Origin of the sequence: Mesorhizobium ciceri biovar biserrulae, assembly GCF_001618845.1 — a bacterium.
GTDB lineage: Bacteria > Pseudomonadota > Alphaproteobacteria > Rhizobiales > Rhizobiaceae > Mesorhizobium > Mesorhizobium ciceri.
Map to the genome: position 1 here is coordinate 3,685,321 of NZ_CP015064.1, position 54,568 is coordinate 3,739,888.

The 54,568-nt window shown below is 63.2% G+C and carries 59 protein-coding genes, 1 other RNA gene and 1 pseudogene (2 of these 61 running past the window's edge); 22 read left to right on the plus strand and 39 right to left on the minus strand.

The genetic code is table 11. The features are described 5' to 3' along the window. The 6 genes from A4R29_RS17245 to A4R29_RS17270 form a co-directional block, all read right to left on the minus strand. Nucleotides 1-100, minus strand: the 5' end (the start) of a protein-coding gene (locus tag A4R29_RS17245; RefSeq protein ID WP_027160580.1) for an efflux RND transporter permease subunit. The gene continues 3,062 nt to the left of window position 1, outside the view; the window shows 100 of its 3,162 coding nt (coding positions 1-100); it begins with the start codon at nt 98-100; its stop codon lies off the left edge, out of view. Continuing rightward, nucleotides 97-1,371 carry an efflux RND transporter periplasmic adaptor subunit gene (locus tag A4R29_RS17250; protein WP_063172439.1) on the minus strand — a complete coding sequence of 425 codons (1,275 nt, stop codon included), beginning with the start codon at nt 1,369-1,371 and terminating at the stop codon, nt 97-99. The genes A4R29_RS17245 and A4R29_RS17250 overlap by 4 nt, the downstream gene beginning before the upstream one ends. Nucleotides 1,372-1,618: 247 nt before the next feature. Further along, nucleotides 1,619-2,215 carry a LysE family translocator gene (locus tag A4R29_RS17255; protein WP_024501399.1) on the minus strand — a complete coding sequence of 199 codons (597 nt, stop codon included), beginning with the start codon at nt 2,213-2,215 and terminating at the stop codon, nt 1,619-1,621. A 130-nt stretch (nt 2,216-2,345) separates the two neighbouring features. Next, the gene (gene ilvN, locus A4R29_RS17260) at nt 2,346-2,918 is read right to left on the minus strand and encodes an acetolactate synthase small subunit (protein WP_013531048.1); all 573 of its coding nucleotides are present in this window, start codon (nt 2,916-2,918) and stop codon (nt 2,346-2,348) included. An 85-nt stretch (nt 2,919-3,003) separates the two neighbouring features. Further along, entirely contained in the window at nt 3,004-4,785 is a 1,782-nt protein-coding gene (locus A4R29_RS17265) for an acetolactate synthase 3 large subunit (RefSeq protein WP_082827432.1), read from the minus strand. Between the two features lie 257 nt (nt 4,786-5,042). Next, nucleotides 5,043-6,197 carry a DUF6600 domain-containing protein gene (locus A4R29_RS17270; protein WP_063172440.1) on the minus strand — a complete coding sequence of 385 codons (1,155 nt, stop codon included), beginning with the start codon at nt 6,195-6,197 and terminating at the stop codon, nt 5,043-5,045. Between the two features lie 420 nt (nt 6,198-6,617). On the opposite strand from A4R29_RS17270, the gene A4R29_RS17275 reads away from it, so the two are divergent. Beyond that, entirely contained in the window at nt 6,618-8,420 is a 1,803-nt protein-coding gene (locus A4R29_RS17275; RefSeq protein ID WP_063172441.1) for an NAD(P)/FAD-dependent oxidoreductase, read from the plus strand. A 71-nt stretch (nt 8,421-8,491) separates the two neighbouring features. Here A4R29_RS17275 and tmpB read toward each other — a convergent pair whose 3' ends face one another. Continuing rightward, nucleotides 8,492-9,082, minus strand: coding sequence for a (R)-1-hydroxy-2-trimethylaminoethylphosphonate oxygenase (tmpB, locus tag A4R29_RS17280; RefSeq protein WP_063172442.1), 591 nt, complete (start codon nt 9,080-9,082; stop codon nt 8,492-8,494). Beyond that, nucleotides 9,079-10,230, minus strand: coding sequence for a 2-trimethylaminoethylphosphonate dioxygenase (gene tmpA, locus A4R29_RS17285; protein WP_063172443.1), 1,152 nt, complete (start codon nt 10,228-10,230; stop codon nt 9,079-9,081). The genes tmpB and tmpA overlap by 4 nt, the downstream gene beginning before the upstream one ends. A gap of 121 nt (nt 10,231-10,351) precedes the next feature. On the opposite strand from tmpA, the gene A4R29_RS17290 reads away from it, so the two are divergent. Next, nucleotides 10,352-11,227, plus strand: coding sequence for a LysR family transcriptional regulator (locus tag A4R29_RS17290; protein ID WP_063172444.1), 876 nt, complete (start codon nt 10,352-10,354; stop codon nt 11,225-11,227). Between the two features lie 4 nt (nt 11,228-11,231). Here the strand turns inward: A4R29_RS17290 and A4R29_RS17295 are convergent, their stop codons facing one another. The 3 genes from A4R29_RS17295 to A4R29_RS17305 are packed head-to-tail and all read right to left on the minus strand — an operon-like array spanning nt 11,232 to nt 12,680. Beyond that, nucleotides 11,232-11,759 carry a GNAT family N-acetyltransferase gene (locus tag A4R29_RS17295; protein ID WP_063172445.1) on the minus strand — a complete coding sequence of 176 codons (528 nt, stop codon included), beginning with the start codon at nt 11,757-11,759 and terminating at the stop codon, nt 11,232-11,234. A 44-nt stretch (nt 11,760-11,803) separates the two neighbouring features. After that, entirely contained in the window at nt 11,804-12,112 is a 309-nt protein-coding gene (locus A4R29_RS17300; protein WP_013531040.1) for a hypothetical protein, read from the minus strand. A gap of 4 nt (nt 12,113-12,116) precedes the next feature. Beyond that, a complete protein-coding gene (locus A4R29_RS17305; protein ID WP_063172446.1) occupies nt 12,117-12,680 on the minus strand; it encodes an XRE family transcriptional regulator in 564 nt (187 codons plus the stop codon). Between the two features lie 154 nt (nt 12,681-12,834). Here A4R29_RS17305 and A4R29_RS17310 point away from each other — a divergent pair, with 154 nt between their 5' ends. Further along, the gene (locus tag A4R29_RS17310; RefSeq protein WP_024501408.1) at nt 12,835-14,664 is read left to right on the plus strand and encodes an ATP-binding protein; all 1,830 of its coding nucleotides are present in this window, start codon (nt 12,835-12,837) and stop codon (nt 14,662-14,664) included. Nucleotides 14,665-14,881: 217 nt separating this feature from the next. On the opposite strand, the gene A4R29_RS17315 is transcribed toward A4R29_RS17310, so the two are convergent. Together A4R29_RS17315 and miaA are read right to left on the minus strand one after the other, a co-directional pair. Further along, a complete protein-coding gene (locus A4R29_RS17315) occupies nt 14,882-15,673 on the minus strand; it encodes a GGDEF domain-containing protein (RefSeq protein WP_013531037.1) in 792 nt (263 codons plus the stop codon). Nucleotides 15,674-15,778: 105 nt separating this feature from the next. Next, on the minus strand, nt 15,779-16,747 hold the full coding sequence (gene miaA, locus A4R29_RS17320) for a tRNA (adenosine(37)-N6)-dimethylallyltransferase MiaA (RefSeq protein WP_027160589.1): 969 nt from the start codon (nt 16,745-16,747) through the stop codon (nt 15,779-15,781). Between miaA and serB the strand changes: the two genes are divergently transcribed. Together serB and A4R29_RS17330 are read left to right on the plus strand one after the other, a co-directional pair. Beyond that, nucleotides 16,737-17,624, plus strand: a complete 888-nt coding sequence (gene serB, locus A4R29_RS17325; protein WP_082827433.1) for a phosphoserine phosphatase SerB — start codon at nt 16,737-16,739, stop codon at nt 17,622-17,624. The two genes, miaA and serB, sit on opposite strands and share 11 nt — an antisense overlap. After that, a complete protein-coding gene (locus A4R29_RS17330; protein ID WP_013531034.1) occupies nt 17,621-18,193 on the plus strand; it encodes a GNAT family N-acetyltransferase in 573 nt (190 codons plus the stop codon). Before serB ends, A4R29_RS17330 begins: the two co-directional genes overlap by 4 nt. Nucleotides 18,194-18,236: 43 nt before the next feature. Here the strand turns inward: A4R29_RS17330 and A4R29_RS17335 are convergent, their stop codons facing one another. The 6 genes from A4R29_RS17335 to A4R29_RS17360 form a co-directional block, all read right to left on the minus strand. Then, nucleotides 18,237-19,751: a DegQ family serine endoprotease gene (locus tag A4R29_RS17335; protein ID WP_013531033.1), complete on the minus strand. Its 1,515-nt coding sequence runs from the start codon at nt 19,749-19,751 to the stop codon at nt 18,237-18,239. A gap of 127 nt (nt 19,752-19,878) precedes the next feature. Further along, a complete protein-coding gene (locus tag A4R29_RS17340; protein WP_013531032.1) occupies nt 19,879-20,067 on the minus strand; it encodes a DUF2065 domain-containing protein in 189 nt (62 codons plus the stop codon). A gap of 6 nt (nt 20,068-20,073) precedes the next feature. Continuing rightward, nucleotides 20,074-21,042, minus strand: a complete 969-nt coding sequence (gene hflC, locus A4R29_RS17345; protein WP_013531031.1) for a protease modulator HflC — start codon at nt 21,040-21,042, stop codon at nt 20,074-20,076. Next, nucleotides 21,042-22,160, minus strand: coding sequence for an FtsH protease activity modulator HflK (hflK, locus tag A4R29_RS17350; RefSeq protein ID WP_013531030.1), 1,119 nt, complete (start codon nt 22,158-22,160; stop codon nt 21,042-21,044). Before hflK ends, hflC begins: the two co-directional genes overlap by 1 nt. A 169-nt stretch (nt 22,161-22,329) precedes the next feature. After that, nucleotides 22,330-22,848, minus strand: coding sequence for a dihydrofolate reductase (locus tag A4R29_RS17355; RefSeq protein WP_013531029.1), 519 nt, complete (start codon nt 22,846-22,848; stop codon nt 22,330-22,332). Next, the gene (locus A4R29_RS17360) at nt 22,848-23,849 is read right to left on the minus strand and encodes a DUF4424 domain-containing protein (RefSeq protein WP_063172447.1); all 1,002 of its coding nucleotides are present in this window, start codon (nt 23,847-23,849) and stop codon (nt 22,848-22,850) included. Before A4R29_RS17360 ends, A4R29_RS17355 begins: the two co-directional genes overlap by 1 nt. A gap of 225 nt (nt 23,850-24,074) precedes the next feature. Between A4R29_RS17360 and cobF the strand changes: the two genes are divergently transcribed. Then, nucleotides 24,075-24,851, plus strand: a complete 777-nt coding sequence (gene cobF / locus A4R29_RS17370; RefSeq protein ID WP_063172449.1) for a precorrin-6A synthase (deacetylating) — start codon at nt 24,075-24,077, stop codon at nt 24,849-24,851. Between the two features lie 134 nt (nt 24,852-24,985). Here the strand turns inward: cobF and A4R29_RS17375 are convergent, their stop codons facing one another. From A4R29_RS17375 to modA, 4 genes are all read right to left on the minus strand, one after another. Then, a complete protein-coding gene (locus A4R29_RS17375) occupies nt 24,986-25,327 on the minus strand; it encodes a winged helix-turn-helix domain-containing protein (RefSeq protein WP_063172450.1) in 342 nt (113 codons plus the stop codon). Between the two features lie 80 nt (nt 25,328-25,407). Further along, entirely contained in the window at nt 25,408-26,520 is a 1,113-nt protein-coding gene (modC, locus tag A4R29_RS17380) for a molybdenum ABC transporter ATP-binding protein (protein WP_063172451.1), read from the minus strand. Continuing rightward, nucleotides 26,517-27,221: a molybdate ABC transporter permease subunit gene (modB, locus tag A4R29_RS17385; protein ID WP_063168280.1), complete on the minus strand. Its 705-nt coding sequence runs from the start codon at nt 27,219-27,221 to the stop codon at nt 26,517-26,519. The genes modC and modB overlap by 4 nt, the downstream gene beginning before the upstream one ends. A gap of 15 nt (nt 27,222-27,236) precedes the next feature. Continuing rightward, on the minus strand, nt 27,237-28,031 hold the full coding sequence (modA, locus tag A4R29_RS17390; protein WP_063172452.1) for a molybdate ABC transporter substrate-binding protein: 795 nt from the start codon (nt 28,029-28,031) through the stop codon (nt 27,237-27,239). A gap of 160 nt (nt 28,032-28,191) precedes the next feature. Here modA and A4R29_RS17395 point away from each other — a divergent pair, with 160 nt between their 5' ends. Further along, nucleotides 28,192-28,401 (plus strand): TOBE domain-containing protein, encoded by a 210-nt coding sequence (locus tag A4R29_RS17395; RefSeq protein WP_063172453.1) that lies wholly within the window; start codon nt 28,192-28,194, stop codon nt 28,399-28,401. 11 nt (nt 28,402-28,412) lie between these two features. On the opposite strand, the gene A4R29_RS17400 is transcribed toward A4R29_RS17395, so the two are convergent. Then, on the minus strand, nt 28,413-29,207 hold the full coding sequence (locus A4R29_RS17400) for a thymidylate synthase (protein ID WP_013531021.1): 795 nt from the start codon (nt 29,205-29,207) through the stop codon (nt 28,413-28,415). Nucleotides 29,208-29,367: 160 nt separating this feature from the next. Next, nucleotides 29,368-29,679 carry a DUF2853 family protein gene (locus tag A4R29_RS17405; RefSeq protein ID WP_013531020.1) on the minus strand — a complete coding sequence of 104 codons (312 nt, stop codon included), beginning with the start codon at nt 29,677-29,679 and terminating at the stop codon, nt 29,368-29,370. A 168-nt stretch (nt 29,680-29,847) separates the two neighbouring features. Here A4R29_RS17405 and ssrA point away from each other — a divergent pair. Then, nucleotides 29,848-30,207: a transfer-messenger RNA gene (ssrA, locus tag A4R29_RS17410) on the plus strand. Nucleotides 30,208-30,293: 86 nt separating this feature from the next. Continuing rightward, a complete protein-coding gene (locus tag A4R29_RS17415; protein WP_063173718.1) occupies nt 30,294-30,848 on the plus strand; it encodes an AAA family ATPase in 555 nt (184 codons plus the stop codon). Between the two features lie 30 nt (nt 30,849-30,878). Here the strand turns inward: A4R29_RS17415 and A4R29_RS17420 are convergent, their stop codons facing one another. From A4R29_RS17420 to A4R29_RS17440, 5 genes are all read right to left on the minus strand, one after another. Continuing rightward, nucleotides 30,879-31,925, minus strand: coding sequence for an alpha/beta hydrolase family protein (locus tag A4R29_RS17420; protein ID WP_063172454.1), 1,047 nt, complete (start codon nt 31,923-31,925; stop codon nt 30,879-30,881). Between the two features lie 115 nt (nt 31,926-32,040). Beyond that, nucleotides 32,041-32,748: a GIN domain-containing protein gene (locus tag A4R29_RS17425; protein WP_063172455.1), complete on the minus strand. Its 708-nt coding sequence runs from the start codon at nt 32,746-32,748 to the stop codon at nt 32,041-32,043. Between the two features lie 43 nt (nt 32,749-32,791). After that, nucleotides 32,792-33,358 carry a DUF1700 domain-containing protein gene (locus tag A4R29_RS17430; RefSeq protein ID WP_063172456.1) on the minus strand — a complete coding sequence of 189 codons (567 nt, stop codon included), beginning with the start codon at nt 33,356-33,358 and terminating at the stop codon, nt 32,792-32,794. Then, nucleotides 33,355-33,681: a PadR family transcriptional regulator gene (locus A4R29_RS17435; RefSeq protein WP_024501425.1), complete on the minus strand. Its 327-nt coding sequence runs from the start codon at nt 33,679-33,681 to the stop codon at nt 33,355-33,357. Before A4R29_RS17435 ends, A4R29_RS17430 begins: the two co-directional genes overlap by 4 nt. Before the next feature lie 163 nt (nt 33,682-33,844). Beyond that, nucleotides 33,845-35,050, minus strand: a complete 1,206-nt coding sequence (locus tag A4R29_RS17440) for a multidrug effflux MFS transporter (protein WP_063172457.1) — start codon at nt 35,048-35,050, stop codon at nt 33,845-33,847. Nucleotides 35,051-35,238: 188 nt separating this feature from the next. Here A4R29_RS17440 and A4R29_RS17445 point away from each other — a divergent pair, with 188 nt between their 5' ends. The 4 genes from A4R29_RS17445 to A4R29_RS17460 all read left to right on the plus strand — a co-directional run bounded on the left by A4R29_RS17445 (nt 35,239) and on the right by A4R29_RS17460 (nt 37,015). After that, complete coding sequence (locus tag A4R29_RS17445) at nt 35,239-35,925, plus strand: TetR/AcrR family transcriptional regulator (protein ID WP_063172458.1); 687 nt, start codon at nt 35,239-35,241, stop codon at nt 35,923-35,925. Between the two features lie 118 nt (nt 35,926-36,043). Further along, the gene (locus tag A4R29_RS17450; protein ID WP_027160604.1) at nt 36,044-36,580 is read left to right on the plus strand and encodes an SspB family protein; all 537 of its coding nucleotides are present in this window, start codon (nt 36,044-36,046) and stop codon (nt 36,578-36,580) included. A 16-nt stretch (nt 36,581-36,596) separates the two neighbouring features. Continuing rightward, nucleotides 36,597-36,794, plus strand: coding sequence for a DUF4169 family protein (locus tag A4R29_RS17455; RefSeq protein ID WP_063172459.1), 198 nt, complete (start codon nt 36,597-36,599; stop codon nt 36,792-36,794). Beyond that, nucleotides 36,791-37,015, plus strand: coding sequence for a ribbon-helix-helix domain-containing protein (locus tag A4R29_RS17460; RefSeq protein WP_063172460.1), 225 nt, complete (start codon nt 36,791-36,793; stop codon nt 37,013-37,015). The genes A4R29_RS17455 and A4R29_RS17460 overlap by 4 nt, the downstream gene beginning before the upstream one ends. Here A4R29_RS17460 and A4R29_RS17465 read toward each other — a convergent pair. Next, nucleotides 37,012-38,814: a chloride channel protein gene (locus A4R29_RS17465; RefSeq protein ID WP_063172461.1), complete on the minus strand. Its 1,803-nt coding sequence runs from the start codon at nt 38,812-38,814 to the stop codon at nt 37,012-37,014. The genes A4R29_RS17460 and A4R29_RS17465 overlap by 4 nt on opposite strands. Nucleotides 38,815-38,968: 154 nt before the next feature. On the opposite strand from A4R29_RS17465, the gene A4R29_RS17470 reads away from it, so the two are divergent. Beyond that, a complete protein-coding gene (locus tag A4R29_RS17470) occupies nt 38,969-39,421 on the plus strand; it encodes a MarR family winged helix-turn-helix transcriptional regulator (protein ID WP_063172462.1) in 453 nt (150 codons plus the stop codon). Nucleotides 39,422-39,430: 9 nt separating this feature from the next. On the opposite strand, the gene ubiA is transcribed toward A4R29_RS17470, so the two are convergent. Next, nucleotides 39,431-40,345 carry a 4-hydroxybenzoate octaprenyltransferase gene (gene ubiA, locus A4R29_RS17475; protein WP_063172463.1) on the minus strand — a complete coding sequence of 305 codons (915 nt, stop codon included), beginning with the start codon at nt 40,343-40,345 and terminating at the stop codon, nt 39,431-39,433. Between the two features lie 17 nt (nt 40,346-40,362). Beyond that, nucleotides 40,363-44,322, minus strand: a complete 3,960-nt coding sequence (locus A4R29_RS17480) for an AsmA family protein (protein ID WP_063172464.1) — start codon at nt 44,320-44,322, stop codon at nt 40,363-40,365. A 129-nt stretch (nt 44,323-44,451) separates the two neighbouring features. Between A4R29_RS17480 and A4R29_RS17485 the strand changes: the two are divergent. Beyond that, nucleotides 44,452-44,991 (plus strand): annotated as a pseudogene (locus tag A4R29_RS17485) (Dyp-type peroxidase); the annotation flags it as partial. Nucleotides 44,992-45,075: 84 nt separating this feature from the next. Here A4R29_RS17485 and A4R29_RS17490 read toward each other — a convergent pair. Beyond that, on the minus strand, nt 45,076-45,633 hold the full coding sequence (locus A4R29_RS17490; RefSeq protein WP_244506836.1) for a TetR/AcrR family transcriptional regulator: 558 nt from the start codon (nt 45,631-45,633) through the stop codon (nt 45,076-45,078). 171 nt (nt 45,634-45,804) lie between these two features. Between A4R29_RS17490 and A4R29_RS17495 the strand changes: the two genes are divergently transcribed. Next, nucleotides 45,805-46,308: a DinB family protein gene (locus A4R29_RS17495; protein WP_063172466.1), complete on the plus strand. Its 504-nt coding sequence runs from the start codon at nt 45,805-45,807 to the stop codon at nt 46,306-46,308. A 24-nt stretch (nt 46,309-46,332) separates the two neighbouring features. On the opposite strand, the gene A4R29_RS17500 is transcribed toward A4R29_RS17495, so the two are convergent. Together A4R29_RS17500 and A4R29_RS17505 are read right to left on the minus strand one after the other, a co-directional pair. Further along, the gene (locus A4R29_RS17500; protein ID WP_063173719.1) at nt 46,333-46,701 is read right to left on the minus strand and encodes an avidin/streptavidin family protein; all 369 of its coding nucleotides are present in this window, start codon (nt 46,699-46,701) and stop codon (nt 46,333-46,335) included. A gap of 168 nt (nt 46,702-46,869) precedes the next feature. Then, on the minus strand, nt 46,870-48,282 hold the full coding sequence (locus A4R29_RS17505) for an FAD-binding oxidoreductase (protein WP_063173720.1): 1,413 nt from the start codon (nt 48,280-48,282) through the stop codon (nt 46,870-46,872). Nucleotides 48,283-48,442: 160 nt separating this feature from the next. Between A4R29_RS17505 and A4R29_RS17510 the strand changes: the two genes are divergently transcribed. Continuing rightward, nucleotides 48,443-48,922 (plus strand): thioesterase family protein, encoded by a 480-nt coding sequence (locus tag A4R29_RS17510; protein WP_013531007.1) that lies wholly within the window; start codon nt 48,443-48,445, stop codon nt 48,920-48,922. Nucleotides 48,923-49,157: 235 nt separating this feature from the next. Beyond that, nucleotides 49,158-49,355, plus strand: coding sequence for a hypothetical protein (locus A4R29_RS17515; RefSeq protein ID WP_013531006.1), 198 nt, complete (start codon nt 49,158-49,160; stop codon nt 49,353-49,355). A 28-nt stretch (nt 49,356-49,383) separates the two neighbouring features. Here A4R29_RS17515 and A4R29_RS17520 read toward each other — a convergent pair whose 3' ends face one another. Beyond that, on the minus strand, nt 49,384-49,863 hold the full coding sequence (locus tag A4R29_RS17520; RefSeq protein WP_063172467.1) for an Lrp/AsnC family transcriptional regulator: 480 nt from the start codon (nt 49,861-49,863) through the stop codon (nt 49,384-49,386). 89 nt (nt 49,864-49,952) lie between these two features. Here A4R29_RS17520 and A4R29_RS17525 point away from each other — a divergent pair, with 89 nt between their 5' ends. From A4R29_RS17525 to A4R29_RS17535, 3 genes are all read left to right on the plus strand, one after another. Then, nucleotides 49,953-50,861 carry an EamA family transporter gene (locus tag A4R29_RS17525; protein WP_063172468.1) on the plus strand — a complete coding sequence of 303 codons (909 nt, stop codon included), beginning with the start codon at nt 49,953-49,955 and terminating at the stop codon, nt 50,859-50,861. A gap of 106 nt (nt 50,862-50,967) precedes the next feature. Next, a complete protein-coding gene (locus tag A4R29_RS17530; protein ID WP_024501432.1) occupies nt 50,968-52,116 on the plus strand; it encodes a histidine kinase dimerization/phosphoacceptor domain -containing protein in 1,149 nt (382 codons plus the stop codon). Further along, nucleotides 52,113-52,559, plus strand: coding sequence for a response regulator (locus A4R29_RS17535; RefSeq protein WP_063172469.1), 447 nt, complete (start codon nt 52,113-52,115; stop codon nt 52,557-52,559). Before A4R29_RS17530 ends, A4R29_RS17535 begins: the two co-directional genes overlap by 4 nt. 9 nt (nt 52,560-52,568) lie before the next feature. Here A4R29_RS17535 and A4R29_RS17540 read toward each other — a convergent pair whose 3' ends face one another. Then, a complete protein-coding gene (locus A4R29_RS17540) occupies nt 52,569-53,456 on the minus strand; it encodes a dienelactone hydrolase family protein (protein WP_063172470.1) in 888 nt (295 codons plus the stop codon). Between the two features lie 427 nt (nt 53,457-53,883). On the opposite strand from A4R29_RS17540, the gene A4R29_RS17545 reads away from it, so the two are divergent. Next, complete coding sequence (locus tag A4R29_RS17545; protein WP_013530999.1) at nt 53,884-54,318, plus strand: hypothetical protein; 435 nt, start codon at nt 53,884-53,886, stop codon at nt 54,316-54,318. Nucleotides 54,319-54,456: 138 nt separating this feature from the next. On the opposite strand, the gene A4R29_RS17550 is transcribed toward A4R29_RS17545, so the two are convergent. Then, on the minus strand, nt 54,457-54,568 hold the 3' portion of the coding sequence (locus A4R29_RS17550) for a glucose/quinate/shikimate family membrane-bound PQQ-dependent dehydrogenase (protein ID WP_063172471.1). 2,204 nt of this gene lie beyond the right edge of the window; only the last 112 of its 2,316 coding nucleotides appear in the window; its start codon lies off the right edge, out of view — the gene reads right to left on this strand; its stop codon occupies nt 54,457-54,459.

A 54,568-nucleotide genomic window follows, 5' to 3' on the forward strand; every position in this document is an offset into this window, starting at 1 on the left:
CCACCGGCAGGAACTTGTAGGCGAACAGCCCGCCCAGCACGAGGGCGAACGACATCAGAAGGGTGGCGACGGGCCGGCGTATGCAGAATTCGGAAATCATTGGGCGGCCTCGCCGGCGCTGGTCGCCTCGGCCACCTTGGGCGCAGCGGCACCCGCTGTGGTCTTGCCTTCATGCACCGCGGCGCCGTCCTTCAGCCGTGTCTGGCCCTCGGTGACAACCTTCTCACCGCTTTTCAGCCCCTGGCTGATGGCGCTGTTGTCGCCTTCGGTCAGCGCCACCTGCACCGGCCGCATCTCGACGGTGTTGTCCGGCTTGACCACATAGACGAACGGGCCCTTCTGGCTTGGCTGCACGGCGACGGTAGGAACCGATGTCATCTGCGGCATGATGCCGGCGTCGAGCACGACATTCACATACTGGCCCGGCCATAGCGAAAGGTCGGCATTGGGAATACTTGCCCGCGTCGCGATGGTGCCCGACGCAGTGTCGACGCTGGAGTCGACGAAATCGAGCGTGCCCTTGCCGATCGGCGTCGCGTCACCATCTTTGGTCAGTGTCACCGCGCCCTGCTGCGGATTGGCAAGCGCCTTGTGCAGCAGGGCGAGATTGGTTTCCGGCAGATTGAAGTTGACCTGCAGCGGGTCCATCTGGGTGATGGTCACCAGCGGGGTCGCCGTGCTGCTGTTGCCATTGCTGACGGTGACGAGATCGCCGACGGCGACGCTGACCGCACCCAGCCTGCCGGAAATCGGCGCCGTGATCGTGGCGAAGCCAAGCTGGACATTGTCGGCGTCGATTGTCGCCTTGTCGGCGTCAACGGTCGCAGCGGCAGCCTTCTGCGCGGCGACGGCCTGGTCGTAGGTCTGCTGCGTGCCGGCCTGCTTGGCAACCAGATCCTTGGCGCGCTGGAGATCGGAATTCGAACTGGCAAGCAGCGCCTGATCCTTGGCGAGCGCCGCTTGATCCTTTGCCAGCTGCGCCTTCAGCGCCCGGTCATCGAGCGAGAACAGAACGTCGCCGACCCTGACCATCTGCCCATCCTTGACGTCGATCGAGACGATCTGGCTGGACACCCGCGCGTTGATGTTGACGACGGCGGGAGACGAGACGAAGCCGATCGCATAACGCCGGATCGGGAAATCGGCTGTCGAGGCGACGGCCGAGAGGATGGAAGCCGAGCGGGCGGCACCGCCGCCACCTGCAGCCTTGTCGCCCGCTGCCGGCTTGCCGGTTGCCGATTTGTCCGCGGCAGCGACCTGCTTTGCGCCGATGAGCTGCTGAGCCTTGCTCAGCGCGTCCGGAGACACATAGAGCCAGGCCGCGCCCGCACAGGCGACGGCAAGCAACGAAAGAACGACTTTTCCACGCATGGTCAAAGGCCCTCTCCACCCGACACGTCGTGGTCCGATGGTTCTACTCTAGCGCAAATCACGGCCCGTTGCCGCGATTTCGCCGAATAGATAGGACGCGCCTTTGTCGGAAAAGGGCCAAAACACGGCATTACGAAGATTTAATGTGCACTGCACAATGGATGTGCAACACGGGCTGAATCCCCATCCGACGGCTTGCGAGCCATCGCTTTCCGGCCTGAGACGACCAGAATGTGCGCGTCTCGACCTATTTGAGCATCGGCCAAAGCGTCGCCGCCAGCAGCACGCCCATGGCGATGTTGAACCATTTCAGCCGTACCGGGTCCGACAGGAAACCGCGCAGCGCGGTGCCGAACCCAGCCCACACCGAGACGCTCGGCAAATTGACGATGGTGAAGGCCACAGCGATCAACACCACCGACAGGAACGGGTGCTCGGCATTGGCATAGACGGCCATGGCGGTGATCGCCATCACCCACGCCTTGGGATTGACCCACTGGAATGCAGCCGCCTCGATGAAGCGCATCGGCCGCGCCTTCGTCTCGCCCTTGCCGGTCAGCGTGCGCGACATGGCGATCTTCCAGGCGAGGTACAAAAGATAGGCGCCGCCGGCGATCTTGAGCGCGGTATGCAGCGCCGGAAACGCCGTCAACACAGCGCCAAGGCCAAGACCGACGGCAAGCAGCAGCACGAGGAAACCCATGCTGATGCCAAGCATGTGCGGAACGGTTCTGACGATGCCGAAATTCACGCCCGATGCCAGAAGCATGAGATTGTTCGGCCCCGGCGTGATCGAGGTCACCAAGGCGTAGACAAGCAGGGCAAGGAAAGCGTCAAGCGACATGGATATCCTCCCCGACAACAGGATCGTTGTCTCTTCTCGGCAACCCGCAAAGGCCCACGGACGGCCCACAGCGGGGCCAGAAGCCTCACTGTGGAAGCTGGTTGGCGCGACCGGCGCCAGCACCGAAGGACTACATCGCCTGCGGGCCGCGGTTCAACGCCGCCACGCCGGTGCGGCAGATTTCGACCAGGCCGAGCGGCTTCATGATGGCGATGAACTGATCGATCTTGGAGCCCTTGCCGGTGATCTCGAAGATGAAATGCTCGGTGTTGGCGTCGATGACGCTGGCGCGGAACGCATCGGCCAGCCGCAGCGCCTCGACCCGGGCCTCGCCGATGCCGGCGACCTTGACCAGCGCCAGTTCGCGTTCCAGCGGCCGCTCCTGGCCGGATTCATGCGAACGCACGGTCAGGTCGACGACGCGGTGCACCGGCACGATGCGCTCCAGCTGGTGCTTGATCTGCTCCAGCACATGCGGCGTGCCGCGCGTCACGATGGTGATGCGCGACAGGTGTTTTTCATGCTCGGTCTCGGAGACGGTCAGGCTCTCGATGTTGTAGCCGCGCCCGGAAAATAGGCCGATGACCCGGGCAAGCACGCCCGGCTCATTGTCGACCAGCACGGAAAGCGTGTGGTTTTCCGGCTTTTCCGTTTCCTTGGCGATAAAATAGGCCGAACCGGTCGGTTGTAGCTGTGCGTTCATGACATGAATCTCGATTTCAAGCTCTTGAGCCAATTCTTTGTTTGCGCAGGGCTTTCTCGCGACAGCCCTGCCTTGGTTCTGCCGGCTACACCAGTTCCCTGCCCTTGGCGTCGATGGCATTGGCCACCGCCTCGTCGGTCGCCTCGTCGGGCAACAGCATCTCGTTATGCGCCTTGCCCGACGGGATCATCGGGAAGCAGTTGGCGAGCGTCGCCACGCGGCAATCGAACAGCACCGGCTTCCTGACCGAGATCATCTCCTTGATCGCGTCGTCCAGCTCGTCCGGCTTTTCGCAGCGAATGCCGTGGCCGCCATAGGCCTCGGCCAGCTTGACGAAGTCCGGCATCGCCTCGGTATAGGAATGCGACAGCCGGTTGCCGTGCAGCAACTGCTGCCACTGCCGCACCATGCCCATATACTGGTTGTTGAGGATGAAGATCTTGATCGGCGCATTGTGCTGCACCGCCGCGCTCATCTCCTGCATCGTCATCTGCACCGAGGCGTCGCCGGCAATGTCGATGACCAAAGCGTCGGGATGCGCGATCTGCACGCCGAGTGCTGCCGGCAGGCCATAACCCATCGTGCCCAGCCCGCCCGACGTCATCCAGCGGTTCGGCTTCTCGAAACGATAGTGCTGCGCCGCCCACATCTGGTGCTGGCCGACCTCGGTGGTGATGTAGGTGTCCATGCCCTTGGTCAGTTCGTAGAGCCGCTCGATGGCGTATTGCGGCATGATCACGTCGTTGTTCATCTTGTAGGCGAGCGAGTCGCGCGCACGCCATTTGGCGATCTGCTCCCACCAGGGGTAGAGCGCCTTCTTGTCGGCCTTGGCGCTCGCCCGCCACAGCCGCACCATATCCTCCAGCACCCGGCCGACATCGCCGATGATCGGCACCTCGGTGTGGACGTTCTTGTTGATCGACGACGGATCGATGTCGATGTGGATCTTCTTCGAGTTCGGCGAGAAGGCGGTCAGCCGACCGGTGATGCGGTCGTCGAAGCGCGCGCCGATGCAGATCATCACGTCGCAATCATGCATGGCCATGTTGGCTTCATAGGTGCCGTGCATGCCGAGCATGCCCACCCAGTTCTTGCCCGATGCCGGATAGGCGCCGAGGCCCATCAGCGTCGAGGTGATCGGGAACCCGGTGAGATCGACCAGTTCGCGCAACAGATGGCTCGCTTCCGGGCCGGAGTTGATGACGCCGCCGCCGCTGTAGATGATCGGCTTCTTGGCGCCCGCCATCAACTCGACCGCCGCCTTGATCTTCTCCAGGTCGCCCTGGACCTTTGGCTGGTAGCTGGTGCGTGGCGCGATCTGCGGCGGGACATAGAATCCCTTGGCGAACTGCACATCCTTCGGGATGTCGACGACGACCGGACCGGGACGGCCGGTGGTCGCGACATGAAAGGCCTCGTGGATGGTCGCGGCGAGCTCGTTGACGTCCTTCACCAGCCAGTTGTGCTTGGTGCAGGGGCGCGTGATGCCGACCGTATCGCATTCCTGAAAAGCGTCCGAGCCGATCAGCGAGGTCGGCACCTGCCCGGTCAGGCAGACCAGCGGGATCGAATCCATCAACGCGTCCTGCAGCGGCGTCACCGCATTGGTGGCGCCCGGGCCGGAGGTCACCAGCATCACGCCGGCCTTACCGGTCGAACGCGCATAGCCTTCCGCCGCATGGCCGGCGCCCTGCTCATGGCGCACCAGTATGTGCTCGACCTCGTCTTGCTGAAAAATCTCGTCATAGATCGGAAGGACAGCGCCGCCGGGATAGCCGAAGACATGCTTGACGCCATTGTCCTTCAGCGCCTGCACCACCATTTCGGCGCCCGTCATCTCGCGCCGCTCGTTCTGTCCGTTGCTCATCGGTCTGGTCCCGTACTGTCGCCATTAGGCGTTTGCTGGTCGTTTAGTCGTGTTTCAGGCAATAAAAAAGGCCCCCGAGGGAGCCTGTGTCTTGCGCATGGGGGGTTTTCGCCCGGCGGTTACACCGCCTTGCCCACGCGCTTTCCTACGAGAATGAGTGCTGTTTTCATGGTGGCGGACACTAAGGGCGGGCAAGGCGACCTGTCAACGGGAAAAATCGCGCCGGCGCGCACAGCGTGCCGGCGCGATTGAGGCGATCAGCCCGGCTCCTTGCAGCGGGAAACGCGCGGATCGCATCTGGACACCTTCCTCGCCTGCATCTTCGCTGGCGAATGGTGAGGTCCCACCCTTGCCGGGCCATGGTGCTGGGGCATGTGCATTGCCATCGCCTGCTGATGCGGCTTTTGTTGCCCGGCACCGCGTACAGGACGCTGCCCCGAGACCGGCTTGGCCGACCCCGGTTTGGCCGACGATTTGACAACGATACGTCCATCGCCCGCGGTCCTGTCGGCATGCAGCTTGAGCGCATCGGCCTTCGCGCCGTTGCCGGCGGCCATCCGCTTGCGCACAGTGTTGCCAGGCTTCACGACGGCTGGATTGCTGGCAGCCACCGCGCCCGGGGAAATGGCCTTGCCGCCGATCGCAGTCTTGGGGCCCGCCACGATTTGCCCGTTCCCCATTGCATTGCCGGCAAGCCTCTTGATTTCGGCGCCCCTGGAAGCATCGAGACGTGCACTGGCAAACACGCCTTTGGGCGGAGGAACCAGTTTTGCCGCCTTGATCGATTCCATGACGGGCTTCGGGAGTTGCTGCAGCCGGGGTCCGGCATTGATCGCAACCACCTGGTTGCCAAGCCGCACGCGTGGCGCATTGTTGACCGCGACCGTCTGGTTGATGAATGTCGTGTTGCGCACGATGACGACGTTCTCCTGAACCGGCCGCACCACCCTGACCAGATCCACCGCGCCGATCGCCGCCACCGGCACGAAACACCACCAGGCGTCGTCGAAGGCGGCACCGACGTCGGGCGGCGCCGGAGCCCAGCCGACATCATTGCCGCCCTGACGCCAGACCACCCAGGCTGGCGCCCATTGATCGCCGGCGATCCACACCCAGCCGAAATCGGGATCATACGCCCAGCGGCCATAGTGATAGACGACATCGCCGAATGGCTCGGTGGACTGCCAGTACCAGCCATTGTCAGTCCAGACCCACCTGCCTTCGGTGTAGGGCCGCCATTGGGTATGCACCGAGGGAACCCAGACATCGCCGAAGCGGCTGGAGGTTCGCCATCCGCCATAGTTCGAAAGCCTTTCGCGGACGGTGACGGAAATTTCCGCCGCATGCGCCTGTGTTCCGGGCAGCACCAGCGGGCCGGTCACCGTCGCACTCAAGGCCATGACCGCGGCCATTGCTGCAGCACGTCCACGCCGGCCGAGAGAGTGGCGTGAAGACGCTTGGAAAAAGGATATGATAATCATAACGGGCTCCAGAGTTCCGCATCCAGAAAATCCCAGGAACCGCCCTGCTGCCCGCCACCGCTTCCCGGCTTCTCACCGATCGGTTGTCATCGGCCCCGGTGACCGCATTGCGGCATTTGACCATCAACTTTGCGCGACCGGCGCGGCATTCACAAATGGGACGGTCGTTTCCGGCGCCCGGGCAATTGCGAAACCGCCGGGTGATCCCATTTTGCGAATAAACCATTGAAACCGCTGGAAACTATGGTGGGGCGTGACGAGGGCCGCCATCTCTGACGATACTTGATCGTCCGGCGGCAAGCCCGTCGGAGCCATCACCATGACGATCTGGATTTCACGGGAGGAAACCTGATGCTCGACAAGCCCTCTAGCAAGAAACTGTCTGACGTACTCGACCAATTCGGCGCCGCGCTTGCTGCCAATGACATCGAGAAGGCGGTCGATTGCTTTCAAGAAGATTGCTACTGGCGCGACCTCGTTACCTTCACCTGGAACATCAAGACCATGGAAGGCCGCGACCAGGTCCGCGACATGCTGAAAAGCCAGTTGTCGAACACCAGGCCATCGCACTTCGCCATCGCCAAGGGCGAGGACGCGACCGAGAGCGGCGAACTGATCGAGGGCTGGATCAGCTTCGAGACGGAGGCGGCACGCGGCTTCGGCCATATCAGGCTGAAGAACGGCAAGATCTGGACGCTGCTGACCACCATGGCCGAACTGAAAGGCCACGAGGAGCCGGCAGGCTTCGCGCGGCCGATGGGCGCCAGGCACGGCTCGGGCAAGAACCGTCCGACATGGAAGGAAGAGCGCGAGAGGGAAGCCGCCGAGCTCGGCTTCAAGACGCAGCCCTATACGGTGATCATCGGTGGCGGCCAGGGCGGTATCGCGCTCGGCGCGCGGCTGCGGCAGCTTGGCGTGCCGACCATCATCATCGAGAAGAACGAGCGTGCCGGCGACAGCTGGCGCAAGCGCTACAAGTCGCTCTGCCTGCATGACCCGGTCTGGTACGACCATCTGCCCTATATCGATTTCCCCAAGAACTGGCCGGTCTTCTCGCCCAAGGACAAGATCGGCGACTGGCTGGAAATGTACACCAAGGTAATGGAGCTGAATTACTGGTCCTCGACCGAGGCCAAAAGCGCCTCTTATGACGACAAGACGAAGGAATGGACCGTTGTCGTCCACCGTGACGGCAAGGACATCACGCTGAAGCCGAAGCAGCTGGTGCTGGCGACCGGACAGTCCGGCAAAGCCAATCTGCCGAAATTCAAGGGCATGGAGACCTTCGAGGGCGATCAGCACCACTCGTCGAAGCATCCGGGTCCCGACGCCTATGCCGGCAAAAAGGCCGTTGTCATCGGATCCAACAATTCCGCCCATGACATCGCTGCCGCACTTTGGGAAGCCGGCGCCGACGTGACCATGGTGCAGCGCTCGAGTACCCATATCTCCAGGTCCGACACGTTGATGGAAATCGGACTGGGTTCGCTCTATTCGGAGCAGGCGCTGCAGAATGGCATCACCACCGCCAAGGCCGATCTCATCTTCGCTTCGCTGCCCTACAAGATCCTGCACGAGTTCCAGATCCCGGCCTATGCCGAGATGAAGAAACGCGATGCGGCATTCTACAAGGGACTGGAAAAGGCCGGTTTCATGCTCGACTGGGGCGACGACGAGTCCGGCCTGTTCATGAAGTACCTCAGGCGCGGCTCTGGCTATTACATCGATGTTGGCGCATCGCAGTTGGTCATCGATGGTTCGATCAAGCTGAAGAGCGGCGTCGACGTCGAAGAGATCAAGCAGCACTCGGTTCTGCTCAGCGACGGGTCGGAACTGCCTGCGGACCTCATCGTCTACGCCACCGGCTACGGCTCGATGAACGGCTGGGCCGCCGATCTGATATCGCGCGAAACCGCCGACAAGGTCGGCAAATGCTGGGGCCTCGGCTCGAACACCACCAAGGATCCCGGCCCCTGGGAAGGCGAGTTGCGCAACATGTGGAAGCCTACACAGCAGGAAGCGCTGTGGTTTCACGGCGGCAACCTGCACCAGTCACGCCACTATTCACAATTCCTGGCGCTGCAGCTGAAGGCCAGGCAGGCCGGCTTGGCGACGCCGGTCTACGGGCTGCAGCAGGTGCATCACAAGGGGTAGGCGAGCGCGATTCCGGCGAAGCCGGAAGAAAGGAGGCAGGGCTTGCACCCTGCCTCCTTCCTTTGAGGGAATTACGCCGGCTTACCCGCCGCGAATTGCGTCACCACCCGCTGCAACAGCGGCACGTAATCGCGAAACGTCCGCGTCTTCATGTTGGCAATCTTGCCGCTCTCGTCCCAGATGCGGACCCGGACCGCTTCCTCATGGAACGGGTTCTTGCGGAACTCGGCCACCTCCTCGGCATTCATCGGCCCGCCCTGCAGCGACAGCGTATGCACCGAGGCCGGCGAAAGCCTGCCGAAATAAGTCGGATCGGTGGCGCAGAGATAGCGCTTGGCGGCGACATGCAGCCTGACGCATTCGACGATGACAGGTGGAAAGAACGGCGCCAGCACTTCGCCGCCGGCTTCGTCATGATGCTTGTCCTCGACATCCTCGGGCGAATAGGTGCCGAACTCGCTGGTGTAATGGCCAATGTCGTGCAGCAGCGCCGCCGCCACCAGCTCGTCCGGCGCGCCGTCCTTTTCGGCGAACCAGGCGCCCTGCAGCATGTGCTCCGACATGGTGACGGGTTCGCCGAGGTAGGATTCCGCACCCCGGCGCTCGAAGATGTCGGCAATGAATTCGACAATATTGTCCGCGTTCAAATCCTGGCTGCTCATTCCGCCGCCTCCTTGAACCCGTGTTCTATCGACGCGAGCGTCGACAGCAGGCCATCCTTGTCGGCGTAACAGCCCTGCAGCCAGCGCTTGCCGGTTCCGGAAAACGCCTTGCGGGCGTGCATGACGCGCGTGTTGTCGACGATGAAAGCCTGCCCCGCTTCGAGCTTGAACGTCACTTCGAAGGATGGATCCTCGATCAGTTCGGCGAACCGGCGGTAGGCGGCGTAGTACGCCTCCATGTCGGCGAAGGGCACGTCGACCGTCGGCGCCAGCGAGCGGTTGTTGAAGCGGATGCAGATCAGCTCGCCATCGGGCCCGAGCTCGATCATCGGCCGCTTCGCCTGCAGCCGCACACCGGAAGAGCCGGCATATTCGAAGCGCGCCGGGTATGAGCTCAGCAGCCGGAAGCCTTCCGGGTTCTCGGCCTGCAGCGCAGCCGCGACGGCAAACCCGTCGATGACGCTGGATTCGCCGCCCTCAACCGTATTCTCGATGCAGGACAGGATCTGCAGCGTCGGCACGGGGTCGCGATAGGGATTGTCGGTATGCGCCTGGAGCCCGAGATTGGTGTAGGCGAGATTGCTCGGATTGACCTCGGCGCGCACTTCGAACCAGCGGCCGTAATTGGTCTCCCTGATATAGCCGAACAGATCGGACACCTTGCACAGCGCTCCGGATTCGGCCGGCAGATCGTCCATCACCGCAAAGCCATAGGTTTTCACCGCCGACAGCCATTGCCCCAGCACAGCGCGATCGCGGCTGGCCGCAGCATAGCCGGCGCGCGGCACCGAATTCTGCATCGAGGCCTTGGTCCATCGCACGGTGGCCTCGTCTGTCCAGCCGGGCTGGCGGGCCGCGTCACGATCATAGGCATTGGCGCTCAGCCATGCCGCCGGGAAACTCACTGTTTTCTGCTCCGGCACGAAGCTGACTTCCAGGGCACCGCCCTTGACCGATGCCGCGCCGATCCTGGTGTCGGCGGGAATGTCGAGGATGGTGATCAGCCGTTGGCCATTGCCGGCGCTGCGCGTCTTGTCGTCCAGCGCATTGTCGCGCAGCCACATGGCGTGAAAGCGGGTGCGCGACCCGTCCTTCCAGCCAAGTTCGATTGTTCTGCCTTCGTCGCCGATCAGCGCCTGGGTGAGCATGGAGATCCGTTCCTGTCCATTGCGTCCCCCGCAGCTGACCCGCAGGGTTTCGATTGCATGTTGATCGCGCGAGAGGCATAATTCAAATTATCCTTTTTTGGCCAATGACCACGATATACTAATGTCTCGAACCACACCCCTGCCGCCGCTCGACTGGCTGCGCAGTTTCGAGGCTGCGGCGCGGCTGTCGAATTTCACCGCTGCGGCAGCCGAGCTTGGCCTCACCCAGGCGGCCGTCAGCCAGCACATCCGGTTTCTCGAGGAGCGGCTGAAGACACGTTTGTTTTCGCGGCTGGCGCGCGGCGTCGCCCTGTCGCCGGAGGGGGCAGCCTACCTCCCCCACATCCAGTCGGCCTTCGCCACCATCGGCAACAGCACCGCGGAACTGTTCGAGCCGCGCGCCGTCCAGACCGTGACCATCCGGGCGCCGATTTCCTTTGCCTTGCTGATGCTGGTTCCGGCGCTGCCCGATCTCGCGAAGGCACTGCCGCGCATCCAGCTCGACCTGGTGACGATCCATCGCCCTACCGATTACGACCTGCCGGGCTCGGTGCTCGATATCCGTTTCGGCAACGGATCCTTCCCCGGCCGCGAAGCCGACAGGCTGACCGCCGAGCGGCTTCTGCCGGTGGCGGCTCCGGGTCTGGTCGGCGACGCAGACTGGACCTCCTTGCCGCTGCTTCTGGTTGCCGGCGCGCGCGAGATGTGGGCGGAATGGTTCGCTGCCGCCAGGCTGGCCGGCCATCCCAGGCGATCGCACCGCTTCGACAGCTTCGTTGCCGCCATGGAAGCGGCCAAGGCCGGCGCCGGCGTGCTTTTGGGCTCGCGGCCGCTGGTCGATGCGGCGCTCGACAGCAAGACGCTGGTCAGGCTTTCCGACTTCGAACTCTCCAGCACATCGGGCCATTTTCTGACCAAGGCGTCGACAGCGCGCCTAACCGGCGCCGAGCAGGATTTCCGCCAGTGGTTGCTGTCGCGCCTCTCCGCGCCGGCATGATTGGTTACGAGATTTGCCCGATTCGCTTCCAGTAGATCAGCGTGCCGGTCAGCCCGCCATGCGGCTTCAGGGCATAGTCCGGTATCTCACCGGCCAGCGTGAAGCCCAACCGCTCATAGAGGCCTGAGGCGCCCTCCTCGGTTGCCGTGTCCAGAACCAGCAGCGTGCGGCCCTTCTCCACCGCAAGGCTCTCGGCGGCCCGCATCAGGCGCGTTCCCACGCCCCTGCCCCGGTAGTCTGTGCGTGTCATCAGCTTGGCGATCTCGGCCCGGTGCGGCTGGTTGGGCGGACAGTCGAGCAGCAAGGTCACGGTGCCGACCAGGTTTTTGCCGTCCCAGGCGCCAAGCATCGCTCTTTCGCCCCTTGCCGCCGCGGCCAGCGATTTCTCCCAGAAACCCCTCGCCGCCTGCGGCGCCAACGGATGCATGAAGCTGACCGAACCGCCTGCCGCCACCGTTGCGACCAGCAATTCGGCCAGCCCGTCCTGCGTCTCGGCAGCCGGGGTCAGGGTTGCGATCTCGATCGAGTTCATGTGCGGGATATCCTGTGATTGCGATAGAAGCGGGCGCATTGCCGTCACTCCAGATGGCGCGCGCGGCGACGCTTTCGCGCCGCCTTGATGGCGCTGATGCGGTCGGCATCTTCGTGCCCGAGGTGCCGCCCGCGCTCGAGAATCTCGAGCGTGTACTCCTCGTAGGTCAGGCCAAGCCGCTCGGCTCTGTCCATGCGCAACAGCATGACCTCGTGGCTCGGCGCCTTCCACGCCTTGGCGTGCGCTGCCTGCCAGGCCAGGAAGATATAAGGATCGCCCGTGCCCCATGGCGGGCCCTTGTACTCATCGAGAGGCGGCCCCCCATTGTGGGAGCGCTTTGGTCTCTTTGCCATTGTGTCAGCCTCTGACCAGGGCGACCAGATAGTCGGCGCCGGGCTCCAGGGCATGGAAGGTGCAGTCCGACGGCGCCCCAAGCGCCAGGCAGTCGCCGGGCTCGAGCTTGTGCGCCATATCGCCTTCGATGAATTCGAGCCGCCCGGAAATCAGCCATATCTGTTGCTTGATGAAGGCGTATGAAGCAGCCGGAAAACTGACCCTGGCGCCCGCCGGCAGATGCACCTTGATCAGTTCCAGCGGCATATCGCCAGCCGGCGAAAGATGCCGCCTGACATAGCCGGTATCGGGATCGCGCCATACCGGCTGGTCGGCCTCGCGCAGCAGCCCGCCGCCCTGCAGCTCGGCGCGCGCGATCAAGGTCGACAGCGTCATGCCGAAGGCCGACGCGATGCGCACCAGAAGCGCCGCCGTCGGGCTGGTCTTGCCCCGCTCGATCGTGCTGAGCATCGCCTTCGAGACGCCGGAATGCTCCGCGAGATCTGCCAGGGACCAGTCACGCATGACCCTTTCGGCGTGTATCCTGCGGCCTATCGTCGAGGAAATTTCGTTCGCTATATCATCCATATGTCTATTATAGCGAAATATTGACGCCGGAGAAGAGCCGCCTTGCGACAATTTTCACAGGCCCCTTAATGCTCTCTACACCATCCGACCTCATCGGGCCTTAACCCCATTCGGGTAGGATCGACTCTCCAGGGAAATGGGGATTGGCCTGTCCATGTATGTCGAACGCGAAGCCTCCGTGGGGGAACCGACCTCGCAGGAGCGCCGCCAGACCGAGCAGAACGACAAGCGCATCCTCGGCAATGTCGTGCAATGCGACGGCGCTCGCGCCACCATCAGCGCCTATGCGGACGATGCCGACGGCGCGGTGACCGGCCTGTGGACAGTCGGGAAGATGATTTCCATCAATCTCGGATCGACGCGAACCGTCGGCCTTGTCTACGCGATCGGCAAGTCGGACCGCGCCTGGAGCAATGAGGGCCAGAACGCCATCGAGGTCAGCATCGAGCTGATCGGCGAAGTCCGTGACGGTGCGGAGCCCGGCGCCAGACCGGTCTTCGACCGCGGCATCACCACCTATCCGCATATCGGCGCCGTTGCGCATCGCATCCGCACCCGCGACCTGCAGGCGGTCTATGACCTTGCCGGGCGTCATTCGATCACGATCGGCACGCTCGCGCAGGACGAGACGATCGCCGCCAACATCGCTATCGACGATACGCTGGCGCGTCACTTCGCCATTGTCGGCACGACCGGCGTCGGCAAATCCACCGCCGTTTCGCTGCTGCTGCGCAAGTCGATCGCGGCACGGCCGGATCTGCGCATCCTGATCCTCGACCCGCACAACGAGTTCGCGGCATCGCTGCCCGAATACTGCGTCAGGGTCGATTCCAAAACCTTGGATCTTCCGTTCTGGATGTTCACGCTGGAGGAATTCGCCGAGGTGCTGTTCCGGGGCCGCGAGACCGAGCCGGAAGAAATCGATGCCTTGCGCGACCTGATCCCGGCCGCCAAGAATCTCTACCGCAACCCGAATTCGGGCTCCTATATCAGGCGCGGCAGCGATGCGCTGACCGCCGATACGCCAGTGCCTTACCGCATCGCCGACCTGCTGAAGCAGATCGATGAGCGCATGGGCATGCTCGAAAGCAAGACCGATCGCCCGACGCTCAAATCGCTGAAGACGCGCATCGAATCGGCGGCGGCCGATCCACGTTATCGCTTCATGTTCAACTCGCGCCTGATCGAGGACACCATCCACGAGACGATCGGCAACATCTTCCGCGTGCCGCATCATGGCCGTCCCGTGACCTGCTTCGAGATGGCCGGCATGCCGTCCGAAGTGGTCAATTCCGTCTGTTCGGTGCTGGCGCGCCTGGCCTTCGATCTCGCTCTGTGGAGCGAAGGCAAGCTGCAGCTTCTGTTTTTGTGCGAAGAGGCGCACCGCTATATGCCGGCCGACCCGCGTCTCGGATTCGCGCCGACTAGGCATGCGCTGTCGCGCATTGCCAAGGAAGGCCGCAAATATGGCTGCTATCTCGGCGTCGTCACCCAGCGCCCCGGCGAGCTCGACCCGACCATCCTGTCGCAATGCTCGACCTTCTTCGCCATGCGGCTTGCCAATGAGCAGGACCAGGCGATCATCCGCTCGGCGATTGCCGACTCTTCCGCCTCGACGCTTGCCTTCCTGTCCTCGATGGGCCAGCGCGAAGCCATCGCCTTCGGCGAAGGCGTGGCGACGACCATGCGGCTGAAGTTCGAAAAACTGCCGAGCCACCTGCTCCCCGGCACCGCCAAACGCGAAGAGGCCACGTCGAAGCCGGGCGACGATGTCGATCTGGTGGCGATCGTGGAACGATTGCGCAACGTACCGAAATCAACGCAGCAGGCGATGGCCTTCGCCGAGGTCGTGGATTCAGGCCGCCAGGCCGGCGACCCCGACTACCGCAAGCCACCCGCCGCACGCCCGCCATCGGACGACGATTTCGACATGCGCTACGGCCTCAAGCCCGCAACCTTCGGCCTGCGCCCGCAAAACGATTGAGCTTGCGACCCGGCTGTTCTGCCGGCCGATTGAGAAGCCGCGCTAAGCTCGCGCCCTGCCTGGACCGCTTGGGTAAATCCCGTCAGGGAATTCGTCAGGCCGAGTCGGGTGGTGCTGTTTTCGAGAACCGAAGCGGAGCGGACATTTGAGTCCGTGAGCATCGGAAGCACAGAAAACGGCGCCAGACGGCCAGCCTCACGAATTCAGGGACGGGATTTTAGGCGCAGACGCGGTTACGGCCTTGCCTCTTCGCCTCGTAAAGCTGGCGGTCGGCGCGGCGATAGAACTCTTCCGCTGTTTCCTTGCGGTCCCAGACGGCTAGCCCGACGCTGGTGGTGATCTTGAGGCGGACATTGCCCGACAGCACCGACATGTTGGCGATCGCCTTGCGGATGCGCTCGGCAAACTTGCCCAGAAGCTCGGCGTCCATGTTGGGCGTGACCACGGCGAACTCCTCGCCGCCCAATCGCGCCACCACATCGTGGTAGCGCGTCATATCCTTGAGACAGCTTGCGACGGCCTTGAGCACTTCGTCGCCGACGTCATGGCCGTGGGTGTCGTTGACCTGCTTGAAATGGTCGAGATCGAGGATCATCAGCCCGACGGGCTTTTCGATGCGCCGGAACTCCTCGAGATACTCCTTCAGCGCATCATCGAAATAGCGCCGGTTCTGCATGCCGGTAAGGCCGTCGGTCAGCGCCGCATGCTCGAGTGTTTCCGACCGCGCGCTGAGCGAGACCGTCATGGCGCGCAGCTTGCCCTCCTCCGTCGCCTGTTTTCGAATCAGCGGATAGATGAAGAAAATGCCGAAGAACAGCGCGGTGGCCAGGAGCACGCCGGTCGCGAACAAGAGCTTGTTGAGATAGATGACCTTGTCCAGACCCGAAGCCGTATGCAACTCGTCGGCGAAGGACTGCAGAAGTCCATAAGCATGCAGCGTCACCAGGCCGGCGGCCAGGATCACGAATATAAAGACGAAAAATGCTGATTCCGCCTTGTGGAAACGCATCTGCTCCCCGTTGGAAAAGTGCCTATCGACCTTATGGCATGGGCGGGCTTACGGAGGGTTAATTTGGACAACCACAACGGGAACCTTTCCTTGCAGGTAAACTTTTCAGGTTGCATCGGAAGCAAGCGCTGAGATCGTGGTTTCCAGATCATCACCGGGGTGCAACCTCAGCCATTCCGGCCCCAATTGATGCCTGAACCAGGTGGTTTGCCGCTTGGAATATTGCCTGGTCGCGATCTTGGCGCGTTCGATTGCCTCGGGAAAGCCAATCCCTCCGGCCATCGCCGCCTGCAGTTCGCGAACGCCGATCGCCTTCATCGCCGGCAATTCGGGATCGAGGCCAAGTGCCGCAAGCCGCTTGACCTCGTCCAGCGCGCCCTTGACCAGCATTTGGTCGAAGCGTTTGTCGATGCGTCCGACCAACGCCGCCCGATCCGGCTCGATCACCAGGAAACGCGCGCTTTGCCTGTCGATGAGCGGCTGGCCGCGCTCTGCCTGCCATTCCAGGATCGAACGGCCAGACGCATCGAGAACCTCCAATGCCCGCACGATGCGCTGGCTGTCGGTTGGCTTGAGCATCATGGCGGCCGCCGAATCCTCGCGCAGCAGCAGGCTGTGCAGCTTGACGGCGCCCTGCTCCTTCAATTCGTAGCGCCAACGGTCGCGGACCCGTTGCGGAATGTCGGGCATTTCCGAAATGCCCTCGGCCAATGCGCGAAAATAGAGCCCGGTGCCGCCGACAAAAATCGCTGTCCGTTCGGAGAATGTGCCGTCGTCGATCAGTTTCATCACGTCGCGCAGCCAGGCGCCGGTGGAATAGGGTGTCGCCGGATGGACATGGCCGTAGAGGAAATGCGGTGCGCGGGCGAGGTCGGCCGCCTCCGGCCGGGCGGTCAGCACGTCGAGCACCGAATAGCCCTGCATGGAATCCGTATTGACGATCACGCCACCCCTGCGCTCGGCCAGATCGAGCGCAAGCGCCGACTTGCCGCTGGCGGTCGGCCCGGCTATCAGGATCGCGTTCTTCACGCGGCCCTTGCCCGCCTGCCCGCCGGAATGTTCCATGCCGCTCATCGCCACGCTTGTTTCCCGTCCCACTGAGCGCGCTTTGTCGCTGTCGCTTGCGAATATGGCCTCACGGTCGGTCGGCGCAAGCGCTGTTGTCTGGCTGGCCGAAGGTATCGCCTGCGATCTCGTCTTGCCTGAGGCAGCCGACGCCGCCGCTACGAGTGCCGTCTTGCGCACGGCACTCGCCAGCGAGGCGGTCGACGTGATCGTCCAAGAGGCAGAAACCCGCCGCAAGAAAATCCTGATCGCCGACATGGATTCGACCATGATCGACCAGGAATGCATCGACGAGCTGGCCGACGAGATCGGCGTCAAGGATCATGTTGCCACGATTACCGCGCGATCCATGAATGGCGAGATCGCCTTCGAACCGGCTTTGCGCGAGCGGGTGGCGTTGCTGAAGGGCCTCGACGCCACCGTGGTCGATCGCATCGTCGCCAATCGCCTGACGCTGGCCTCGGGCGGCCGTGTTCTGGTCCGGACCATGCGCGCCAACGGTGCCTGGACGGCACTCGTGTCTGGCGGGTTCGAGGTCTTCACGACGCGAATCGCCGCAATGCTCGGCTTCCAGGAGAACCGCGCCAATCGCCTGCTCGAGCAGGACGGGCGCTTCACCGGCCTGGTCGGCGAACCTATCCTCGGCCGCGCCGCCAAGGCCGACGCGTTGATCGAAATTTCAGCGCGCCTCGGCCTGACGCCCGCCGACGCCATTGCCGTCGGTGACGGCGCCAATGATCTCGACATGATCCGCCTTGCCGGTACCGGTGTCGCGCTTCACGCCAAGCCGACGGTGGCGGCACAGGCCAAGGTCCGCATCGATCATGGCGACCTGACCGCGCTGCTCTATATGCAGGGCTACAGGCAGGAGGACTTTGTGCAATGAAACCAATGCGTACCGAGCGCCTGATCCTGCGCAACTGGGAGGATCGCGACCGCGACCTGTTCCACCGCATCAACTCCGACGACCGGGTGATGGAGTTCTTTCCATTCCGCCGTGACCGTGCCCAGGCGGATGCCAAGATGGACGAGCTCCGGGCATGGACCACGAAGGACGGATACGGTTTTGCTGCCGCCGAGATCACCGCCACCGGTGAATGCATCGGCTTCATCGGTCTCCTCGACACCGATCATGTGCCATCCCTGCCAGCCGGCACCATCGAGATCGGCTGGCGGCTGGCACCTGAGTTCTGGGGCAAAGGCTATGTCACCGAGGCAGCCGAAGCGTGGCTGGCCTACGGCTTCGAGACGCTTGGCCTCGATGAAATCGTGTCATTCGCCGTCGCGGCCAACCGCCGCTCCACCGCCGTCATGCAACGCCTCGGCATGAGCGCGGATCCGTCCGGCGATTTCGACCACCCCAGCATTCCCGACAGCCATCCGCATCTCAAACGGCATGTCCTCTACAGACTGTCGCGCCAGGACTGGCAGGCAAGAAAAAGGGCAGCTCGCTAGCCGCCCTTTTTTCAGTGTTGTCGTGTTGTCGATCTTCCGGACCTCAGTCCATCCGGATCGTCACGAACCTGAGCTCGCCGGTCTTCGAGGCCAGCATCAGCAACGCATTCTTGCGCCCCTGTTCCTTCAAGGCGCCGATGCGGTCCATGACGTCCTTGGGGGTAGCAACCGATTCCTGTGCGATCTCGGTGATCACCTCGCCGGGCTGGATGCCGCGTTCGGCGGCGGCCGAGTCCTTGGTGACGTCGGTGATGACGACGCCCGAAACATCGGCCGCAATGCTGAACTTCTTGCGTGTCTCGTCGTTCAGTTCGCCGACCGTCATGCCGAGCACCGAGGCAGTGGAAACGGCCGGAGCCTTGTCGCCCTTGTCCTGATCGGTGTTGCCCTCCTCGGCGTTGGCGGCCTTCTCGCCATCCTCGAGCCGGCCGAGGGTCACTTTCACCGTCTGTTCAACGCCCTTGCGCACGATCAGCACGTCGACCGCCTTGCCGACAGGGCTTTCGGCGACGACACGTGGCAGGTCGCGCATCTCATGGATATCCTTGCCGTCGAACTTGATGATGACGTCGCCGGCCTGGATCGTGCCATTGTCGACCGGGCCGCCCTTGATCACGCCGGCAACCAGCGCACCCTTTGCGGTCGCCATGCCGAGGCTTTCGGCGATATCGTCGGTCACCGGCTGGATGCGCACGCCGAGCCAGCCGCGCCGCGTCTCGCCGAACTGGCGCAACTGGTCGACGACACCGGACGCGAGCTGCGACGGGATGGAGAAGCCGATGCCGATCGAGCCGCCGGATGGCGAGATGATCGCCGTGTTGATGCCGATGACTTCGCCCGCGCTGTTGAACAGCGGTCCGCCGGAATTGCCGCGGTTGATCGCGGCATCGGTCTGGATGAAGTCGTCATAGGGGCCGGAATTGATGTCGCGGTTGCGGGCCGAGACGATGCCGACCGTCACCGTGCCGCCGAGGCCGAACGGATTGCCGATCGCCATCACCCAGTCGCCGACGCGCATCTTGGTGGAATCGCCGAACTTTACCGCCGTCAGCTTGTGGCCTTTCGGATCGACCTTGAGCACGGCGACATCGGTCTTGGTGTCGGTGCCGACCAGCGTCGCCTTCAAGGTGACGCCATCGGAGAAATTGACCTCGATGTCGTCGGCATCGGCAATGACATGGTTGTTGGTGACGACGATGCCTTGCTCGGCATCGATGACGAAGCCGGAGCCCAGCGACTGCACCTTCTGCGAGCCGTTGTCCTTGTCACCGCCACGGTTCTTGAAGAAATCGTCGAAGAAATCCTGGAAGGGCGAACCCTCGGGCAATTGCGGCATCGGCACCGCGCCCGGGCCTTCGGTACCCTTGACCGTCTGCGAGGTCGATATGTTGACCACCGCGCCGAGCAGGCCTTGCGCCAGATCGGCGACCGAAGCGGGCCCATCGGCGGCAAATGTCGGCGCCGTGAAGGACGGGACAGCGACGGCGCTGACAAGAAGTGCCGCCGCGCCGGCGATGAATGTCCGCCGCGCCGCGCGCAAAATTGTATTGGATGTCATCGAGAAGCCTCCCGGTATTCTTGAAAAGAAAAGCGCTTCGACGAAAACGCCGCGTCACGCCATGTTGGCAAAAAATACGGCACGTTTGCGGCTATGACTATCGGCAGAGGATAAATCATCGCCGCCCTCATGCGCCTCGTACCAGCCAGACGATGCCGACGCCGATCGCGATCGCCGCCAGCCCGGCAATCCGCAGCGCGTTCTCGGGCAGCGACAGCACTTCGGTGGCAAGCTTCCTGGCCAGGCCGGGAAAGCCGCCATAGACCAGACCCTCTATGACGAGGACGAGGCCCATGGCGGCAAGAAAATCCTGCACCGGCCGCTACTGGCCGGTGCTGGGCTGTGCCGCCGGCGCGGCGGGTGCCGTCGCCGGAGCGTTTGGCGCAGGCGAAGCCGGCTTTGCCGGTCCCTCGCTGCCGTCGGGATTGCGGAAGAAGCGGAAGAACTCCGAGTTCGGCGACAGCACCATCGTCGTTCCGGTGTTGTCCAGCGCCGTGCCATAGGCATTCATCGACCGGTAGAAGTCGAAGAAAGCCGGATCGCGCTGATAGGCTCCCGCGAAGGTGGCGCTGCGCTGGGCCTCGCCCTCGCCGCGCAGGATTTCCGACTCTTTTTGGGCTTCGGCGACGATCTCGACCACTTCGCGATCGGCGCGGGCGGTGATGCGCTGTGCCGCCTCATTGCCGCGCGCCCTCAGCCGGGCAGCTTCCGCCAGGCGTTCCGCCTTCATGCGGTCGAAGGTCTGCTGCGAGACTTCGGCTGTGAGATCGGTGCGGCGAATGCGGACATCCTCGATCTGCAGGCCGAGCGATGTGGCATCGGGCCTGAGCTGGTCGCGGACTTCGCGCATCATCACGCCGCGCTCTTCGGAGAGTGCTGCCTCGAAATCACGCAGACCATAGACACGGCGCAAGGCAGCGTCGAGACGCGTCCTGAGCCGGGCCTCGGCCAGTTCGATCTGACCGGACACCGCGGCGCGGAAGACCCGCGGATCCGAGATGCGATAGGCGATGAAGGCATCGACCTCATAGAACTTGCCGCCCGAGACCTGGACGCGAATGTTGTCGAGATCGAAGCGCAGCACCCGGTTCTCGATCAGCTGCACGGTGTCGGCGTCGAAGAACGAGAACGGCGCCTTGAAGTAGATTCCGGGTTCGCTCTTGACGTCGACAATCTCACCGAACCTGAGCACCAGCGCCTGCTGGCGCGCATTGACCACGAAGACCGACGAATAGAGCAGGAACAGGATAACCGCTGCTGCGACGACGATGATGGGAAGACGGTTGGCCATCACTGGTTACCTCCCGTAACGGGGGCGGCCGGTGCCGGCGCTTTCGGCTGCAATGCCGGCAGCGGCAGATAGGGAACGACCCCTTGCCCGTTGCCCTGCTCGACGATGACCTTGCTCGAATCCTTCAGAACCTTCTCCATGGTTTCCAGGTAGAGGCGCTTGCGCGTTACATCGGGCGCCTTGGCATATTCGTCATAGACCGAGATGAAGCGCTGCGCCTCACCCTCGGCTTCCTGCACGACCCGGTTCTTGTAGGCGGCCGCGTCTTCGCGGATCTGTGCGGCCTCGCCGCGCGCCTGCCCGAGCTTCTGATTGGAGTACTGGTTGGCCTGCTCGACGAACTTGTCCTCGTCCTGCTCGGCGCGCTGCACCTCGTCGAACGCATCGGCCACTTCGCGTGGCGGTGCCGCATCCTCGATCGAGACGGCGTTGACGTTGAGACCGGCCTTGTAGCCGTCCAGCGTCGTCTGGATGATCTCACGCACCGAGGCGGCAATGCCCTGGCGGTCGTCGCGGAAGATGTCCTGCGCCGGCCGGCGGCCGACGGCTTCACGCATGGCGCTTTCGGCAACCTGCCGCAGCATGCCGTCGGGATCGGACACATCGAACAGATACGCGCGCGGGTCGGAGACCTGATAGGCCACGGAGAACTGGACGTTGACGATGTTCTGGTCGCCGGTAAGCATCAGCCCGGACGTATTGCCACTTGTCGCGCCGCCGCCGCCGATATCGACGAGCTGCTCGGAAATCTTGGCCGTCTCGACGGTTTCGAGCGGCCACCAATGGAAATGCAGGCCAGGCTGCGACAGTTCGGTCTTCGGCTTGCCGAAGCGCAGTTCGACCGCGACCTCATCGGGCTGCACGGTGTAAACCGCCTTGAACGCCCACAGCACCACAAGTGCAGCCGCGATCAGCGCGAAGATAGCCGGGCTCGCGCCGCCGCCGCCCGGAAGAGCGCGCCGCAGCCGGTCCTGGCCGCGGCGGATGATGTCTTCGAGATCGGGAGGCGAGCCCTGCGGCCCGCTCGGTCCTTTTGGACCCTGCCCCCAGGGTCCCTGATTGTTGCCGCCGCCACCCCATGGGCCGCCGCCACCGCCGCTTTTGTCGTTCCAGGGCATGAATGTCCTTTCGCTTGGAATTCCCTCAAGCGCCGGCATTACGGCGCAAAATCCAGTATTGTTCTTCTATAGGCACGCCACGGGGCGCTTTCAACGCGATGCGCTTCCGACTTCGTCCGATTTGGTCCAGTCGCGACCCTTTGTCTTCCTTCAATGGCTCTTTTTTCGTTCAATGTCTCTCGCGACGCCGCTCGTAAACCGAATAGCGCGTCGGGTGGCTGTCCTTTTCCCCGGCTGGGACGTCCTGCGAGCTGACAATGCGCCAGGAATCGGGATCGATCGGCGGGAAATGCGCATCGCCGTCGACCGCTGCCAGCACATGGGTGACGTGCAGCCGGTCGGCCAGCAGCATGGCCTGGGCATAGATTTCGCCGCCGCCGATGACGCACACCTCGTCGACATCGGCCATGCCGCGCCCGCGCACCGTCGCCAACTGGATCGCGGCTTCGAGCGAATGTGCCACCTCGACGCCCTCGGCGCGCCAGGTCTCGTCGCGGGTCACGACGATGTTCAACCTGCCCGGCAGCGGCCGACCGATGCCCTCATAGGTCTTGCGACCCATGATGATAGGCTTGCCCATCGTATCGGCCTTGAAGCGCTTGAGATCGGTGGAGAGCCGCCACGGGAGCCCGCCGTCCCGCCCGATCACGCCGTTCTCGGCAATGGCAACGTAGATTGCGACATGCATCAATTTTCGTCCGTCGGCTCGAGGATCAGGATGTCGATGTCGCGCTCGGGGTAGAAATCATCCGCCGTCATCTCGAATGTCGTCGGTCCGGTCTTTTTGACATTGTCGCCGCAGAACGAGACCAGGGCTTTCGGATTGCCCTTGTCGATCGTGAGCTTGAACTTGCCGATCGTGCCCGTAGCCCAGTTGCCGCCGGTGGTCAGGATATAGGCGATGCGGCTCTCGAAATATTTGGGGTAGCCGTCAGGGTCGTCCTTGGCCGCCTTGCGCACCGCATTTTCGAATGTGCCGTCCATGCAATACCGGGTCTTGTAGGCCGCATACTGACCCTGGAATTTGCCGTCGTAGAAGAAGCTGACCGAAGACGTGCCGCCGACGCTCGGCCTGTAGTGGTGGGAAACATGGACGTCCTTGTTGGCCGGAAAGGTCGAGCGCCACCAGTAGGTCGAACGCAATTGCCAGAACGGGGTGTAGACCTTGCTCGTCTCGGTGCCGTCGCTGCCGGTGTCCTCGATGATGATGCCGCGGTTGACCCAGTCATCGACAACCGCTTGCGGCAGCTTCGCCAGCGCCGCCTTCGCCGCATCGCCGAAAGGATAGAACGGCACGTTTTGCGCCTTCAGCTCAGCGCTGATGTCGATGCCGAGCGCCAACACCTTCTGCTCGAGCTGCGGCTTTGCGGCGACACCGTCGATCGTCACCTCGAAACCGAGGAAATTATCGCTCTGATTTTCAGGAATCGCCGGGATTTCTTCGGGATTGCCCGATATGTCGGGCATCGGGAAGGCGACGATGGCCTGGACATCCTGATCGGTGTTGTTGTGGAAGACATAGTCGACCGTGACCTTTTCCGGCGAGATGAAAAGGTCCTCGCTTTGCATCGCCACGGCATCGCTGCGCGACAGGATCAGGCCGCCGGTGCCAAGTTCGGCAACCGAATCATTGGCGAAAGCGGGTGCGGACGACAAGGCCAGCACGGCGGTCAGAACATATCGCAACATGGAAGCCCCCTCGGCTGGAATGCCTGCAGGACCCTAGCCGTTTCAATGTGACGTTCAAAGCCCTTGCGTATCCGCGGACGCACCAAAGGGAGCTGGACTGCGGTCTGGACACGCGCCAGCGCGGTCTGGACACGCGCCTGCGCGGTCTGGACACGCGCCAGCGCGGTCTGGACACGCGCCAGCGCGGTCTGGACTAACGGGTTCCGATCGGGCAGGAGTTCGCCCATGCGCAAGCTTCTCGTCATCGGCATCGGCGCCGGCAATCCCGACCACATGACCGTTCAGGCCATATCAGGCCTGAACCAGGCGGATGTGCTGTTCATTCCCGACAAGGGCGCGAAAAAAAATGAATTGGCCGAACTGCGCCGTCAGATCTGCGACCGCTTCGTCACCAATCCGAAGTCGCGGCGCGTCGAATTCGACGTGCCGGTGCGCGACCTCCCGGTAGAAGATGGGCCGGCGCCCTCCTACCGCTCGACCGTCGATGACTGGCATGAAGCCATCGCCGCCATTTACGAAGGCCTGATCCGCGACGAGATTGCAGGCGACGGCTGCGGCGCCTTCCTGATCTGGGGCGACCCTTCGCTCTATGACAGCGCGTTGCGCATCCTTGAGCGCGTGCGCCTGCGAGGCGATGTGGCGTTCGAGCTTGAGGTCATCCCCGGCATCACCGCCGTCCAGGCACTTGCCGCCAGCCACAAGATGGCGCTGAACCGCATCGGCGATTCCGTCCTCATTACCACCGGCCGTCGCCTGACCGAAGAAGGCATGCCGGACAATGCCGGCAGCGCGGTCGTCCTGCTGGACGGCAAATGCGCCTTCAACACGCTGGCCGACAAGGATGTCGTCATCCATTGGGGCGCCTATCTCGGAACGGAAGACGAGATCACTCTCTCCGGCAGGATCGGTGACATCGGCGCAAAGATCGAAAAAGTTCGAGAGGGAGCGCGTCGGCGGAAGGGCTGGATCATGGACAGCTATTTGCTGCGCAAGCCCGAATAGGAAGGCAATAGGGGAGTAAGGCAGTAGGGGAGTAGGTGAATGACGTTTTGTGTTGGAAGACAGCACGCGAATGCCTCCCTACTGCCCTACTGCCCTACTGCCCTACTGCCCTACTGCCCTACTGCCCTACTCCCTCACCCAGCCTCAATCTCCGCCTGCAACGCCTCCATATGCGTCGCTGCCGCGGCCGCCGCCGCGCGCTCGATGGCGCGGAAGCGGCTGACCACCGCCAGCCCGACCGCCGTCAACTGTGCGCCGCCGCCCTTGCGGCCGCCGGTCTGTGCCGCCACCAGCGGCTTGCCGAATACCCGGTTCATGTCCTCGACCAGGTCCCAGGCGTGCTTATAGGACATCTCCATGCCGCGCGCGGCGGCCGAGATGGAGCCGGAGGCGGCGATCTGTTCCAGGAGCTCGATCTTGCCCGGCCCGACGCGCCCGTCGGGATCGAGATTTATCCGCAAGCTCAGCGACGGCATCTTTGCTCTCCGCGGTCACATCCCAACGTCATACTAGAAGCTCCCTGGCGAAACCGCTATTCCAAAAAGACATAGCGGGATCATCCATCCGTCTCGGCGGGCAGGCCGGCGCCGGTGTTCGCCCGATCGAAGCTCACCGTCTTGATCACCGCGAAAACCTTGCCGCCAAGATGAAGCTTCAGCGCCTGCCGCGACTGTTCGGTGATGCGGGCAAGCACGGTTGCGCCATTGCAGTCGATACCGACCTCGACCGCCGGTCCCTCGCCGGGGCTCATCGCGGTAATGGTTCCCGGCAGGATGTTGAGCGCGCTGAGACCCCTCGGCTTTTCGGTGGCGATCATCACATCGCGTGCGCGGATACGGATGCGCACCGGCGTACCTGTCTTCATCGCCAGCCGTGGCACCCGGAGCTCGCCCGCAGCCGAGCCGAGCACGGTCATGCCGAAATTCTCGTCGTGATGCAGCACCTTGGTGTCCAGCACGGCGCCGCCCTCACCGCGCTCCTCCGCCGGCAACAGGTCGAGCCTTTGCATCACCGCCTCGGTCGGCCCGCTGGCAACGACATTGCCCTGCGCCAGCATCACCACGTCGCTGGCCAGCCGCGCCACTTCGGCGACCGAGTGACTGACATAGACGATCGGGATTTTGATCTCGTCGCGCAGCCTTTCGACATAGGGCAGGATTTCAGCCTTGCGCGCCTCGTCGAGCGAGGCCAGCGGTTCGTCCATGAGCAGCAGTCTGGGGCTGGCAAGCAATGCCCGGCCGATCGCCACACGCTGTTTCTCGCCACCCGAGAGCTTTGCCGGCCGCCTGTTCATGAGCGGCCCGATGCCGAGCAGGTCGACGACGGCATCGATATCGGCGTAGCGCTCCGCCGGCGGCGTGAACCAGCGGCCGTAGCGAAGATTGCCGGCAACGCTCAAATGCGGAAACAGCCTTGCGTCCTGGAACACCATGCCGATGCGGCGCTTGTGCTTCGGCACGAAAATGCCGGCACCGGTATCGACCAGCACACGGCCGTCAACCTCGATGCGTCCCTTGTCGGGCCGGATCAGGCCGGCAATCATGCCGATCAGCGTCGTCTTGCCCGACCCCGACGCTCCGAACAGCGCCGTCAGCCGCCCGGCGCTTTCGAAGCGGGCGCCGATGGCGAAACCGCCCTGCCGATGGCTGATGTCGACGAGAACGCTCATTCGATGTCCAGCCGCCGGCCGACACGCCGCGCCAGCACCTCCGAAGCCACAAGTGCTGCCATGGAGATGACAATGGAAATCAGCGTCAGGCGGAGCGCCCCTTCATCGCCACCCGGCACCTGCGTGAAGGTGTAGATCGCCGACGGCAATGTCTGCGTCTCATTGGGAATGTTGGAAACGAAGGTGATGGTGGCGCCGAACTCGCCCATCGCCTTGGCGAAGGCTAGGATGGCGCCGGCGATCAGCCCGGGCAGGATCAACGGCAGCGTGATGGTGGCAAACACCCAGAGCGGATTGGCGCCAAGCGTTCCCGCTGCCGCTTCCATCCTACGGTCCACCGCCTCGATCGACAGCCGAATCGCCCGCACCATCAGGGGAAAGCCCATGACGCCGCAAGCCAGCGCCGCACCTGTCCAGCGGAAGGAGAAGACGATGCCGAAATGCTCCGCCAGGAAGGCACCGGCCGGGCCGCGCCGGCCGAAGGTGAGCAGCAGCAGATAGCCGGTCACCACCGGCGGCAGGATCAGCGGCAGATGCACCAGCCCGTTGAGAACGGTCTTGCCCCAGAACTGTCCCCGGGCAAGCAGAAGCGCGATCAAGATGCCCGGCGGCAGGCTGGCGAGCATCGCCACCGTTGCCACCTTGATGGACAGCCGGACCGCATTCCATTCGTCGGGAGTGAGGTCCAGCAGCCAGTTCATAGTGCCCCTTGGAACTCAGTTGCTCGGCGCGAGCACGGTAAATCCCTGATCCTTGAACAGCGCGGCCGCCTTGGCCGACTGCAGGCATTTCAGGAAAGCCGGCGTATCCTTGTCCTTCGAATCGGCGGTCTGGGCAACCGGATAGATGATCGGCGGATGCGAATCCTCCGGGAAGGTGCCGATCACCTTGACACCCTTTTCGGCATGCGCGTCGGTGGCATAGACAATGCCAAGGGCGGCTTCGCCCGTCGAAACCAGTTTCAGCGCCGCGCGCACGTTTTCGGCCTGCGCCACCTTGCCCTCGACCGAGGACCAGACGCCGAGCGATTCAAGCGCGGCCTTGCCGTATTTGCCGGCCGGCACCGCTTTGAAATCGCCCATGGCGAGCTTGCCGTCGCCGATCAGCTTGGCGAGGTCGAAAGCCTTCTCGATCCTGGTGTCGACCGCCGAGTCCTTCGGCGCCACCAGCACGATCTGATTGCCGAGCAGCTTCACTTCGGTGTCCGGCTTGGTCAGCTTCTTGTCGGAGAGATATTTCATCCAGTCGAGATCGGCCGAGATGAAGACGTCGGCAGGCGCCCCGCCCTCGATCTGCTTGGCCAGCGCCGAGCTCGCGGCATAGGAGACAGTCGCCGCCTCGCCGACATCGGCCTCGCAGGCCTTGTTCACCGCGTCGAGCGCGTCCTTGAGGCTGGCTGCGGCAAACACCACCACCTTGTCTTCCGCATGCGCTGCCGGCACGACTGCCATCAGCGCCGCAGCCAAACCGCCAATGGCGATCGCCCTAGATCCAAAACCTTTGCGCGTCATGGAAAACTCTCCCTGGTTTGAAATCCGGCCGGCTCGAAGCCTGCCGACCGATATATCCGTATGAATATAACAAGGGAAGGCCCGGCGCCTCATGAAAGCGTCTGTACGACACCAATTGTTCTGGTAAGACCGGCAAAGAACCCCCGGAAAGGAAACTCCGATGAAGATCAGTGCCCGCAACGTCCTCAAGGGAACGATCACCGAGATCGTCAAGGGAGCCACCACCTCGCATGTCAGGATCGACATTGGCGGCGGCGCCATCGTCACCGCCTCGATCACCAACGAGGCCGTCGCCGATCTCAAGCTTGAAAAGGGCAAGCAGGCCTATGCCGTGGTCAAGGCCTCGGACGTCATGGTCGGCATCGACTGAAATTTGCGGCCTTAAACCGCAATCGGCGCCTTGATCGACGCGTCGGCGACGTAGTTTTCCAGCCGGAAATCCTCGAAGCGGAAGGCGAAGAGGTCCTTCACCTCCGGATTGATCCACATTGTCGGCAGCGTCCTCGGCGTGCGCCGCAGCTGTTCGCGTGCTTGCTCGAAATGGTTCGAGTAGAGGTGCGCATCGCCAAGTGTGTGGACGAAATCGCCGGGTTTCAGCCCTGTCACCTGCGCCACCATCAAGGTCAGCAGGGCATAGGACGCGATGTTGAACGGCACGCCAAGGAAGATATCGGCGGAACGCTGGTAGAGTTGGCAGGAAAGCCGCCCTTGCGAAACATAGAACTGGAACAGGCAGTGGCAGGGCGGCAGCGCCATCGCTTCCACCTCGGCTGGGTTCCATGCCGAAACAATCAGCCGCCGCGATTGAGGATTTCTGCGTATCTCCTTGAGAAGATTCGCGATCTGGTCGATCGAGCCGCCATGGCCGTCCGGCCAGGAACGCCACTGCTTGCCGTAGACCGGGCCGAGATCGCCATTCTCGTCGGCCCATTCGTCCCAGATCGAAACACCATGGTCGGTGAGGTATTTGATGTTGGTGTCGCCGGCCAGGAACCACAAAAGCTCATGGATGATCGACTTGAGATGCAGCTTCTTGGTGGTGGTGACCGGAAAGCCGCGCGCCAGATCGAAACGCATCTGGTAGCCGAAGACGGAGCGCGTTCCGGTGCCGGTGCGGTCGCCGCGGTCGGCGCCGTTGTCCAGCACGTGCTGCAGGAGGTCGAGATACTGGCGCATCGGTTCCGGCTCGATTCGGTTGTCCAGCCATCATAACTGACAGACGGGCGATCGAACACCACAAAGCAGCGCGCAAGCCATGCCCGAAGCCAGTCAGTCCCCAACAACATCACCGGCTGGCGCATGGACCGCGCCAGCCCGGCGAATTGAAGCGCGGCCGTCAGAGGGAGCCGAGCTTACCCAGGTCCTTGGCAACCAGGTAGTAGAAGGTAACCCGGTTCTTGGTGTTGTCGGCGGCCATCGCCTTGCAGACCTTCTCGATCGAAGCGTCGGCCTTGCTGTCGTCCGATATGCCGAGCTTCTTGGCAACCCAGCCAGCCTTGACGCGCTCCAGTTCCTTCGGATCGGTGCAAGACACCAGCGAGGAATCGCGGTTCCGAAGCGCAATGCCAAGATGCTTCACGATTTTGTCGACCACGTCGGCACTCGCCGAGGCATCGTATTTCTTCACGTCTGCAAGATAGTCGGCCATCAAAATTCCCCTCGTCGGCGCCACGGATCCGATCGATGAGGGCTGTGGCGCTGCTGCAACTTGTGCGCTATGTCGATAACTCCTCACCGTGGCAAAGCTTCGGTTGAGACCGCGCTCAAGTCAACCCTTCGGACTTGCGGTTTTGACACGGGGACAAAGTGCCATTGCGGCCTTTCATTTCCTGCGATCGCCCCCTATATTCGGTTTGTCGGCTTGACCGACTATGGCGATAAATGGGCGATGAAATAAGCCGTTCGGACCCGGGGGCGGTACCCGGCGCCTCCACCAAAAGCCGCTGTTGACGACAGAGCGGTTTTTGCTGGGGGCGAAATAGGATCGACGAAGGTGTAAAGATCGTACTTTTGCCCGGCATGGTACCACCGTCATCGGGCTAAACCTGTAGTTGCAAATGACAACTATGCGGAAGCACGTCTCGCCGCGTAAGCGGTGCGATAGCTTCAAATCAAGCCCTAGAGGTTCGCACTTCTAGGCGGGGTTCGGAGGTACCTGGCAACAGAAACCTCCACTTCTCCCCTCCTCCGATATGCAGCATGCGCAGTGGCAGCTTCGCCGCGAAGGCGCCCTGCCGCGCGCTCGCTCTCCATGGACAAAACATGCAAAACGATTCCGATCGATTCTTCGTGCTGACCGGCGGTCCCGGCTCCGGCAAGACCACCTTGATCGAAGCCCTGCGCCACGCAGGCTTTGCCACCTCGGTGGAAGCCGGGCGCGGCATCATCCGCGACCAGTCCGCCATTGGCGGACCCGCTTTGCCCTGGCATGATCGCGCCCTGTTCGCCGAGTTGATGCTGTCATGGGAGATGCGCTCGTATCAAATCGCGCGAGAACAGACCGGGCGTCCTGTTTTTTTCGATCGTGGCGTTCCGGACACGCTCGGCTATCTCAGGCTGAGCGGCCTGCCGGTGCCCGAACACGCCAACGCTGCCGCCGAGCGCTTCCGCTATCATCCGCGCGTCTTCGTTGCTCCGCTATGGCCGGAGATCTTCGCGCAGGATGAAGAGCGCAAGCAGACGCTCGACGAGGCCGAGCGTACCCACCATGCGCTGGTCGGCATCTACACGGAACTGGGCTATGAGATGATTCCGTTGCCGCTGGCACCCGTCGAGGCGCGGCTGCGCTTCGTGCTGGCCGAGACGGGATTGGCGTGAAAGACCCGACAGTCCGACCTTTCCAATTGCCTATTGCACCGCTGTTTCGGCTACTTCGTGGCCAGGCCCGGGCGTCTTTGCCCCGTGGTCCTGGTCTTCGGCCAAATGCTGGCGAAAGAAGGCAAGCACAGCGGCATTGAACGCCTTGTGAAAGGCAACCCGGTCGAAACCCGGAGCATCGATGCAAGCTGGCGATGGCTTGCGCGCGTCGTCGGCAGGACATGGCGTCAGGAAGGAGAGATGCACGGCGTTGGGCACGACGTGAAAGTCCGGTGTCCGCGGCAGCAATCCAGCCAGTCGCTTCACGTCGACGGGCGATACAGCGTCGCCGCCGAACTGCGAACTCCAGAGCTGCAGCGGCACCTTGACGTTCTCGACACTGTCGGCAGTCTGGAAAACGACGCTCAGCGGATCCGCCACCACGATCGCCCTGACGCGCGGATCGTGGGTCAGCGTTTCCGGCGGCAATTGCTTGCGCGCCGGCTTGGGCTGGTTGGCTGGCGGACAGCCGGTGTCGGCCGGGTCCGAACAGCGCGGCGGCAGTTTGTTGAAATCCGGATCGGCGCCGCCGATGACAAGGCCGGTATAGCCGCCTTGCGAAAATCCGTAGAAGCCGACGCGCTGAGGATCGATTTTGGCCGAATCCGCCGAGTTGCCGAGCATGAAATCGATGGTGCGCTTGATATCGATCGGACGCTGCCTCAGCACGCCCAGACCATTGGCTTGGCTCATATCGGCGTGGTTCGCGTGCGGATGGTTGATGGCAACGACGACAAAACCGGCATCCGCGAGCGTCTCGGCCATATCGTGGAGATCAAGGTACCAGCCGCCATAGCCATGTGAAATGACGACGAGCGGCAATCCCCCGCCCTCGATGGGGCAGTCGAGCACAGCCGGAACGGTAGACTGCTTGACCTTCACCTCGCCGGGCGGGCTGGCGCAGGGCGACCACATGGCAGCATCAATTGCCGGCCCGGCGGCATCGGCCGGTATCTGGATGAATTTCAAACCAGCGGCATGAGCTGTCGTGACGGCCAGACTTGCCAGGGCGGCAATCAGGAGCTTCTTCAAACGCATTTTCCTGTCTCCGATGTTCAAACAGATTGGTGTCCTCGGACCGCGGTCTGACCCGCCTTCCGGCTGCATACAGTGTGATGACAAGTAGCGCGTGTGCGCGCGGCTTTGCCGCTGCTCAGGGCACCGTCTCGACCCTGCCGCTTCCGCTGACGTGCGAATTGATCTTCGGGTTGCCGTGGACTTGCACGTTGCCGCTGCCCGACACGCGGATATCGGCCTGGTCTCGCGGCGCGATGTCGGCATTGCCGCTGCCGCTGATCTGGACACTGGCGGTCTTCGCCGTGAGTTTGCCGAAGTCGCCTGAGCCGGAGCCCGAGATCCGCAAGGAGAGATCCTGCACACTGCCGCTGGCGCGCACATCGCCGCTGCCGCTGATGCGCAGGTCCAGAGCCTCCTGGGCGAGAGCGGAAAGCTCGAGCCTGCCGCTGCCGCTCAACCGCCAACTGGGGACCGCTGGACCGGTAAGCTGGACGCTGACCGGCAGGCCATCGCAATCGAAACCGTCGTCGAAGGCCAGCACATTGCCCGACAGGCGAACATGCGAAACCGCCTCGGGATCGCCGCTGACGACAGCCTGGGAAGGCGTGCCGGGCCGATAAGTGACCGTTGCCGGCAGGGCAATCTGGAATTCGCTGGAGACCGATTGCCAGGCCAGCGTCACCGATCCGGGCTTGGTCCCATCACCGGAACCGCGGCAGCTGGAGGCAACATTCCACCAGCGGCCACCTCTCCACTCGTTTCCGGCGATCGAATTCGCCAGCGACAGACAAATCACGGCCACGGCGAGCGACAGCACGGCGGTCCAGGCAAGCGTCTTGTTCATGGTGCACCTGTTATTTCTGCGTGGCGGCGCGCCACTGGGTTGATCAGGGCTGGCGTGGTTTGACCAGGCGGTAATGCAGGCGCGCATAATCCCCCAGCAGCTTGACCCCGATATTGAGGCCGAGCAGCAGCAGCGAGCCCAATCCGATGCTGGCTGCGGCAAGGCCGACAGCGGCCAGCAAGCGTGCGAATGGCGTGGCCCACGATGCAAAATCCCAGAACGGCACGACACTCAACAGCAGCCCGACGCTGGCGACGCCGAGCGCCAGGACCGCAATGCCGAGACCAAGCACGACGAAGCAGAAGACGATGAGAACCGGCAGCAGCAGGAGAATGTCGAAGGCGGCGAGCCCGGTCAGGGCGAGCAGCGCGGCGACAACACCGGCCGGACCACGATCATGCTCCCAGCGGCGAATCCCTGCTTCCGCCCGCAGCTCCCGCCCAAGCCGCGCCGGATCGCCAAGTGCCTTGGCAACATCCTCCTCGCTCCGTCCGGAGGCTCGCGCCTCGTCGAAATGCGCGCCGTAGTCGGCGACGATTTCATCGACTTCGCCCGCGGGCATTCCGGCCAGGCTGTTGCGCAGGGAAACCAAGAAGGCATCGCGGTTCATTCCATCTCTCCCAGGAAAAGGTCGACGGCATCGACAAAGCTTCGCCATTCCCGGCTGCGCGCCTCGTAGACTGTCCTGCCGACTGCGGTGAGCCGGTAATATTTGCGGGGCGGCCCGCTCGTCGATTCGACGAGCCATGTCGCGACAAGCCCGTCACTCTGCATGCGCCGCATCAGCGGATAGATCGTCCCTTCTCCCATGCCGACACGCTCGGCCAGCGTGCTGGCGATCTCATAGGCATAGCTTTCCCGCCGGGCGAGCAAGGCAAGTACACACAGTTCAAGCGCGCCCTTTTTCAGCTGGACATCATTTGGATCGGTCACGGTCGCTCCCGGCAAGTCCAGTACACTATATCGGCAGGTACCTTCTTATGCAAGGTACCAACTTAAACGTGATACTCGGTGATGAACGAGGCGGCGGACCCAGCTTCTCGGACATAAAAAAGGCCGGGAAAACCCGGCCTTTTCATTTACCTGCGAGCAGTGCCTACTCAGCCGGCGCCTCGGCAACCTCGCGCGAGCGGCCGAGCGTGACCTTGGCCAGCGTGAAGGAAATCACCGCGCACAGCGTGATGCCGACCACCATCGGCAGCGGCGTACCGTCGAAGAACACGCCGGCGACACCCATGGCGAGTGCGCCGATGGCGAAATGCAGCGTGCCCATCAGCGCCGAGGCCGTGCCGGCGATCTCGCCATGTTCTTCCATGGCCAGCACCGAGGTGGTCGGGATGACCAGGCCAAGGAAGCCGTAGCCGACGAACAGCAGCGCCGCCATCACGTCGAGCCGATCGATACCCGTCGCCATCACCGCGAACAGCACCACCATCGTCGTGGCATAGCCGGTCACCGCGACGCGCACCACGCGCCTCAGGCCGAAGCGCTCGGCCAGCAGTCCCGTCATCTGCGACATGCCGATGAAGGCGACCGCGTTGATCGAGAAGAACACGCTGTAGACCGAAGGCGACAGGCCGTAATGGTCGATCAGGATGAACGACGAACTCGACAGATAGACGAAGAAGCTGGCAATGCCGAAGCCGGCGATCGCCGTCAGGCCGAGGAAATTGCGGTCGCCCATCAGGAAGCGATAGGCCGACAACGCGGTGCCGAAGGAGGACCCGGCGCGATCTTCAACCGGCCGCGTCTCCTTGAGCGATGTCGCCAGAAGGATGGTGGCCAACAGAGCCGCGCCCGTCACCGTCCAGAAAACGGCGCGCCAGCCGAAACTCTCGATGATCACGCTGCCGGTCAGCGGCGCCAGGATCGGCGACACCGAAAACACCAGCATCAGCAAGGACATCAGCTTGGCGGCCTCATTGCCGGTATGCAGGTCGCGCACGATGGCGCGCGGAACGGCCATGCCGGCGCTGGCGCCAAGCCCTTGCAGGAAACGGAAAGCGATCAGCCATTCGATGGTCGGCGCCATTGCCGAACCGATGCCGCCGACCATGAACAGCGCAAGACCGCCATAAAGCGGCAGCTTGCGGCCGACCATGTCGGAGATCGGCCCGACGACGATCTGGCCAAACCCCATCGACAGGAAGAAGATCAACAGGCTCATCTGCACGGCAGCGGTGCTGGCATGCAGGTCCGCGCCGATCGACGGCAGCGCGGGCAGATACATGTCGATGGCGAACGGGCCGATGGCGGACAACAAGCCGAGCACGACCGCGATGCGGAGGAATTTGGGACTCATGATAAAGGCTTCTTTCAAATCTGGTTGCCGCCGCCAGGCGACGTCTAACCCAGGACGTTCCATCCCGTGAGATTCCGACACCTCGAGAGCGAATTCCATTCGTCTCTCTCACGCGAAATCTCTTTATCTTGTGTCCACAAATTTAGACACTCTTGTCTAAATCGTCAATCGCCTCTATATAGTTTTTTATGAAGCTGCACGTTTCTCCTGACATTTTCCCGCCACGCGGCCATGAGGCCAAGCGCCTGTCGATCGTCGACTCCGCCGCCACCGTGTTTTGCCGCGAAGGTTTCGCCGGCGCCAACATCGACCTGATCGCCGCCGAAGCCGGCGTCTCGCGCCAGACCATCTACAACCATCATGGCGACAAGGAGAGACTGTTCGTCGCTGTGGTCCGCGACCTCACCGAACGCTGCAATGCCGGCATCTTCGCCACCATTGCCACCTTCCCCGACCAGCCGGGGGATCTCGAAGCCGATCTCATCGGCTTTGCCGTGCGCCTGAACCAGAACTGCATCTGCAACCGCGACGGAAAATTCCTGCGCAAGCTGATCCAGACCGAAGGCGAGCGCTATCCCGAACTGTTTGCCGAATGGCGCGAACAGGGTCCGGGCAGGACATGGCCGGCAATCGCCGCCCGCTTCGCCCGCCTCGCCTATGGGGGCTATCTCACGATCGAGGATCCCGACGTGGCGGCACGTCAATTCCTTGGCCTCGTCAATGCCGAACTGCAGACCACCTTCATGCTCGGCGGCTCGCCGCGCGAGGACGAGGTGCTGCAATCCGCGACCAATGGCGTGCGCACCTTCCTGCGCGCCTTCGGCAAGCGCCGCTCCGCATCGTCCGAAAAGCAAAGCACGCTCGCCAGCGCCTGAGCGATCAAATCGCTGGCAATAGTCTTCGCTTCCGCGCGAGGGTGATCTATATGCGGTTTACGCCGCCCTCAAGCTTGATTACAGCTATGCGGACGATTCAACGGAACCCGACCGCCACATGGCCGACGACCACATCCGCTACGACATTCTGGCCCAGGAGGCGTTGCGCGGCGTCATGCGCAAGGTTCTGGCCGAGGTCGCGCGCACCGGCCTCCCCGGCAATCACCACTTCTTCATCACCTTCCTGACCGGTGCGCCGGGCGTACGCGTGTCCTCGCGGCTGCGCGAGCGCTATCCCGAGCAGATGACCATCGTCATTCAGTTCCAGTATTGGGACCTGAAGGTGACCGATACCGGCTTCGAGGTTGGCCTGTCCTTCTCCGATGTGCCGGAAAAACTCGAAATCCCGTTCTCGGCCGTGCGCGGCTTCTATGATCCCTCGGTCAATTTCGAACTCGAATTCGACGTCAAGACGGATGGCGCGGCAGCCGAGGAACCGGCTGCGCCAACTCCGGAGCCGTTGACCATCGTCTCCGAGAAAAAGCCGAAGGCCGAGAAGAAGGCGGCCGCCGAGGCGGAGAAGAAGCCCGCGGCGGCGGACGCCGCCACCAAGGGCGCCGAAGTGGTTTCGCTCGACGCCTTCCGCAAGAAATAGGCCGGCGACTTACGCCGTGGCCGAAATCGTCAATCTCCGCCAGGCCCGCAAGCAGAAGGCACGGGACGAAAAGCTGCGCGCCGCCGAACAGAATCGCGCGCTGCACGGCCGCTCCAAGGTCGAAAAGGAACGCGACCGCATCACCGCCGACAAGAGCGAAAAATTCGTCGCCGGGCATCGTCGTGAAAAGCCCGGCGACTCCGACCGTCAATGAGCCCGGTCGAAAAGCGTTCGGTGACCATTCGCGGTCACCGCACCAGCTACTCGCTCGAAAAACCTTTCTATGACGATCTCGTCGCGATCGCAGCGGCCAGAAAGCTGACGCTCGCCGCTCTTGTCGCCGAAGTCGACGAGACGCGGCCCCGCGACACCAACCTGTCCTCTGCGTTGAGGCTCCATGTCCTGGAGTGGGCGAAGCACGGAACGGGTTTCTAGAGGCCCTCGACCGCCGCGTCCTTCTTTCTGCGTCTGGTGCCGAAGCCAAGCAAGGTCGAACGCTCGCGCTCCTCGGCCTGTTTCCTGGACCGCACGCGCATCAGATCCTTCCAGCCGACATAACCGACCAGTTGCGAGCCTTCGCGAGTGACGACGGGCAAATGGGAGACGTTGGCCATCAGCAACTTGTCGGAGAGGCCTTCGAGATATTCATCCGGATAGGCCAGCGTCACCTTGCTGCCGGCCAGCAGTTCGCCAAGCGTCGTCGTGCGGTGCGTGCCGGCACGTCTCCAGCGCAATATCGCCGGCGGATCGATGAGGCCCAGCACATGGCCGTGCTCATCGACCACCGGGAAACTCGGATGCCGTGTTTCCGGCGCAGTCAGGAACGCTGCCGCGCCATGCAGCGTCATCGTCGCCGGCACGCTTTCGACCTGTGAGGTCATCACCTCGCGCACCCTGGTCAAGGCAAAGGGATCGACGCGGTATTCGCGCACGAGGTGGTGCCCCCTTCTGGCAATCTTCTCGGTCAGGATCGACCGCTTCATCAGAAGCACGGTGACGGCGTGCGCCGCGGCGCAGGCAGCAATCAGCGGCACCAGCATATGTGTGTTGCCGGTCAGTTCGACGGCGAAGAACGTGGCGGTCAGCGGCGCGCGCATCGTGCCGCCCATGGTGGCGGCCATTGCCAGCAGCGCCCAGAAACCCGGATCCGCGGCAGGCAGAACGCCGGCGAGCACAGCGCCCATAGCCCCGCCCATGATCAACAGCGGCGCCAGCACACCTCCCGACGTTCCCGAGCCGAGCGCTACCGACCAGATGATCGCCTTGACCACCAGCAGCAGGAGTGCCGCCGTCGCGACGGTGCGGCCATCCAGCATGTCGGTGATGTTGTCATAGCCGACACCGAGCGCGTGCGGTTCGATCAGCCCGCCTATGCCGACCACCAGGCCGCCAAGCATCGGCCACCACATCCAGTGGATCGGCAGCTTCTGAAAACCGTCCTCGCAGGCATAGACCATCTGCGTCAGCAGTCCCGACAGAAGTCCTGCACAAACGCCGATCGCCACCCAGCCGGCAAGGCCGACAAAAGACACCTCCATGCCGCCCTGAAACGGAAAGATCGGCCCGGGCAGATGCAGCATGGTGCGCTCGACCTCGGCGATAACAGCCGCGACCGCCACCGGAATGAAGCTGCGCGGGGTCCATTCGAATAGCAGCAGTTCGACCGCCAGCATGATGGCGGCGATCGGTGTTCCGAACACCGTGGTCATGCCCGCTGCCGCACCAGCCACCAGCAGGGTCTTGCGCTCGTTGTCGCTGACCGGCAGCATCTGCGCGATCAGCGAGCCGATCGCGCCGCCTGTCATGATGATCGGTCCTTCCGCGCCGAACGGTCCGCCGGAACCGATCGAGATCGCCGACGACAGCGGCTTCAGGATCGCCACCTTGGCGTCGAGTTTCGAGCGCCCGAGCAGGATCGCCTCGATGGCTTCGGGAATGCCGTGGCCGCGGATCTTCTCGCTGCCATAGCGCGCCATCAGGCCGATGATCAGCGCACCGATCACCGGAACGAGGACGGCGGCAAGCCCAAGCGGCGTGTTCTCGAGCTTCAGGTCGGCAAGCGAGAACTGGCCGAAATAGGCAATGTTGGTGGCAAGCCGGATCAGCTTCAAAAGCGCGATGCCGGCAAACAGCCCGGCTGTCGCCACCACCACGGCAATGGCGGCGACGAGCAGCACCCTGGGATCCGTGGTGAAATCGCGCAGGTGCTCCGGGTTCGAATGATGGGTCTTCATGGCAGTTGCTTCCTGGCGGCGGCCGTATGTCTGGGATGCGGCACGGTCGAAGCGGCCAGCCGGGTTTGTCGGTGGCTATGTATCGTAACACGATATAAATATTCAAGCCGGTTTCGCCCGAAATCCGTTTGAGCTTTCGCCGGAAAACGAACACATGTCTGATATGTCGCAGCCACGAGAACAACGTCCCGCCATCAGCCAGGCCGATTACCAGCGGCTGTCGGAGTTTCGCTACCTGATCCGCCGGTTCCTCGAATTCAGCCAGGTCCAGGCGGAAGACGCCGGCCTGACCCCGCGCCAGCATCAGGCGCTGCTGGCGATCAAGGGATTCCCCGGCGGCGGCCCGGTGACGGTTGGCGATCTCGCGGAACGCCTGCGCATCCGCCACCACAGCGCCGTCGAACTGGTCAACCGTCTCGGCGAGGCAGGGCTGGTCACAAGGGATCAGGACAAGGACGACCATCGCCGCGTGCTGCTGCAACTGACCGAGCGCGCCGACGATTGCCTGGCCGAGCTGTCGGCGGCGCATCTCGACGAACTGTCACGTATCGAACCGATGCTGCGGCGGCTGCTCGATCGAGACCGTAATGAAGCTCCGCCACCTTAATGAGCCTGCTCACCATGTTCCGATGAAGGCTGCCAAGGCCAGCAGCACGCCTGTCAGGATATTTGCCAGGAACAGACGAAAATTCACCTCCGGACGGGCAAGGTCAATCCGCCAGGTCTGCCAGCCAAGCTGCGCGGCGACCACCAGCATTCCAATGGCGTAAGGCAGCGACATGCCCAACAACCAACCTCCAAGCGACCACGCGCCAACCGTCAGAGCATAGAAAAGGCCAATGCAGGTCTTGCCATGCCGGCCGAACAAGATCGCTGTCGATTTCAGCCCGAGGCGGGTGTCGTCTTTCACGTCAACGTAGGCATAGACGGTGTCATAACCGATCTGCCATGCGATGGCTCCGGCCCACATAAGCAATGCTCCCACCGGGATATGTCCTGCGACCTCGGCCCATGCCATAAGCATCCCCCAGTTGAACGCCGCGCCCAGCACGGCCTGGGGCCAATGGGTGAAACGCTTGCACAGCGGATAGATGAACACGAGCGGCAGAACGCAGATAGCGACCAGGCGCGTGTAGGGAGTTAGAAAAAACAGCAGGGCAGCCGCGAGTGCAAGCTCAACGGTCAGAAAGACAAAGGCCTGCAGGGCGCCCATCTGTCCGCTCGCCAGCGGCCGGAAGCGAGTCCGCTCGACATGGCCGTCAAACTTGCGGTCCGCAATGTCATTGACCGTGGAGCCGGCGCTTCTCATCAGCAAAGCGCCGAGAGAGAAGACAGCCAGTTCCAGAAAGTCCGGGAAACCGTGCGACGCTTGTATCAGCGCAGCCCAGCAAGGAAAAAGCGTCAGCCATATCCCTACAGGGCGATCCAGCCGCGCCAGTCGCGTATATGGTCGCCATGCGGACGGCAATCGGCGATCCACCCAATCGCCCCGGTGAATATCGCTTAAGTCAGGACGGCTCAAAGTCGTCATGAGACCTCCAACTTTCGCTACTGCAGCGACTTCAGCAGATTGTCGATCGTGAACGGATTGGACTTCGGCTTGGCCGGCGGCGGATTGTCGTTGGCCTGCGGCAGCGGCGCCCGTTCCACCTTCGGAGGCTGCGCGGCCTTGCGTTCGGCTTCGAGCCTTGCCTTTTCCTGCGAGGCAATACGCATCGCCTCTTCCGCCTTCTGCCGCTCCTGCTCGGCCTGCGCCTTGGCGGCCTCGTCGGCGGCCTGCTTTTCGGCAGCCGCCTTCGCTTCGGCATCGGCCTTGGCTTTGGCATCTGCGTCCGCCTTGGCTTTCGCCTTCGCGTCGGCCTGAGCCTTTGCGTCCGCCTCAGCCTGAGCCTGTGCATCCGCTTCGGCTTCGGCCTTGGCGTCAGCTTCGGCTTTGAGCCGCGCTGCTTCCTCCTGCCGGCGCAATTCCTCGGCCGCCTTGTCGCGAGCATCCTGCAGCGCAGCGTAATAGCGCACTTCGCGCCGCAGCCGCTGCTTCTCGAGCAGCGCGGCCTGCATCGCCTCGACGCGCTGCTGCTCCTTCTCCAGTGCGCGCTGGGTCAGGAACTGCGCCAGCGGCTCACTGTCGAATGCTCGTTTGACCGCGCCGAACGGCCCCTCGGCGGTGAAATTCACAACCGGCTCGGAGCCGACCAGCGCCTCGTCGCCAGGCTGATAAGTGATCGCACCCTTGGCCGACACCGTGGCCGCGTTGAGATCCGCCGTGATGTCGGCGGACAAGGTCGCCGCTGGATTTTCCAGGCTGACCGGCGGCGCCCGCAGCGTGCCGCCGGCAACCGTGAAGGCTATGTCGGCATCGCCAGCGGCAAAGCTGCCATCAGCGGCGATCTCGGGCGCGAAGCCGGCGGTCTTGGCCGCATCGATGTCGCGCCCGATCGCATCCGCCTTGGCGAGGAACGCACTGAACGCATCTGGATTGAGGCCAGCAACTTTCACGCCCTTCAACGCCGCAGTTCCGGAGCCTGACAAGGCAGCCACCATCCCTTCGACCGATTTGCCGCTGCTTGACAGCGCCGTCGAGAAATCGCCGATGCCGCTGATGCCGGCATCCGGCAGCACGGTCGCCAGATCGGCGCCCGCCAGTTTCATCTGGCCAGAGAACAGCCCGGTGCCGTTGTTGTTCTTCAACTCGAATAGGCCGGTCAGCGCTCCGCCCAGCAACTTCGCCTTGAGATCCGAAACGCGGATGCCTTCCTGGTCGAGCTTGAGCGAAAAGGCGGCGTCATAGGCGGTGGCGAACCGGCCGGCGGCCAGTGCTGCCGTCGTCAGGTCGAGGTCGGCGGTGAATGGCAGGCTGGATTTCTGGCTGAACGGTGTCGCCGGCCACACGCCACCCTTGCCTGCCCGGTCTTTGGCTGCGCCCTCCTTGTCGGCTAGAAAGGCGGAATCGCCGAACAGCGCCACCGCCAGGGGATCGAGGTCGAGTTCGTCGAGCGCCAGCGCCCCGGCCAGATGTGGCACGCCGTCCTTTACATCGATATTGACGTCGCCGGACACCGCCGCTTCGTTGATGGCGCCGCTGAGTTCGTCCAGCACCAGCAGGCCGTTGCCGTAGTCGCCCTGCGCGGCGAGCGACGTCGACATGCCCGCCCCCATGCCTGGCAGGCCGATGCCCGACGTCATCAGCCATGGCTCGATGTCGGCGGCATCGAGGCTGAGCTTGCCCTTGGCGGCGAGGCCTTGCGGCGTGTCGGCGATCGTTCCCTCGAAACCGGCCTTGAAGTCATTGCCGGCAAGGCTGAAATTCGTCGCCAGGCCGCCGCCAAACGTGCCCTTGGCCTGAATATCGGTGTTTGCCTCGCCCAGCATGCCGAGCGGCAGCGCCGGCAGGCCATAGAGCGCCAGCAGTGCGGTGGCATCAGGATTCTTGGCGTTGAAGGTCAGCGCCACCGGCGCTTCGAGAAGCTTGTCCACCGCCCCCTTCCCCGACAGCGACGCCGAAAAGGCCGAGCCGCCCGCCTTGCCTTGCCCGCTTACCGCCAGGCCCGTGGTGCCGTCGCCATTGTCGGCTGCACTCGCCACCAGGTCGATGCGCGCATCCTGGAACAGCTCGGGATAGGCAGCAGCACGGCCCGACAGTCCCCTGAGCACGGCGCTGTCGGGATAGTGCTGGGCGGCGACATCGATCAGCGGCTTCAGATCGACGGCAACCACCGACGCATCGAGCTTGCCGGTCGGGCTCGCGGGGAAATCCTTGATCCGGCCGGTGGCGCTGATCGAGGCGCCGGCCAGCCCGCCCACCGAAAGCCGGTCGATTTCGAGCAGCCCGTCGCGCAGCCTGAGCGCCGTGTCGACCGTGTCGGCGGTCAACCCACCGGCGTTGACCGGCCCGGCCTTGATCTGGAAATCGAGGTCGCGGTCGGCAAAGCGATTGGCGCCCTTGTCGCTGACGAAGATCGAGGCGAAGGCCGCCAGCCCGTCGACATCGAGATCACCGCCTTCAAGCCGCATCAGCACCGAGGGCTTGGCATCGTCGGGCTGGCTGGAATCGATGCGGCCGGAAAACTTCGCCTTGCCCAGGATCAGTTCGAGATCGCTGAAGGCCTGGCGCTTCTGCGAGAGGTCGACCTTGGCCTTGAAGCCGGCGGCCGGCAGGCGGCGGATCGCCTCGTCGACATCCTTCGACAGCCAGGCGGCAAAGCCGGAAGGTTGGGCCACGGCCAGCAGCAGCGAGCCGTTGAAGCCGAAATGACCCTCCAAATTGAGCACCAGCATGCCATCCGCTTCCAGCGTGGTGCGGCCGGGCAAGGTCGCGGCAAGCGATTTCACCGACCAGCCGCCATCGACCGGCTCGGCGGAAAGATGCACGTCGCGCACCGTGGTGTCGCCGACCACCACCGCCGGCAGCTTGACCTCGACCGTGCCGGGGATGGTCGGCTTCGGCATATCGAGCAGCGCTTGCTCGAACGCCGCGATGCGCTGGTCCAGCGTCAGGCCGGCGCCGGCTTCGGCGCCCACCGCCTCGTCGAACTGCACCTGCGCGCCATTGGCCTCGATGGCGAAACTCGGTTTCAGCCCGAGATCGACAGAAGCCTTGCCATCGGCGGTGTAGGGGTTGTCGAGCGGCCCGGTCTCGAAGCGGAATTCGTCGACCCCGAGTTTCTGGTGGTCGAGCGAAAATTTGCCGTTCAGCCGAAAGCCCGGATCGGGCTTACCGGCCGAGACTTTCACCGTCTCGCCATCGGTGCCGCGCAGCTCGGCGCTGTTCTTGTCGGCACCGGAAATCTTGAACTGGCCGGAGTAGACGGCGGCTCCATTGACGATGCCGGCATTGCCGTCGGTCTCGATGACCAGCGGATACGCGTCCGGATCGGCCTTCAGCCGAAACCGCATCTGTCCTGAGCCTTCGGCCTTGCCGGTGGACGCGGTGACCGCGGTGCGCAACCCGTCCAGCCGCAGCGTGCCGTCCATGCGCCATGGGCCGGCCAGTGACTTGGCCGATATGGTCGAGTTGATCTCGGAAAACAGATGGCTGCGCCCGCCAGCGGCATGGCGAACTTCGATCTGACCCTCCGTCACCGTCAGCTTCTCGATCGAGATCTGGCTTGGGTCGAAGGGCGAGGACGGCCGCATCGCCCAGTCGACCGTGCCGTCATTGGCGATATCGATGGTCGCCTTCGGCCGCACCAGCCGCATGTCGAAGATCAGCACTTCGCCGCGCAGGAACGGCGCCAGTTCCGCATCCATCGAAAACGTCTCGACCGTCATGGCCGGCTGGCCGTTGGGGCCGCCGGCGACGGCGACATTCGAGAAGGTCACCGAGGGGAACGGCAACAGCCTTGCCGTGGCTTCGCCCTGCACGGTCACCTTGCGGCCGAGGATTGCGCTCGCTTCGCGTTCGAAATCGGCGCGGTAGCCGGTCCAATCGATAAAATACGGCACCACCAGCGCCGCACACAGCACCAGCACGAACAGGCCACCGAAGATCACGAACAGGCGTGCGAGCATCAGCTCCGAATGGGTTGAATGAAATTCTGCCGCACTCTACCCGCATCCGCGTGTCGATAAAGAGGCAATTCATCCAGTTGCGCGATCTCCGGTGATCTGAAACAAATCCCGGCGAAGCGGAGAAATCGGATGTCGGGCAAGAACTGGGATCGCGTGCCGATCGATGCGCAAAGTGTCGACGCTCCGCTGTCGCTTTCGGCGGTCTTTCTTGTCGTCGCCGTCGCCAGTGGGCAGAGCGCGCTCGCCAAGGTTGCGTCGGTGCTCGGCAAACTCGACGACCTGGTCAAAAATGTCGGGTTCCGCGACCTTTCCGGGCGGCTGTCGTGCATCGCCGGCATCGGCCGCGATCTCTGGGATCGTCTCTCTCCAGACCGGCGGCCGCTGGAACTGAAACCGTTCGCGCCGATCAAGGGTGCCGTTCATTCGGCGCCTTCGACCGCCGGCGATCTTCTCTTCCACATCCGCTCCGAGCGACCCGACATGTGCTTCGAGTTCGAGCGCATCCTGCTCGACAATCTCGGTGACGGCGTAAGCGTCATCGATGAGGTTTCCGGCTTTCGCTATTTCGATGCGCGCGACCTGCTCGGCTTCGTCGACGGGACCGCCAACCCGACCGGCCTCGACTTGCCCGCCTCTGCGCTCATCGGCGATGAAGACGCCGACTTCGCCGTCTTCGCGCCAACCCGCCCCATGCTGCAGGCGCTTGTCGAGGGTACACAGAAGAGCTAGTCGGGCTCAGTTAGATGCCGAGGATCAGCCCGTGCGTCGGCTGCCCAGATAGGCGCAGACCAGTTCGATGAGTTCCGCTCGCAAGGCCGGCGATTGGAGTTCGCCATGTCGCGCCGCGGCGTGCACGACCCCTTCGACCGCGCCCGACAGCACGCGCGCGGCAATGTCGTCGCGTTCGGGATCGGCCTTGCCCTTGGCCGACGCGATTACCGCCCGGTAGCGGCGCAGATACTCCGCCTCGAACTGATCCTGCGTCGAGCGGGCGGCAAGCGGCACTTCGTCGATCAGTACGCGATGCAGTTCCTGATCGACGCTGTGGGCGGCGACGACGCCATCGACAAGCTTGGCCGCCCGCTGTTCCACCGCGATCGCTGAGCCGCGCTCATCCGAACCGGATATGGCCGCGAGCACCGCGTCGAGATGGCGTTTGCGGATCTCCTCCGCCAAGGCCAGCTTGTTGGGGAAATACTGGTAGATCGAACCGACGCTGACGCCGCCCACGGACGCCGTTTCATTGGTGGTGAAATCCGCCCAGCCGCGCCGTGCCAGAACGCGAGCCGCCGCCTCCACGATCGTGTCCACGGTCGCACGCGAACGCTGCTGCCGTGGTGCTTTGCGCACGCTTCCAGATTGCAAGGGAACGCGAGTAGCCATATCGGGGCTTCTTCCGCAAAATGCGACTGTCAGCTCACATTTATCGAGCGGGCCGCGACAAGCAAGTCCCGCCTGTCACCTAAACAACGAGAGGCCATCATGAGCAGCAAGACCCTGCTTCACTCCCTATTCCGCTACAACTCATGGGCTGATGATGGACTGCTTGCCTTGCTGGCAGGGATCGAGAGCGACGTATCAGAAGAGCAGTTCGGCACGATCCTCGAGACCATCAATCACGCGCATGTCGTCGACAAGATTTTTGCCTCGAACGTCCAGAAGCAGAAGCACGGTTTTCGCGATACAGGCACGAGCAGCACGCCGACACTCGCCGAGTTATCGAAGGCGATCACCGAAACCGACCAGTGGTATCTGCGCTATGTCGAACAGCTGGAGCCCGAAGCTCTGGCGGAGCCGATCCCCTTCACCTTTACCAGTGGTGCTCCAGGGGAAATGTCACGCGAGGAGATGTTGGCACACGTCATTACCCATGGCGGCTATCATCGCGGCGAGGTCGGCAGGATCGTGACCCAGTTGTCGAAACCCACGTCTCCCGACACGTTCACCGGCTATCTTCATCAGGCCGAGCCGGTGCGTCGCGCGTGAAGCCCGAACGAGCTGCCATCGGGACTAGCTTCTTTGGAACGTGTCCGCGCTGGTCGACATCGAACGCCACCAATTCAGCTTTTCGATTTTCGCGGGTTGACCCTCGCCGCCGGCCTTTATCGCCGCATCCGAGACGACAAACCACAACGTCTCCATTTTGCCCGCCCGAAGGAGGCCGGTGTAGGAAACGATCGCATCCCCAACCGCCGTCTTTCCGCCGCCGGCAAAACTGATGCAGTCGCCGCGGTGAACGCCTAAAATCGGAATCTCCTGGCCATGGAAACCGCTATCCGGCAGCGCGGTTCGAAACGATCCCGATATACGATTGTCCGCATCATCGGTGATCTCGACAATGGACCCGTATTGATTCTTCCAGACGCCTTTCCAGTTCATGGGCGGCCGCTCCGCTTTGACGATATGCGTCGGTTGCCGCAACGTGAAAAGGTGGGAATCGGTTCCGAAGGTGCCGGCAATTCCAGGCCCACCGTGCGGCCGATCTCGGCCTGAAACGTGGCTCGGTCCAGGACAAAGCCGCATGCGAACCTTGCGTCGAAGGACTGGCTAGTTTTGCGGCAGGATTTTGCCCGGATTCATGATGTTTTGCGGATCCAGCGCCTGCTTGATGGTGCGCATGATGTCGACGCCGTGGCCGAGCTCGTAGCGCAGGAAGCCGATCTTGCCCTGGCCGATGCCGTGCTCGCCGGTGCAGGTGCCGTCCATGGCGATGGCTCGCATGTTGAGCCGCGCGACGAATTTTTCCGACAGCGCGATCTCCTTGGGATCGTTCACATCCATCAGCACAAGCACGTGGAAATTGCCGTCGCCGGCATGGCCGACGATCGGCGCGATCAGGCCCATCTCGGCGATATCGGCCTCGGTTTCCATGACGCATTCGGCAAAGCGCGAGATCGGCACGCAGACATCGGTCGACAGCCCCTTGGCTCCCGGCCGCAGGGTCAGCGACGACCAGTAGGCGTCGTGCCTCGCCTTCCACAATTTGGTGCGCTCCTCGGCGACGCTGGTCCACAGGAACGGCCCGCCGCCATTTTCCTCCGCGATCATGCCGAAGGTTTCGGCCTGTTCGGCAACGCCGGCATCGCTGCCATGAAACTCGACGAACAGGCACGGGCTCTCGGGATAGTCGAGCTTGGAATAATTCTTCATCGCCCGCATCTGCAAGGCGTTGACCAGTTCGATGCGCGCCACCGGGATGCCCATCTGGATCGTCGCGATGACCGCGTTGCAGGCCGCCTCGACGCTCGGAAACGGGCAGACGCCGCCCGAAATCGCCTGCGGGATGCCTTGCAGCTTCAAAGTCAGCGACGTGATGATGCCGAGCGTGCCTTCCGAGCCGACCAGCAGCCGCGTCAGATCATAGCCGGCCGAGCTCTTTTTCGCCCGCTTGCCGGTCGTCACCGTTTCGCCGTCGGCCATGACGGCGGTCAGCGACAGCACGTTCTCGCGCATCGTGCCGTAGCGCACCGCGTTGGTGCCGGAGGCCCGCGTTGCGGCCATGCCGCCCAGCGAGGCATTGGCGCCGGGATCGATCGGAAAGAACAGGCCGGTGTCGCGCAGGTGCCGGTTCAAATCCTCGCGGGTGACGCCGGGTTCGACCGTGCAGTCGAGATCCTGTGGATTGACGGCCAGGATACGGTTCATGCGCGAGGTGTCGACCGATATGCCGCCGCCGGGTGCGTTGGTGTGACCCTCCAGCGAGGAACCGACGCCGAAGGCGATCACCGGCACGCGGTGCGCCGCACAGGCGCGCACGATCTCCTGCACCTCGGCCGTCGTCTCGGGGAACGCAACGCCATCCGGTGCCTGCGTCGGAATGTAGGTGGTGGTATGTGCATGCTGCGAGCGGATCGCCTGGCCGGTCTGGAATCGCTCGCCGAGCTGCTGCTTGAGGATGCCGAGCACCGCAGCGATGCCTTCCTCGTTGCGTTCGACCGGGTTGAGGTCGCTCAGAGCCATGAATTCCTCCGCGAATGGACCAGCGTCCATGCTTGTTATGCGTCTATGGATGCGTAAAGCAATTCCAGGAAAAGTGTGAAGCGGTTTTCCGTCCGAAATTGCGTCAGAACAAATAGAGTCTCCGGAGCCACGCTCTGTCCAGCACCAGAAGGAAGTTTCGATGCCCATACCCACTCCCTTCGTCTCGAAACCCATGGACATCGAGAAGGACTGGATCGACTACAACGGCCATCTCAACATGGCCTATTACAACGTGCTGTTCGACCGCTGCTCGGACGACGCCTTCGAGGCAATGGGCATGGGACCGAACTATGCCAGGGATCGCCGCCTCACCATCTACACCGCCGAAGTCCATGTCTGCTACGTGCAGGAGCTGCATCTCGAGCACAAGGTCACGGTCTCTTTCCAGCTCATCGACCATGACGATAAGCGGCTGCGGGCCTATCAGGAAATCCGCCATGTCGACGGCTGGCTGGCCGCGACTTCCGAATCGCTGTCGCTGCATGTCGACATGTCCGGGCCGAAGGTGGCGCCCTTCCCCGCCGATGTGCTGGCCAGGGTCGAAGACATGCGCGCCGCCCATTCGGCCCTGCCGATGCCGGAACGGGCCGGCCGCTCGATCGGCATCAAACGCAAATAGGGCGATGCCGACACGTCTCGTTTCCGGCTTCAAAGCCACACCGGCGATCTAAAATCGCAGAACCTTGCCATCGACCGGCGGCGGCGCTTGAAGCGGCGCGGCGCCCTCGTTAACCTTACCAAGGTTTTAACGGGAACAAGCCATTTGAGCCGTTGCGCGACTCAGCGGGCCGGTCGAAAACGATCTGCATCGAGGTAGCGACACGGGCGGCGCGGCGCCGGTTCGAGGAAAGTGCATGAAAACCGACATCAAGGTCGAGGTGGACAGGTTGGCTGCCGATCCGCGCATCACCGACTACGATTTCTGGCGCTCGCTCAAGAACGTCAACAATGAGATCTTCCACATCGCCAACAACAACGAGCCGATCCCGTTCGACATGATCCGCTGGCGCGCCATCCTGAAACAGGCGCGCATGAAGCGCGGCCACGCATAAGGTCCTCGAACGGAACAATCCCCGCAGGTCAAGCCTGGCGCCTCAACGCCGCCAGGGCCGAACGCGCCACCACCGGCGAGGACTGGATGATCGCCGTGTTGGTCATCGCGTAGGGAATGATGCGGTCGATCACCCGCTCGAGGTCGACCACCGACCCGACATGCGCCAGCGCGATGAAACAATCCTCTCCGGTTACGCGGTCGCATTGCACGATCTCCGGCAGTTCGCGGATGATCTCGGCCACGACGGCCAACTGCCCCGGCACTGGCCGGATGCGCAGCCATGCCGACAGCGGCAGGCCGAGTGCCGTCGGGTTGATCCTGACCGAATAGGCCTCGATGACGCCGCTTTCCTGCAGCCGCTTGATGCGCTCAGTCACACTCGGTGCCGACAGGCCCACCGAGCGTGCCAGCTCCGCCGTGCTGGTGCGCGCGTCCTTTTCCAGCAGGCGCAGGATCTTCATGTCGGCGGCATCGAGATCGGCGCTTTCAGTTCGAAGGCGCTTCATGGAAAACTCCTTTATTCCGGGAGAAAGATAGCCGAAAGAGCTAATCATCATCTATATAAATAGGCAAATCTGCCTGCGATACTGATCCGATGGATGATCAAACGCAAGCTCTCGCGGCGACCCCTGCCCCGGGCAACTTCACCCTGGGCAAGCTGACGGAAAAACTGCCGCCGCATGTCTGGTTCGGCGTCAGCGCCGTCTTCCACTATCTCGGGCCGGCCTTCGCCGTGCTGCTTTTCCCGCATGTCGGCGTGCTCGGCATGGCGTGGCTGCGCATCGCCACGGCAGCACTCATCTTCGCACCCCTGACCCGTCCATGGCGAAGCTTCGCACGCGCCGATCGCACGACGCGGCTGCTGTTGCTGGCCTTCGGCGCCTGTCTGGCGGTGATGAACTGTTCGTTCTACCTGGCGCTCGACCGACTGCCGATCTCGCTGGTGGCGGCGATCGAATTCGTCGGCATCATCGGCGTCGCGGCGATCGGCCTCAGGAGCACGCGTAATCTCGCCGCCCTTGCCATCGCCGTCGCCGGCACCTTGCTGCTCATCGATGTCAGATGGTCCGACGATCCCATCGGGCTGTTCTGGGCCATCCTCAACGGGGCGCTGTTTGTCGGTTACATCGTACTCGGCCATCGCGTCGCCGCTTCAGGCGCCGGCAGCGGCATCGCCGGCCTGGGTGCTGCCATGGCGATCGCCTTCATCGTCGTGCTGCCGATCGGCTTCACCGATGCGCTGCCGGCCTTTTTCTCACTGCCGCTGCTGCTCGCCGCCATCGGCGTCGGCATCTGCTCGTCGGTCATTCCTTACATCTGCGACCAGCTCGCCATGTCGCGGCTGCCACGCGCGAGCTTCGCGCTGATGCTGTCGCTGCTGCCGGTCACCGCGACGCTGATCGGCGTCGTCGTGCTGCGCCAGATTCCGGGTTTTATCGATTGCCTCGGCATTGCGCTGGTGGTCGCCGGCGTCGCCTTCCACAAGCCGGCATCGGCCGGCTAACTCCGGAGGCCTGATTCTCGGTACGAACTGCGACAGGAAGGCTCAAGATTGAACCAAATCGGCGTCTGATCCGTTGTCACCCGCGAAAATGGCTTGGAGTGACAGAATGGAATGGAAACGGACCAGGGAGCCTGCCGACGCATGGCACATGACGGACGATCTGCATGTCGAGCACGGCAAGGGCGATCCGTTCGCGGCGGCTATCCGCGCCACCCGCATGTCGATGATCATTACCGATCCCCGACAGCAGGACAATCCTATCGTGTTCGCCAATGACGCTTTCCTGCGACTGACCGGATATGAGCGTCATGAGGTTCTGGGCAGGAACTGCCGCTTCCTGCAGGGACCGAAGACCGACAAGGCCGCTGTCGAACAGATACGCGCGGCGATCGAGGATGAAACCGATGTCAGCGTCGATATCCTGAACTACCGCAAGGACGGCTCGACCTTCTGGAACGCGCTCTACATCAGCCCGGTTTCGAACGACAAAGGCGATTTGCAGTTCTTTTTCGCATCGCAGCTCGACGTCTCGGATCGCAAACAATCGGAGAGTCGCATCAACGCGGACAAGGACCGCTTCGAAAAGGCGGTGAAGGAGCGCACCGCGGAACTGGAAGCCGCCCTCGAGGCGCAGACCACCTTGCTGCATGAGGTGGATCACCGGGTGAAAAACAACCTGCAGATGATCTCTTCCCTCATCATTATGCAGCGGCGGACCATACGGGACGAAGCGATCAGGCGTTCGTTGACCACCATGCTGGAGCGCATCGAAGCCCTGAGCACGGTGCATCGGCGGCTTTATCAGTCGAAGGACGTCAGCAAGTTCGATGTGGCGGATTTCGCCAAGGATCTGGTGACAGACCTGCTGACGGCGTCGGGGCGCTCTGAGATCAGTCCGGCTCTCGACCTGGAACCGATCGTCATTTCCGCGGAAAAGGCAACGCCCGTCGCTCTGATGGTCAACGAACTCGTCACCAATGCTCTCAAGCATGCCTTCAAGTCCAAGCCCGACGGAATGTCGGCCGGCCGCCTGGGCATCAAAATGAGCCAGCCCGACGGCCATTTGAATATCGAGGTGTCGGACGACGGCGTCGGCATGGCCGACGCCAACGGCGATGCCTCGTTCGGCATGCGGCTGATCAAATCGCTCGCCCGCCAGTTGCATGCCGAGATCGAATGGCGCGACACCGGCCCCGGCACGAAGGTCGTTATCTCGATCCCGAACGAACCTCAGGAAAAAGGGAATGTGTCATGATTGAGCCGCTCAAGGTCCTGATCATCGAGGACGAAGCGCTGCTGGCAATGGAGCTGGAGAGCCTTGTCGAGGACGCCGGCCACAGCGTCGTCGGCTGGGCGACCTCTTCGGCGGAAGCCATGGCCATGGCGGATGCGACCGAAGCCGATATCGCCTTCGTCGACATCCATCTGAGTGACGGGCCGTCCGGCATCGACGTGGCCAAGTACATAGGCGAAAGGAAGAGTTCGACGGTGGTGTTCATGACCGCCAATCCGAAGCGCATCCCCGATCATTTCGCCGGCGCGATCGGCTTCATAGCCAAGCCTTACACGATGAACGGGCTGACGTCGGCGTTGCGGTACCTGCAGGAAGGCGTGCGCCGCCCGCCCCCCGTTTCGGCGCGGCCGGCCGGCTTCACCCTGTCGCCGGCCTTCGAAACCGCCTGGGCGCCGGCGGCATGACAGCTGAAGTCATTTCAGTTTTTCCCGAAGGAAGGCGATCGTTCTGCCCCAGGCGAGGTCAGCCGCCTTCTTGTCGTAGCGCGCCGCCGACGTGTCGTTGTTGAAGGCGTGGTTGGCGCCTTCATAAACATAGACCGTGTAGTCGACATGCGCCGCGTCGAGTTCCTTCTTGAAGGCGTCGATGCCGGCATTGATGCGCTCGTCGAGTCCGCCATAGTGCAGCAGCAAGGCCGCCTTGATCTTGGATACATCGGCGGCCTTCGGCTGCATGCCGTAATAGGCAACGCCGGCACTGAGATCGGGCGCGTTGACGGCCAGCATGTTGACCGTGCCACCGCCCCAGCAGAAGCCGATAGCGCCGACCTTGCCGTTGCCGTCCTTGTCGCTCTTGAGGAAAGCGACGGTCGCAACACCGTCAGCGATGGTCTGCGCCGGATCGAGCTTGCCGAACATGTCGCGCGCCTTGTCTTCGTCGGTCGGCGTGCCGCCGAGCGGCGACAGAAAATCCGGCGCCAGCGCCACGAAGCCTTCCAGCGCCACGCGCCGCGCCACATCGCGGATATGCGGGTTGAGCCCCCTGTTCTCATGCACGACGATGACGGTACCGAGCTTGCCCGCCTGGTTCGCCGGCTTGACCAGATAGCCCTTCATCTCGCCGCTGCCGCCGGGGTAGCTGATGTCCTCGCCCTTCACGCGCGGATCGTTGTCGGCGACGATTGCTGCTTGCGCCGAATTGGCCGCCAGAAGCGGCGCGATCGCTGCCGCCGCCGCACCTGATCCGGCAAGCCGGGTCAACCGCTCCATGAACCGGCGGCGATCGAGCGTCAGATGCGTGTACTCGTCATAGGCGTCGATCATCGCCTGGGTGATGGTGGGCTTGGCGTCGGGTCTCGTCATGGATGGGCTCCTCTGCTTCGGGCTTCAATTCCCAGCTACATAGGGACCAAGCCGGCATGATCCAGTCGAGCACTCATCGCTGCCGTCGATCGCCTCAGGCGTATGCCGCCGGCCACGTCCGGGCAGCAAAGCCGGTGCCCATGCGCGGCCGTGTCATCACTTTTTAGTCATTGGCGATAAATCCTGCTGGCGCTGCCACAATCGTGAAGGAAGGTGGCTATCGACGGTATCTTGACCGCGTGCCTCAGACCCAGAAGGAAGCGAGACCATGACCATGCCTTCCCCGATCCTCGCCAGCGCGGTCGTCCTTGCGGGGGCCGCCGCTTTGGCCCTACGCTCGATAGTTGTGAATGCAGGCAGACTATCGTTGATCAGGGTCCGCACTGAGCGGAACCGCAACACGAAAACCCAGGGTTGAGGTGACGCCATGAACGTCCAGGACATCGTCAACACCGTTTCGCAGAAGGCGGGCCTCGACCAGGCGACGACGGAGAAAGTCGTCGGCACCATTTTCTCGGTGCTCGAACACGAGGCGGAAGGCACCAGCGCCTCGGCGTTCTTCGCCAAAATCCCCGGCGCCGACGACCTCGCCCATCAATATGACGTCATGGCCGCCGCTCCGGCCGGCGGTGGCGGTTTTCTGTCGTCGTTGCAGGGCGCGCTTGGCGGCGTTCTCGGCGAGAAGGCCGGCGCGCTGATCAACGGCATCGCCGCGCTCAAGGCATCCGGGCTCGACATGGCGCAGATCCAGAAGGCCGGCGCGACGCTGATCCAGCAGGCCGAAGCCGCCGCCGGCCCCGACCTGACCAACAAGGTGCTCGGCTCGGTGCCCAGCCTGAAGGGTCATTTGGGGATTGGCTGATCGACAACGGGCCGATCGGAAGATTTCCCGCCCCTCATCGCCCAGTCGGGCACTTTTCCCCGTCACTATGTGGGGAAAAGATACCGGCACAGATGAGGGGCGGCGCGACCTCTGAAAGATCGCGTTACCCTGTCGCCCCTACTTCGGCAGCGCGTAGGCCATCACATAGTCACCAGGCTTGGTGCCGACCGAACCGTGGCCGCCGGCGACGATGACCACGAACTGGCGGCCGTCGGCGACCGTATAGGTC

Bases quoted from the DNA above. Each gene is read 5' to 3' on its own strand.
- A4R29_RS17250 (WP_063172439.1), bottom strand. From the start codon at position 1,371: ATGCGTGGAAAAGTCGTTCTTTCGTTGCTTGCCGTCGCCTGTGCGGGC.
- A4R29_RS17255 (WP_024501399.1), bottom strand. From the start codon at position 2,215: ATGTCGCTTGACGCTTTCCTTGCCCTGCTTGTCTACGCCTTGGTGACC.
- ilvN (WP_013531048.1), bottom strand. From the start codon at position 2,918: ATGAACGCACAGCTACAACCGACCGGTTCGGCCTATTTTATCGCCAAG.
- A4R29_RS17265 (WP_082827432.1), bottom strand. From the start codon at position 4,785: ATGAGCAACGGACAGAACGAGCGGCGCGAGATGACGGGCGCCGAAATG.
- A4R29_RS17270 (WP_063172440.1), bottom strand. From the start codon at position 6,197: ATGGCCGCGGTCATGGCCTTGAGTGCGACGGTGACCGGCCCGCTGGTG.
- A4R29_RS17275 (WP_063172441.1), top strand. From the start codon at position 6,618: ATGCTCGACAAGCCCTCTAGCAAGAAACTGTCTGACGTACTCGACCAA.
- tmpB (WP_063172442.1), bottom strand. From the start codon at position 9,082: ATGAGCAGCCAGGATTTGAACGCGGACAATATTGTCGAATTCATTGCC.
- tmpA (WP_063172443.1), bottom strand. From the start codon at position 10,230: ATGCTCACCCAGGCGCTGATCGGCGACGAAGGCAGAACAATCGAACTT.
- A4R29_RS17290 (WP_063172444.1), top strand. From the start codon at position 10,352: ATGTCTCGAACCACACCCCTGCCGCCGCTCGACTGGCTGCGCAGTTTC.
- A4R29_RS17295 (WP_063172445.1), bottom strand. From the start codon at position 11,759: ATGAACTCGATCGAGATCGCAACCCTGACCCCGGCTGCCGAGACGCAG.
- A4R29_RS17300 (WP_013531040.1), bottom strand. From the start codon at position 12,112: ATGGCAAAGAGACCAAAGCGCTCCCACAATGGGGGGCCGCCTCTCGAT.
- A4R29_RS17305 (WP_063172446.1), bottom strand. From the start codon at position 12,680: ATGGATGATATAGCGAACGAAATTTCCTCGACGATAGGCCGCAGGATA.
- A4R29_RS17310 (WP_024501408.1), top strand. From the start codon at position 12,835: ATGTATGTCGAACGCGAAGCCTCCGTGGGGGAACCGACCTCGCAGGAG.
- A4R29_RS17315 (WP_013531037.1), bottom strand. From the start codon at position 15,673: ATGCGTTTCCACAAGGCGGAATCAGCATTTTTCGTCTTTATATTCGTG.
- serB (WP_082827433.1), top strand. From the start codon at position 16,737: ATGCCGCTCATCGCCACGCTTGTTTCCCGTCCCACTGAGCGCGCTTTG.
- miaA (WP_027160589.1), bottom strand. From the start codon at position 16,747: ATGAGCGGCATGGAACATTCCGGCGGGCAGGCGGGCAAGGGCCGCGTG.
- A4R29_RS17330 (WP_013531034.1), top strand. From the start codon at position 17,621: ATGAAACCAATGCGTACCGAGCGCCTGATCCTGCGCAACTGGGAGGAT.
- A4R29_RS17335 (WP_013531033.1), bottom strand. From the start codon at position 19,751: ATGACATCCAATACAATTTTGCGCGCGGCGCGGCGGACATTCATCGCC.
- hflC (WP_013531031.1), bottom strand. From the start codon at position 21,042: ATGGCCAACCGTCTTCCCATCATCGTCGTCGCAGCAGCGGTTATCCTG.
- hflK (WP_013531030.1), bottom strand. From the start codon at position 22,160: ATGCCCTGGAACGACAAAAGCGGCGGTGGCGGCGGCCCATGGGGTGGC.
- A4R29_RS17355 (WP_013531029.1), bottom strand. From the start codon at position 22,848: ATGCATGTCGCAATCTACGTTGCCATTGCCGAGAACGGCGTGATCGGG.
- A4R29_RS17360 (WP_063172447.1), bottom strand. From the start codon at position 23,849: ATGTTGCGATATGTTCTGACCGCCGTGCTGGCCTTGTCGTCCGCACCC.
- cobF (WP_063172449.1), top strand. From the start codon at position 24,075: ATGCGCAAGCTTCTCGTCATCGGCATCGGCGCCGGCAATCCCGACCAC.
- A4R29_RS17375 (WP_063172450.1), bottom strand. From the start codon at position 25,327: ATGCCGTCGCTGAGCTTGCGGATAAATCTCGATCCCGACGGGCGCGTC.
- modC (WP_063172451.1), bottom strand. From the start codon at position 26,520: ATGAGCGTTCTCGTCGACATCAGCCATCGGCAGGGCGGTTTCGCCATC.
- modB (WP_063168280.1), bottom strand. From the start codon at position 27,221: ATGAACTGGCTGCTGGACCTCACTCCCGACGAATGGAATGCGGTCCGG.
- modA (WP_063172452.1), bottom strand. From the start codon at position 28,031: ATGACGCGCAAAGGTTTTGGATCTAGGGCGATCGCCATTGGCGGTTTG.
- A4R29_RS17395 (WP_063172453.1), top strand. From the start codon at position 28,192: ATGAAGATCAGTGCCCGCAACGTCCTCAAGGGAACGATCACCGAGATC.
- A4R29_RS17400 (WP_013531021.1), bottom strand. From the start codon at position 29,207: ATGCGCCAGTATCTCGACCTCCTGCAGCACGTGCTGGACAACGGCGCC.
- A4R29_RS17405 (WP_013531020.1), bottom strand. From the start codon at position 29,679: ATGGCCGACTATCTTGCAGACGTGAAGAAATACGATGCCTCGGCGAGT.
- A4R29_RS17415 (WP_063173718.1), top strand. From the start codon at position 30,294: ATGCAAAACGATTCCGATCGATTCTTCGTGCTGACCGGCGGTCCCGGC.
- A4R29_RS17420 (WP_063172454.1), bottom strand. From the start codon at position 31,925: ATGCGTTTGAAGAAGCTCCTGATTGCCGCCCTGGCAAGTCTGGCCGTC.
- A4R29_RS17425 (WP_063172455.1), bottom strand. From the start codon at position 32,748: ATGAACAAGACGCTTGCCTGGACCGCCGTGCTGTCGCTCGCCGTGGCC.
- A4R29_RS17430 (WP_063172456.1), bottom strand. From the start codon at position 33,358: ATGAACCGCGATGCCTTCTTGGTTTCCCTGCGCAACAGCCTGGCCGGA.
- A4R29_RS17440 (WP_063172457.1), bottom strand. From the start codon at position 35,050: ATGAGTCCCAAATTCCTCCGCATCGCGGTCGTGCTCGGCTTGTTGTCC.
- A4R29_RS17445 (WP_063172458.1), top strand. From the start codon at position 35,239: ATGAAGCTGCACGTTTCTCCTGACATTTTCCCGCCACGCGGCCATGAG.
- A4R29_RS17450 (WP_027160604.1), top strand. From the start codon at position 36,044: ATGGCCGACGACCACATCCGCTACGACATTCTGGCCCAGGAGGCGTTG.
- A4R29_RS17460 (WP_063172460.1), top strand. From the start codon at position 36,791: ATGAGCCCGGTCGAAAAGCGTTCGGTGACCATTCGCGGTCACCGCACC.
- A4R29_RS17465 (WP_063172461.1), bottom strand. From the start codon at position 38,814: ATGAAGACCCATCATTCGAACCCGGAGCACCTGCGCGATTTCACCACG.
- A4R29_RS17470 (WP_063172462.1), top strand. From the start codon at position 38,969: ATGTCTGATATGTCGCAGCCACGAGAACAACGTCCCGCCATCAGCCAG.
- ubiA (WP_063172463.1), bottom strand. From the start codon at position 40,345: ATGACGACTTTGAGCCGTCCTGACTTAAGCGATATTCACCGGGGCGAT.
- A4R29_RS17480 (WP_063172464.1), bottom strand. From the start codon at position 44,322: ATGCTCGCACGCCTGTTCGTGATCTTCGGTGGCCTGTTCGTGCTGGTG.
- A4R29_RS17495 (WP_063172466.1), top strand. From the start codon at position 45,805: ATGAGCAGCAAGACCCTGCTTCACTCCCTATTCCGCTACAACTCATGG.
- A4R29_RS17500 (WP_063173719.1), bottom strand. From the start codon at position 46,701: ATGAACTGGAAAGGCGTCTGGAAGAATCAATACGGGTCCATTGTCGAG.
- A4R29_RS17505 (WP_063173720.1), bottom strand. From the start codon at position 48,282: ATGGCTCTGAGCGACCTCAACCCGGTCGAACGCAACGAGGAAGGCATC.
- A4R29_RS17510 (WP_013531007.1), top strand. From the start codon at position 48,443: ATGCCCATACCCACTCCCTTCGTCTCGAAACCCATGGACATCGAGAAG.
- A4R29_RS17515 (WP_013531006.1), top strand. From the start codon at position 49,158: ATGAAAACCGACATCAAGGTCGAGGTGGACAGGTTGGCTGCCGATCCG.
- A4R29_RS17520 (WP_063172467.1), bottom strand. From the start codon at position 49,863: ATGAAGCGCCTTCGAACTGAAAGCGCCGATCTCGATGCCGCCGACATG.
- A4R29_RS17525 (WP_063172468.1), top strand. From the start codon at position 49,953: ATGGATGATCAAACGCAAGCTCTCGCGGCGACCCCTGCCCCGGGCAAC.
- A4R29_RS17530 (WP_024501432.1), top strand. From the start codon at position 50,968: ATGGAATGGAAACGGACCAGGGAGCCTGCCGACGCATGGCACATGACG.
- A4R29_RS17535 (WP_063172469.1), top strand. From the start codon at position 52,113: ATGATTGAGCCGCTCAAGGTCCTGATCATCGAGGACGAAGCGCTGCTG.
- A4R29_RS17540 (WP_063172470.1), bottom strand. From the start codon at position 53,456: ATGACGAGACCCGACGCCAAGCCCACCATCACCCAGGCGATGATCGAC.
- A4R29_RS17545 (WP_013530999.1), top strand. From the start codon at position 53,884: ATGAACGTCCAGGACATCGTCAACACCGTTTCGCAGAAGGCGGGCCTC.